This window comes from Rhizobium vallis, assembly GCF_003985155.1.
Classification (GTDB): domain Bacteria; phylum Pseudomonadota; class Alphaproteobacteria; order Rhizobiales; family Rhizobiaceae; genus Rhizobium; species Rhizobium vallis.
The window spans coordinates 1-57,671 of record NZ_ML133699.1 but is presented as its reverse complement, the minus strand read 5'-3'; the positions used below and the strand labels follow the sequence as shown (position 1 = coordinate 57,671).

The following is a 57,671-nucleotide window of genomic DNA, read 5'->3' as shown; positions in this document are numbered from 1 at the left end:
GTATACCGAAGCCTGGGTCCACGTCGTGGGCGATTCAACGAGCCCTACTACGCGCATGTCTACGGCAGCGCCGCCTTCGCCGAGGCAGATGCGGTCGCCGACCGTGATCTTCCAGGCGCGCGCGTCCCACACATGCACGACCGCCTCACCCGGGCGTTCGGGGAATCGACCGGTGACGAGCTTTTGCCATCGCATCTGCGGCGCCGACGCGATCGGCCCCACCGCGGCTTTGCCCGCACTAACGGGAGATCCATTCACAGTGTGCGCCGCCAGCAAAACCCTACCGAGAGGCGATGCGTTGTTACCCAAACCATCGACCAATTCGATCGCCGCCGCCGTCTCCAGCGTCTCCGTGCAACAGGATGGGTCGCGCGAATGCGCGTTTGGATCGGCCCTGACGACATAGTCTGCGCTGCGGTAAGGCGCACCGTCGCTGGCCATCAGGCCTGCACGGGCGCCCCAGCCAAGGACGCCGATCGCGACAATGAATGCGACCGAGACGATGACGGCGATGGCGGCCGCGATGTATCGACGGGCATGGATGCGCAGCGATCCGAGCAAGACATTGCGCATCAGACAATCCGCCCGTCCTGCATCAGGATCACGTCATCAGCATAGGTCGCGGCGGCCTGATCGTGCGTGATCATCACGACCGTCTGGCCGAATTCGCGCGTCGAGCGCCGCAAATGATCGAGGACATCGGCAGACGCGGCGCTGTCGAGGTTTCCTGTAGGTTCATCCGCGAACAGCAGGTCGGGTTGCGTTATCAGCGCTCGGGCGATGGCGACCCTTTGCTGCTGCCCGCCCGAAAGCGCCGAGGGCCGGTGATCGAGCCGAGCCGTCAGTCCGAGCGTTCCGGCCAACGATTGCGCGCGCTCGCGCACTGTGTCGTCGATGCGATGCCCCGCTAATTCGAGGGGCAACAGGATGTTCTGCTGAGCGGTTAACATGGGCAGGAGGTTGAAGGACTGGAAGACGAAGCCGATATGCCGGCGCCGGAAGATCGTCAGCGCGTTGTCGTCAAGTGTGCCGAGCTGCGTGCCGCCAACTTCGAGCGTGCCGCCGCTCGCCCGATCGAGCCCCGCCAGGCAGTGCATGAGGGTGGATTTGCCAGACCCACTTGGCCCCATGATTGCCGTGAACTGGCCGCGCGCCAGATCGAGGTCGATCCCGCGCAGCGCGTGAACCAGGGTGTCCCCCTGCCCATAGGTCTTGATCAGACCTCGCGCGCTGGCGGCCGGCGCTTCAGATGACTCTGGTTGAATGATCGCGGTGGGATCGAATAGCATCATGCCGCCAGTAAGCCATCTGCGATGTTGTCGGCTTGTATCGGTTTTTCGATATGCTTACGATATGTCGCGGGTCGTAGTATAAACCGATCATGCGCGTGTTGATCGTCGAAGACGAACCCTATTTGGCCGAGGCTATCCGTGATGGCCTGCGGCTCGAAGCGATTGCCGCTGATATCGCCGGCGACGGCGACACGGCTCTGGAGTTACTCGGAATCAACGCCTACGATATCGCTGTCCTCGATCGCGACATTCCAGGGCCTACGGGCGACGAGATCGCCCGGTACATCGTTTCGTCCGGCCGGGGCACGCCGATCCTCATGCTGACGGCCGCCGACCGGCTCGACGACAAGGCGTCGGGGTTTCAGCTCGGCGCCGACGACTATCTAACCAAACCCTTCGCGCTTCGCGAACTCGTGCTCAGGCTTCGGGCGCTTGACCGGCGCCGCCTCCATAGCCGGCCACCCGTGCGAGAAATCGCCGGGCTGCGCCTTGATCCGTTTCGCCGCGAAGTCTTCCGCACCGGCAATTATATCGCCCTTACGCGGAAGCAGTTCGCCGTTCTTGAAGTGCTCGTCGCCGCCGAAGGTGGTGTGGTCAGTGCCGAACAATTGTTGGAGCAGGCCTGGGACGAGAATGCCGACCCCTTCACCAATGCCGTGCGCATAACGGTCTCGTCCCTGCGCAAGCGCCTTGGCGAACCCGGGCTGATCGCCACCGTGCCCGGCGTTGGTTATCGCATTGAAACTCAACCGGTCGCAGGGCCGGTAGGTGGCATCCATGTCTAGGATTTCGGGTTTCAGTGTCCGACTGAAACTGACGTTCAGCTATGCCGGCTTCCTTCTGGTCGCTGGCGTTCTGCTGCTCGGGATCGTGTGGCTCTTCTTGCTGCGCGGTGTGCCTGCCGAGTTGCTCATACCCAGTGCCGCCAATTTGCCGCGCGCTTTCAACCCGCACAATTTCGGCCCGATCGTTTTCGGCGCCGCCGCGTTGATCGCCATGATTCTCCTGTTGGCGTTCGGCTTGTTGGGCGGCTGGTTTCTGGCCGGTCAGATGCTCGCTCCCTTGACCCGCATCACTGACGCGACCCGTCTCGCCGCGAACGGGTCGCTGACACATCGCATCGGCCTGGAGGGCCGCACCGACGAGTTTCGCGAACTTGCCGATGCGTTCGATGACATGCTCCTCCGTCTCGACGCGCATGTTGCTGAACAAAGACGGTTTGCCGCAAACGCCTCTCATGAGCTGCGCACACCCTTGACGACGATACAGACGCTTCTCGACGTCGCCCGAGGTGATCCGGGATGCGATTGCGGCGCGCTCATCGAGCGCCTCCACGACGTAAACGCGCGCGCAATCGATATGACCGAGGCACTGCTGTTGTTGAGCCGTGCCGACCAGCTATCCTTCGCACGCGAGAACGTGGACCTGTCCCTTCTGGCGGAAGAAGCCGCCGAAGGCTTGCTGCCGTTCGCCGAGGCGCGTGGCATCACCATCGAGACCTCCGGTGACGTGGCGCTGACTTGGGGATCGCCGGCGCTATTGCTGCAAATGACGACCAATCTCCTGCACAATGCGATCGTGCACAACCTGGCCGGACCGGGATCGGTGTGGCTCATAACCGACACTTCTCGCGAGAACGTCGAACTCATTGTCGAGAACACGGGCGAGGCCCTCGCACCCCAAACGGTCTCCACGCTGGTCGAGCCGTTCAAACGTGGCGCCGAGCGAATCCGCGCCGACCATGCCGGCGTTGGGCTTGGCCTGGCGATCGTAAAAAGCATCATTCAGGCCCATGACGGAACGCTCAGCCTCACGCCACGTACGATCGGCGGCCTCCGGGTCACGGTGCGGCTACCGATTTCATCCCCTCGGGCTGACGGATGATGGCTCGGAAGATCAAACTGGTCGGGGCTGTCGCAAAGTTTTCTTGTTAACCCCAGCTTGAGATTTGGGTGATGAAAAGGCGCCCGATTTGTTGGAGTGCGGGTTTATGATTCTCAATGTCATGGCCGAAAAGCTGAAGCGCCAGTCGAAGGACGATTTCAAGGGGCGGCAGTTCGAAGCATGGCTGATCATTCAGGCGGTGTCGTGGTATCTGCGTTACCCGCTGAGCTATCGCGACCTGGAAGAAAAGTTCAAAGAGCGAGGCTTCGACGTGGATCACAGTTCGATCAATCGCTGGGTTTTGGCTTATGCGCCGATGATCGAAAGGCGGCTGAGACGCTTTCGGAAGATGGCGGCCTCGGGGGTGCTGTAGTTCGTCAGCACCTTCGTGGAGAGTATCTTCCCCGCGTATTCCATCGCAACGTCGGTGAGTGCACCGCCGCTGTCGACGCCAATCCTGGCTTTTGAGTTGTCCATCTGTCTATGCCCTATTCTGGAACGTATTTCTGATTGATGCCACCCGTCCGCTCGTCCCCTGATTTTTATTGGCTCTGCGGCCGGCTGAGCGGCAAAGGTCTGATCACGGACTGAAGGAGATCTGATTTTTTTCAACGGGATTGTGCCCCTTCCGCACCGATGCGACTTGGACGGTTTTCGGAAACTGTGTAGACAAAAACCGTCTTGCAGCGCAAAGATACGTCCCAAAGATATGATCACCTGGGTAGGAAATACCGAATTTGGTTTCGACAGCGAAAAATACGCTAACCCTCAAAACCAAGAGGGCGCTTCAGGAGAGGATCCTCGACGACGCGACGAAGGTCGGAGACAAGCTTCCTACGGAGAAGGCCCTTGCCCTTGAGCTCGGAGTCAGCCGGACAACGATCCGTGAGGCTATCGCGGCACTGCGGGCCGACGGCCTCCTGGAGGCGAAGCATGGTGTCGGCGTGTTCGTATCCCAGAAGCTCGATCTGGATGCGCACGCCGTGCAGGGTTCTGATAGTTTCCATTTTTCCGCATCCATGCTCGACATTCTCGAATTGCGGATGGCAGTGGAGGTTCACGCTGCAGGACTGGCGGCCTCCAGACGATCATGGGCTCAGGAAGAGAAAATCTGGCAAGCAGCGGACGCGTTCAAAATGGCATTCGCCAACAACGATTCTACTGAAGAAGCGGACTGGGCCTTCCACCGCTCCATTGCCGAAGCCACGAACAATGAAGCCTTCCGTGAGTTCTTTGACCGCATGGGTCTAGCCATCCGCCCTTGGCGCGCACCGCAAGGTGCGAAGCTTGGCACCCTGATCACCCCGCCATATCTCAGCAAATCCATCGACGAACACGACGCGATCTGCGAGGCTATTGCCACTGGGGATGTCGAGCGTGCACGCGAATGTATGAAAAACCACATCGGTCGGAGCCAGATGAGGTTCCGCGGCCTCATGCGCGGGGCCGATGAAAATGACTTGGAGACCAGCAATGTTCTTGACGGCGAGCAGTGAGATACTTTCGTTGGATCGTACCAAGACTAGACTTCTCAGACGTTGGGGATGTTGAAGCGCCGGCCACGCGGCCTTATAATCACCGAACCGTTACCAGCCGACTGGGAAAGGTTGTCAGTCAGATCGAAAAGTGGGAGGTCGCGCGCGCCTATCGTACCAATCCTGCCGGCAAGTCTCCCGTTTTCTTTTCAATTGATAGCGCCTTTCTTCGTGTCGTCCCCGGTTATCAAAGCCGGCGATCAGATATCTTTCGCGCGGCGATACACGCTCGGATGGTGGTTGTGGCCATGAGTAACTATTCTTGCGACCTTTGAACTATTTCGGTTCGGGCCTTTTTGTACGGGCGACACTTGCGCGCCGCCCTCTGCCCTACAGCTTCTCAGCATCTCAATCCTTGAGCAGGGCCTGCGCGGCTTCAATGCCGAGGGCGCGCGGGCGCTCGCAAGTGGTCTGAAGGGTGAGAACTTTCCCGCTCTCGCCTGCCTTGAGCAAACCGGTTAAGACTTCCACCACGTGCAGCGCTACATCAAGGCCGCAACGCGGGGTTTCGCCGGTTTCGTGCGACAACATCATGTCGGCGAGTCCAGCGCAGCGATAGTTGGCACGCGGAATGGTGTCGTCGAGGTTCTGGTTGGGCTTGCCGAACGGATGTTCCCACGGCGCGACACGGCTACGGGAACCATCGAGTGCTGCTGTTTCGAGTTCTCCGCCGAAGTAGTTCGGGTCGGGCACGAAGATCGATCCATCGGTGCCATACAGTTCGATATTGTGGTGGCCGTGAGCCGCGACGTCCCAGCTGGCACCGATGGTAACGATGGCGTCGTTGTGAAATTCAAGCACGCCATGGATGGTCGTGGGCGTGCCAACCTTGATGACGGTACCCTTGTAAGGTCCTTCGGCCGTCACTTCACGTTCAGTGCGTGCCATATTGGTAAAGGATGACAAGCGCTTCACCGGCCCCAGCAGATGCACGAGATCGGTGATGTAGTAAGGACCGAGATCAAGGATCGGGCCACCGCCAGGCTGAAAGAAGAAATCCGGATTCGGGTGCCAATGCTCCATGCCACGGCTCATGACGTGAGTTGTGCCGCTCATGATCTTGCCGAGCTTGCCGGAATCGATGATCTCCCGCGCTTGCTGGTGAGCGCCGCCCAGAAAGGTGTCCGGAGCCGACCCGACCTTGAGATTGCGCTGATCTGCCGCTTTCTTAAGGGAAAGTCCTTCTTCTACGGAAAGAACAAAGGGCTTTTCCGAATAGGCATGCTTGCCCGCGGAAATGATGTCGTAAGACACCTTATAGTGCGTCGAGGGAATGGTGAGGTTCACCACGACGTCGATCTCACTGTTTTTCAGGAGCTCATCCGGGGTCTGCGCAGCGACGCCAAACTCCTCGGCGCGCTTTTGCGCAGCCTCCGGCATTTTGTCCGCCACGGCACGGACCTCGAGGCCCTTAAACAGGGGCGCGAGACGGAGGTAAGCGGCAGAGATATTGCCGACACCCATGATGCCGACTCCATAGGTCTTAGCCATTTAACTTACTTCCACTTGCTAACAGTAGCGAATGAGCGCGTGCCGAAACGGATCGCGTTGGTCGGGTTGTCATGCTCGGCAACGAAGTACTGCGCCTTGGTGCGCGATTTTACTTCCTTGATCATGTTGTCCCAGCCGACAATGCCATGACCGACATCAGCCCAGCCGCTTTCCTCCAGGTTTTCGCCTTCGGTTGAAATATCTTTGACGTGCACAGCGGATATACGGTCGCCGTAGCGGTCGAACCAGGTTAGTGGATCAACCTTCCCGCGGAGGACCCAGGCCACGTCGCATTCCCATTCGATCTTGGGGGCGGTCTCGAGGATGATTTCCATCGGCGTGCGGCCGGTGGTAGTCGCCTTAAACTCGAAATCGTGGTTGTGCCATCCAAAGCCGTAGCCGGCAGCGGTAACCTTCTCGCCGATCGATGCTAATGTCTCCGCCAGTTCTAGCCACTCGGCTTCATGTTCGCTACGCTTGTCGGGACTGATGGAGGGGCAATGCAGGCGCTTCATACCCAGAGTTTCAGCGGTCTGGAGCGCGGCGTCGGTATCCTTGAGCTGATCGAGGCTGAAGTGACCTGTCGGCATGGAGAGGCGGTTCTTGTCGAGCTCGGCGCGTAGGGCGGCGGCGTCGGCATAGAGGCCGCCATAACCCTCCACCTGCTTGAAGCCGATTTCGGACAGCTTGGTCAGGAGTTCGGAGAACGACGGGTAATTACGAGCGCTGTAGAGCTGAAAGGAGAGTTCGGTCATTGTGGCCTCTTTGCAGTTTTCAATCGGTACGGCAGGCTGAATCCTGCCTTTTGGTGTCATCCCAGTGCTCGGGTCGAGCGCAAGGGCAAAGTTTGGATGGGATCCATTCCAAGTTTGCAAAATGAGCCCGGCCGTCGCCGGGCGACAGTCGGTAGGGGTGGGACATGAGCCCCACCCAAGTTCCTAAAGACGGTTTTCGGACTGCGCGTCGAACAGCGAGCCGCGTGCGATGTCGAAGCCGACATTGACCTTGTCGCCTACAGCCAGAGGGATGTCACTGGAGCATCGGAAGGTGACCGGGGTGCCGGCTACCTTGGTCCAAGCGAGGGTTTCGGATCCCATAGGCTCGACGATTTCGACATCCGCAGTGGTCTGGAACGGCATGGAGCGAGCCGCATCGCCCAAAAGGATATGTTCAGGCCGAACGCCGAGAACGGCCTTGGTCGAGCCAGAGAGGCCGCCGGCAAATTCATAGGCGCCGACCGGGATGCGTGTGCCGTCGCCAGCAATGAACGTATCGCCTTCGACCATTCCTTGAATAAAGTTCATCGAGGGCGAACCGATAAAGTCGGCAACGTAGAGATTCGTTGGCTTGTTGTAGATGGTGTGCGGATCGGCAAGCTGCTGGATCACGCCATTTTTCATGATGGCAATGCGATTTGCCAGCGTCAAAGCCTCGATCTGGTCGTGGGTCACGTAGATCATAGTATTCTTCAGGCGCTGGTGCAGGCGCTTGATTTCGACGCGCAGGTCGGACCGAAGCTTGGCATCGAGGTTGGATAGCGGCTCGTCGAATAGGAACACATCAACATCACGCACCAGAGCGCGGCCGATGGCAACGCGCTGGCGCTGGCCGCCCGACAGGTTGGCCGGCTTGCGCTGCAGTAGCGGCTGGATCTGTAGAATTTCGGCAGCACGGGCAACGCGCTTGTCGATTTCCGCCTTGGGCATGCCGGCGACACGGAGGCCAAAACTAAGGTTCCTTTCCACCGTCATCTGCGGATAGAGCGCGTAGGACTGGAACACCATACCGATGCCCCGATTTTTGGGCTCTTCCCAAGTGACATTCTTGCCGGAGATGAAGATTTGTCCGTCGCTGATCTCGAGCAGGCCCGCGATACAGTTGAGCAGCGTGGATTTGCCGCAACCCGAGGGCCCGAGCAACACGATGAACTCGCCCTCTGCTATATCAAGGTTAAGGTTTTCAAGAACCTTGACGTTGCCGAAGCTGAGCGTGAGGTCTTTGATGGAAACGCTAGGTTTCATGAGACTAACCCTTGATTGCGCCAGCAGCGATGCCGCGGACAAACCATTTGCCGGAAACGAAGTAGACGAATAGCGGTACAAGGCCGGTGATAATGGTAGCGGCCATGTTGACGTTGTATTCACGTGTGCCGGTGGTGGTCTGGACGATGTTGTTGAGCTGGACGGTCATTGGGCTGTTTTCGCGACCGCCAAAGACCAGTCCGAACAGGAAGTCGTTCCAGATGCCGGTGACCTGCAGGATGAGTGCCACAACGGCAATCGGCAGCGACATGGGCAGCATAATCTGGAAAAAGACCTGCCAGAATCCGGCACCGTCGACGCGGGCCGCCTTGAAGAGTTCCGCAGGGAGCGCGGTGAAGAAGTTGCGAAACAGCAGTGTCAAGATCGGCATGCCAAAGGCGGTATGCACCAGGACGATGCCGGTCAGCGTACCAAAGAGGCCAATCCGGCCCATGCCGATGATCATGGGGTAGACGACGACCTGGTAAGGCACGAAGGCACCGAACATCAGAACGCCAAAGAGGAAATCGGCGCTCTTATACTTCCAGAAGCTCAAGGCATAGCCGTTGATCATGGCGATGACGATCGAGATCGGCACGCTCAGAAGGGTAATCTTTACCGAGTTGAGGAAGCCGGGCTGGAGACCACGGCATTCGATGCCGGTACAGGCGGCGGACCAGGCCTTGATCCAAGGATCGAAGGTTAGTTCGCGCGGCCAATTGAAGAGCAGGCCGTCGCGGATTTCCGGCATGGTTTTGAGCGAGGTCACGACCATGACCCATAGCGGTATCAGGAAGAAGATCGCCGTGATGATCAGAAATGCGTAAACGCCGATCCGGTCTGCGGTAAGCCGCTTGGGCAACGGGCCGCGCGGTTCGCCAGCAGCGAGTGTCCCGGGTGCGTGGGCGCGATTATCAGCAGTAATGGTGCTCATTTGGCGTGTTTCGCTTTCATTTCAGCGCGGATGCGAAGGCCCTGAACCAGAAGCAGGACCGCAAGAACCGGCAGAAGCATCAGGGTTGCCGCAGCCATGCCCTGGGCCACGTTGCGGGCATTGATCTGCTGGATGACGTAGAGCGCGGGCATATAGGTGCTGATACCCGGTCCGCCCCCGGTCATGGCGACCACAAGGTCGAAGACGCGGATGATGCTCACGGCCTGCAGCACGAGCGCAGTCACGATGGCGCCTTTCATCATCGGCAGGACGATAAAGATGTAGGAGCGCCAGGCGGGAATGCCGTCAATCTTGGCCGCTTTCCAGATTTCGCCGTCAACTCCGCGCAGGCCGGCGAGCAGGATGGCCATGGTGACGCCGACCCCGTTCCAGAAATTGCCCACCACAAGCCCGATCAGCGCGGTGCCGGGATTGGAAATCGGAGCGAAGCGGAAATCGGTCCATCCCATAGCCCGAACTGCGGACTGAATGCCCAGATTTGGGTCCATCATCCATTGCCAGACGAGACCGGTGATCACGAGCGACAGGGCGAAGGGATAAAGGAAAATGGTGCGTAAAAGGTCTTCATTCTTCACTCGTTGGTCGAGGAAGACCGCGAGCAGGAAGCCGAACACCATATTACAGACGATGGCGCCGAAACCAAAGATCCAAATATTGGCAACAGAAACGATCCAGCGCGGCTCGCGCCAAAGATCGAAATACTGTTTGAAGCCAATGAAATGAAAGTTGGGGAACAACCTTGAGTCGGTAAATGACCAAATGACGGTAAAGATGATGCAGACAATGTAGATGAGAATGGCTGTGGCGGCCATTGGGAGAGTGCCGATAACCGAGGGAAGCAGCGCCATCCGGCGGCGATTGCGCCCGGCTGCCTTGAGTTGCTCGACAGACCCGATCTCAGCAGAGTTGTCGGCTGGCAAAGTCGTTGCCATCAGAGCCTCCTTCGCGGCGCTGCGTCCAAAAGAAAAGTGGCCACTAGAGGTGGCCACCGGGAGTTGTCGATTAATTGGCGTTGGCGATCATGTCTACGAAGCGCGCTTGTGCGTCGGCAATCGAGAGATCCTTATTGAACCAGATGTCCGAGTAAAGGGCGTTCTCCTGCTGCTGAAAGGCCTCGGTTCGCCAGGTGCTGTCAGACGGCACTACGCGGGAGGGATCGTCCAGCAGCGGGATACCGATCTGCATGCAGGCGTCGGCAGCCGACATATCGACGTCTGAACGGATCGGCAGCGAACCCTTCGCGAGGTTGAACTTCACCTGCACTTCGGGACTGACCATCATCGAGGCCAGAGAGAGCTGAGCGCGCTCGACTTCAGGATCGTTCTGCTTGAAGAACACGAAGATGTCGCCACCAAGCGAGATGTAGGGCTTCTTGGAAGGCCCGAGGGCACAGGTATAATCTTTTCCCGCGACCTTACCGGCCAAAGCGAATTCACCGTGAGCCCAGTCCCCCATAATCTGAAAACCGGCCCGGTCGTTCAGGACAAGAGCCGTCGTGTCGTTCCAGTTGCGGTTGGCCGCGCCTTCATCGGAATATTCTGACAGGGCACGGATGGTTTCGAAAACTTTGGTAACTTCCGGACCGGCAGCAACTTTGGTGTCCAGATCCTTGAGCACCGCTTCGCGTTTTTCCGCGCCCAGGATGTTGAGGAAAAGCGCGTTGGCAAGAAGCGTGATCTGCCAACCGCCGCCATCACCACCCACAGCAATCGGGATTACGCCAGCTTTCTTAAGAGCAGGCAGAGAAGCAACTAGGCCGTCGATGTCGGTTGGAATCTCGGTGATGCCGGCCTTTTCGAACGCGGCGTTGGAGATCCAAGCCCACTGTTGGGAGTGAATATTGGTGGGGACGCACCACCACTTGCCGTCGATGTGGCATTTATCGGCGGTCGCTTTGGGACGGATAAATTTGTCCCAGCCTTCTTTTTCCGCCAACGGAGTGAGGTCAAGCAGCAGGCCAGCCTGGATCAGCTCTTCATACTGACGGCCAGGATTGAACTGCGCGACATCGGGGGGGTCGCCGCCCAGAGCACGCTGCATTACCGTGGCGCGGGCAGTTTCGCCGAGAGCGATGGCACCATCGACCCAGGTGTCACCGGTCTTGTTAAATTCTTCGGCGAAGACCTTCGCGGCGGCCTGTTCGCCACCCGAGGTCCACCAATGCACGACCTCGACGTCGGCAGCGTAAACAGCCGTAGAGCCGAGGAGAGCGGTTGCCAATGAGACAGCCACTGCCAATTTCTTCATAAAAGTTCCTCCCAAAGAACAAAGAGCTATGACAATGGCATACTGAGATAGTACCACAGAGTCAACAGATATGTTCAATGCTGTGGACTACATCAGAAGATCACATCGCAGCCAGTAAGAGATAACATCTCATCGATCTGCGTCTAAGTCATGAACACGCCCACTCAGCCCACTAGCCCTTTTGAAGGCAACGCGATCAAGTTGCTCGCAGCTTACATCCTGCTTAATCCTCCGCCTCGTCCCCGTAGACGGGCAACAGTCAAAAGCGTGTCGAACGGCGCGCGAGGACCTTACGGACCCAGGCGCCGGGGGACACAACCGCGTAGCGGGCGACACCTTCACCGCTGGAGGTGTTGAGCGGAGCGAGATCACCGATCCTCACGGATCGAGAGCACCTTCGGCATCCGTAAAAATCTCCGCCCCGAGCTTCCTAGGCAATTCGATCTGGGTCTCGATAATTGCTTCGGGGCGCATGTGGCCGGAACCCGGCTGAAGATTCGGTCAGTATCGCGAAACGTTTTGAACTGCGGGTAGACCATCCATCGCACGCAAGGCTACGACCACGACATCCGCGATCACGGCGACTGCAAGCACGCCACATTCTACAATCACTGCGATGAGAAATCGTACCACAAGGGGCCATGATATTATCTCTTGTGACCGTTGGCGGACTGCAGTGCGGTGATCGTATCTAGAAATAAGCGAAGTGCTTTGGCGGTGTTCGCTCTGCAGTCCATCGGTCGCTGCTTCTTTCGATTGTTGGCTTGCGAGAACAACTTGCCCATCAGCTTGATGAACATCGTCACCGAATAGTCCGTGAGCTTCTGGGAAAGCTTGATGACTTGAGCCACGATCAGAGCGTGGCGACGGCTGGCGTTGAAGTCGTTGGCAAGCCAGGCCGGCGTTGCGTTGCCCTCCCGGATCATCTGGTCCCACCTTCCGGATGATACGCGCGCGCCTGCAGTTCCGGATCGATCTCCAGCCGTCGATGGTTCTCCTCCGGAAAAGCAGCAAGCCGCCGCGCCTCTCTCAGCCGCCTCCCACCGGCCTGTGATCCAAACTCTAGGATCGAAAAAGGGATTAGCTCAATTTAGAAGAAATGAAAAATATGTTACATATTCTAAAAAAATGCGCGCACTCAATTTCCTTGAGCCGTCATCTCGCTCTTGAAAGGATTAGAACCTTCCGCCCAGCATGCCCCACGCCAGACCCCCTCCCCGTCATCTTCCTCAGGCCCAACTCCGACACGATCCGTCGCGCCGCCTGTGGCGTATCTTCTAGCTGAAAGTTTGGGTTCCTCACTGGGTTTGATTCGTAGTTGGAATGTCGATCATCGTAAGCGCGAATTTCTGCGCACCTTCTGAAGCGCAGTGCTCTCAGGCATGAAGTGTCCACCAAAATAGGTGGACACCAAATCATGGAAGAAGATGAGCAAAGACTGCGGGTGCGGCTTGTGGGATAGTGACGGCCGCCGTCGATATGACCCAGCTTCGGTAGATCGTCTTGTTGCAGCCTGCCTTGAACCGGGGGTCTCGGTATCGCGGCTTGCGCTTGAACACGGCGTGAATGTCAATCTCCTGCGGAAATGGATACAGAGGGCCAAGCGGCTTGGTCATCCTGTGCCTGGGGGTCCGGCGTTCGTTCCGGTTCAGGTCGGTCCCGATCGGAGCCTGGCAGTGCAGCGCAGCAGCTTGGATAAAAGCATCAAGAGGCTGTCTTGTGCGGCCAAGCTGAGCGCTTCACTGCCGAACGGGGTGAGCGTGACGGTGGAATGCAGTGATGTCGATGGGTTGACTGCCATAATAGGAGCGCTGGGTCATGTTCAGACTTGGCGCTGATCTCAAGGTTTACCTGCATCGCGAACCGATCGACTTTCGGGCCGGCATCAACAGCCTTGCGGTCCTGGTCCAGGAAACGATGGAGCTTGACCCGTTTGCGCCTGCAGTCTTTGCCTTTTGCAATCGCCGTCACGACCGAATGAAGCTCCTGTTTTTTGATCGGTCCGGCTTTGTGATGGTCCTGAAGCGGTTGACCGAGGACAAGTTCCGATGGCCCCGTCGCGAGGTGCCGGTGGTCATGCTGACGACAGAGCAACCGATCATCGACAACCAAGATATGCAGGCCCTTTCCCAAGGAGAGAGCATAGAATGCCTCAGTGAACACCAATCAGTTGTTGCTACGGAGTAACACGATCTGCCGGGTGACTATCCCTGCCGCGCTTGAAGCCCCGCCGGAGTAGCTTTCCGACCTCGTCCGGCACTTTCTCGAACAACTTTTTCAGGTCCCTCTCGTCGACAGCCTCTGCCGCCTCCGCCGGCGAACACCAGCGCGATTTCCGCTGCCCTTTCTCAGGAAACCTCTCCTCAATCCTGGAAACAAGGATGAGGTGAACTCGGACCTGCGCCTGGACGATCTCGCCGTTGTCCAACACCTTTCCGTATTCGTGGGCCCCCACAGACTTCTTCCAGACCCGGCCCCTCACGCCCGCTTCCTGCCATGCCTCCTCCTTGGCAACCTCGAACGAAGATTTCTTTGCCATGCCCCAGCCTTTAGGGATTACCCATCGACCAGTGTCACGGCTGGTGATGAGAAGTACCTCGACTACACAATCGGACCCTGGCGAAAATCGAAGGCAGATCGCTCCATATTGCAATGCAAAGTCAGAACTCCCCGGCCGACCGGACAGCCGTTTTTTTTTCTGAAAAATGAGAGCTACGCACCGCGCCCATGACCGTCATTCCTGTGGTTTTTCGCAAAATGGGCTGTCATTGTCGTGACGCGTCCTTCAGGCGGCTTTCGATCAGCAGACCATGTTCGTCCATGATGGGGTGCGCGACCGAGACGATATGGGCGTTGATGCGCTTCAGGTCGCGCAGCATGTCGAGATGCAGCGAGCTGGTTTGCAAGCTTTCGGCGCGGCCGTCGCGCAAGCGCTCGAGGTGGCGCTCCGAGGACTGCTTCTCCATCCGCCGCACCTCGACCTTCACTTCCATCATCTGCTTCGCGAGCTTGAAGTCGCGGGTGACGAAGATCGTCTGGGCGATGCGCAGGTTGTCGATAGTCAGGTGGAAGAGCTTCTTCAGCTCCTCATAGCCGTCTTCGGAGAATTTCAGGCCCAGCGAAGCCTTCTTTGTGACCTGCGACAGCAGGCCTTTCTCGATGATGTCGCCTATATGTTCCAGATTGATCGCATAGTCTACGATGACGATCGAGCGGCGGCCGTTTTCCTCGCTCAGGCCCTCGCGGCCAAGCTTGGAAAGATAGATCTTCACTTCTTGCTGCAGGCTGTCGACGCGCTTTTCCAGCGAGGGGATTTCCTTGAGCTTGGCGAGATCGTCCTTCTCGAAAGCATCAGAGGCGCGCATCAACATGCGTTCGATGAGATCGCCGACGCCGAGGGTCTCGCGCGTGGCGCTGGCGAGTGCCACGACGGGTGTCGAGAGTTCGCCTTGGTCGAGATATTTCGGGGCGTTGTCGGGCGGCACTTCTTCCGGAACCAACCGCAGCATCCAGAGTGACAGGAAGCGCGAGAAAGGCCAGGCAAGGGCTGCGAGCAGCAGGTTGAAGCCGAGATGTGCGTCGACGGGCAGCTTCGCCGGGGACAACGGCAGCATTTCGAGGATAGCGGCGCCATAGCCTGCGAGCGGTAGTGCGACGGCGCAGCCGATCGCGCGCACGATCAGATTGCCGAGCGTGACGCGTTTCGCCGAAGGCGGGCCGGAAAGCGAGGCGACGACGGGCGGAATGGCGCCGCCGAGATTGGCGCCCAGCACCAGCACGATGATCAGGCCCGCTGAAAGAATGCCGGTCGAGGCAAGCGACAGGATCAAAACGACGGCGGCCAGGCTGGAGGAGGAAATGAAGGCGATGCCGGCGGAAAAGGCGAGCGCCACCGGCCAGGCATTGTCCAAGAGGCCGATGAACGCGGCGAGTGCCGGCGACTGGCGCATCGGCTCGGTGGCGCTGCTCAAGAGATGCAGCGAAAGCAGCATCAGACCGATGCCGATCAGCGCCGTGCCGCCGCCCTGGCGGGAGGTCGAGCCGCTGCGATAGAGCACGATGCCGGCGAGGATGACGAGCGGCGACAGCCACTCTATGCCGGTCGCGACGATCCAGGCGGTGACCGCGGTGCCGACATTCGCGCCGAGCAGGACGATCTGCGCCATGCGCGGCTTGACCAGCTCACGCTCAACGAATGAGGCGACCATCAGCGCCGTGGCCGTCGAGCTCTGCAGCGCGATAGTGGCGACGAAGCCCGAGACGAAGGAGCGAAGACCGCTGCAGGTGCCTGTCGCAAGTCCGGTTCTGAGCTTGGCGCCGAAGGCCCGCGACACGCCATCCTTCACCTGCGTGAGGCCGAACAGCAGCAAGGCTACGGCACCGAACAGATTTATCATGACGATCGTGGATTGCATAGCCTTCGATACATTCCTTGTTGGCGTTCTGGCCGCACTGCGGTCAGAGCCTTCCTTCGAGAAAAAATCTGCGCCGGAACGCGAACATGTCGTCGAAGTGACAAAACTCAGGTGCGCCCAGCTCGAACTGGGTCGGCAATTTGATTGTTGTGTTGTCAAGAAGACCCTCAAGCTCCCTCCGATCTGTCTCGGAAGGATGGCGAATGAGATACGCGATACTGAGGTGAAACTCATAAGTCGCATGCTCGGGATGGCGAATATTGAGCAATCGCGACAACGCGTCCCTGAAGGAGCGGATACCGACCTCTTGGGATGCTGCCCTGGGTGACAGACGAAGCGCGATTCCATTTACGAGCGGTTGCCAACCGTTTACGTCGATCTCTAATGGCAGATCGAGCGGAGCATTGAAGTGCTCGATTTTTCGCTCGAAATGCTGATTGCAATCGTAAAGGGGCGCATCCGCCGGCAGGTCACTCGGCCAGTAGCCAGGCTCTCTCCTCGCGTCGACTACTCCTTCGAACACCGTCATGTGCCAACTAGAAGGCGGCAGGAGGGTATAGAGATGCGAAAGGCGATGCGTTCGCAGCACTTTGTGGAGATCGAGTAGCGCTGAACTCAAGCCGCTCCCAGGATCCAGATGGCATATAATAGTGTTGCCTGGGAACGGCTTCACGCTGCCGTCAGCATGGAACTTTGTTCCCACGCCATTCGGATAGTGGGTGCCGTCGGTAGCGGCTCGCATTGATGCCATCGGCTGCTGCGTTTTCAAATTTTCGACCTTCTCATACGAATGATAGTCGAAGGCGGCGTAAGAATAGTCAGCCGTCTTCGTTGGCGAGCCGTTCAGAACAAGCGTCCGATAATATCGTGAACCTCATCTGTCGCAGCGATGATGTTCTGTGTCGCAACCTCATAGGTTCCCGCATGCATAACCGTCAGGCCAGCTTCCGAGCAGATCACGGATCCAGCAGCGATGTCCCAGATGCTGGTGTTCTTTTCGATGTATCCGTCCGTGTAGCCGAGGGCAGCGAAGCCCAGTCCGATGGTGGCACATCGGAACTCCGCGACACCCCAGCCGGCCTTACGGAGGGCAATCTCGATCTCGGAAATACCCTCGATGGTCCAGCGAGGGCTCTCACCGACAGCCGCTACCCTGACTGATGGGAAATGTACGTTGCGCTGGAACCGTTTTCCGTTTTTGGAAAGGCCGAGACCTTCACCTGCGCTGAGCCGGATGCCGAGCACGGGATAGGAAATCACGCCGACGGTCGAACGCCCGTTCTCGACATATCCCAGTGAAACACCCCAGAGGGGGGTGCCACGTAGGAAGTTTGCGGTTCCGTCGATAGGATCGATAGACCAGAAAGCATCACTGCCCTCACCGCCCATTTCTTCACCCATCGCGGCGTCCTCAGGAAGCATATCGGTCAGATGTTTCCTGATCAGAGCCTCCACCTCCCGGTCGGCCTCTGAGACGAATTCACTAGCGTTTTTCTCCTCAAGGACAAACCGGTCCCGCTCATGGAAGAACTTCAAAGCAAGTTTTTCGGCGTCCGCCATGATTGCGTTCGCTGACGCCAGCCTCGTTTGAACATCTGTCATCGCACCGCTTCCTTAGGCGTCCAGTAGATCGGGTATGTCCGTCGAAATCGTCTGGGCCCCGTTCTTCAGCAGTTGCTTTGCCTTTTCGCGGTCATTGACCACAGCGACGGCATACTCGATGCCGCTGTCGGCAAGGATCTTCTCGGACTCCGGGGTCAGCACGTCCTGGAGGAGATGCAGAACCTGAGATTTGGTTTCGTTTAGGAGGGCAATCGGGTCACGAGGCGGCACGACAACCGCAAACGCGCGCGGCACATCGGGCATAAGTCGAGCCGCAGCGTGGATCGACTGTATCGAGAAGCTCGTAATGAACAGGCGCTCGCGGTTGCGCGGCCACATGTCCTTCAGGACCTTCAACGCGATCTCTGCAGTATCGACGTCATCGCCGGGGGTGGGTTTCAGTTCGACCTGGAGCCCGACATCAAGCTCAAGAATAGTTTCGATAAGTTCTTCGAAGGTCGGGACTTGGATGCCAGCGAACTCCTCGCCGAAACTCGCTCGCGCATCCAATCGTCGGACATCCTCGAAATTCAGTGCAGCCAGGAAGCCCGTGCCATTCGTTGTCCGATCGACTTTGTCGTCGTGCATGATGACCGGACGCAAGTCCTTCGTCAGCTTGACATCGATCTCGACCCATTTTGCGCCCTTCTCGACCGCGGCTCGCATCGCCGGCAATGTATTTTCAGGAGCAAGCAGTGGAGCGCCGCGATGCGCGATAATCGCTTCAGGGACGACAAATTGACGGTCGGCGGCCGGCTTGGCACGCAGTTCATGTTGAGACATTTTCTTTCCTTTGAAGTGAGGGGAAGCGAGGGATCCCGTTGAGCGAATGGATCCCTCGCCAAACCCTCAAAGCGGGAGGCTACTTGAGGGTTACATTTTCGACGAACTGCTTGTTCAGGTCGTCGCCAAGAGGCTTCACTGCCCAGGTAAAGCTCTTGGCGAGGTCGGCCTGCGGGAGAAGAGCTGCACTGGAATCCGCATCGGGGTTCTGGGGAGCCGAGCCGAATTCACGGCTGAACGAGGTCTGCGTCTTGCCGCTCGTCAACCAGTTGACGAGCACCAGGGCTGCAGCCTTGTGTTTGGCGTTAGCGGGAATGGATACGACATTGCCGCCGCCAGGCAGGCCGAAATCGGGCACATAGACCTTGATAGTCTTCGGAACTTCGCCCTTCTTTTGGAGACCGGCGACGAAATCTTCCCACGACGCTACCATCATGAATTCGCCGGAGGTCAGACGCGTGATACTATCCGCGTTGGAAGCCGTAATGATGAACTGGTCCTTGCGCTGGTGAAACCAATCCCAGGCGGGAGAAAGCTTCTTCAGTATTTCAGGGTTCGATACGCCAGCAGCGTAGTCGACATCGGGCACGAGCTTTCGGGTGACAGACTCGATGAACGCCGGACCGGATCCACCACCTGCCGAAGCAGCGTTGAAGCCCATCTCATTGGGATTTTTCTCGAAAAATGCAGAGAACTGCTCGAGCGTGCGCGGCAGATCCGCTTCCTTGATACGGTCAGGATTGTAGGCGATTACCGACTGGTTGCCCCAGAAAGCCGGTGCATAGCCCTTGCTGTCACCGCCTTCGATTTTGTAACGGAGCTTCGGCCCGCCAGGGATGATCGAGTTGATTGGTCCGAACAATACTTGCTCGGGTTTCAACTTGTTCAGGTCGCCGCCGGACAGAGAGATGACATCGATGTCACCCTCCTTGCGATCCTTCTCGGCGAGCAGTTTGGCCAGGTTAGCGTCATGGCTGCCATCAGGGATGGTGACCTTGATGCCGGTCTCGGTTTCGAAGGCCTTGATCTGCTCCCGGAACCGGTCCTGGAAGTACCATTGGAACCAGCTTACCTGACCCTCCTTCTTTGCCTGGGCGACAATCTGGTCCCATGACATGGTGTTTATTTCTTGAGCATTGACCGGCAGTGCCAAAGCAATCGCCGCCATGCTCATTACGGTTAGTTTCTTCAACATTGAGTGTTTCCTACGGATCGAGTGGTGGTGGCATCAGCAAACATCAACGTCATCCCTTTCCCGTGATGGCGGCCGGGTTTGCGCTTCCAAGAAAGCGCTCGACCAACAGCATCAGCAGGACATTCGGGACAACGAGGATCAGGGAGACGACCGCAGCGTTCGGTCGGATGAAGTTATAGCCGAGGTAAGAGTAAAGGATCGTCGGAACGGTGGTGAAATCCGGAGCGCCGATCACGTACGAGATCGCGAATTCCTCAATTGACATGATGAAGACGATGATGAAAGCCGCCATCAATCCCGGCCGAAGAATTGGCAGATAGGCTGTGCGAAAAACCGAGACCGGCGGCGCGCCCAGATCCCTTGCCGCATCGATCAGGTCCTGTCGGATCAACGCGAACGAAACGCTCAAGATCCTGATGGCATAGGGAAGGAACATGACCGTATGGCCGATCAGGATCCCTGCAAATCTGGAATAGATACCGAGCTTTATCAGCAGCGAAGAGAAGAAGATCGCCACCACGAAGCCCGGCAGAACGAGCGGCAGCAGCGTCAATATCTGCATCGCCGATTTGCCCGGAAATTCCAGACGCCCAAAAGCGTATGCCGTCGGCAGCGCAAGGACCAAAGCGACCGCGGCCACGCAGGGCGCAAGAGTGTAACTGTTGACCAGCGCCTCCGGGAGGGCAGTCGTGTTCCACACCTCGACCCAACGGGTAAGAGAAAGGACAGGCGGAAACATAGCGGGATAGGCCCACGGATGATCGACATCCACCAAGGACCAGAGTGCAGCAAGCGCAAATGGAATAAGGAGCCAAAATGCGCCGACAATCAGCAGCGTGTAGATGAGAACGCGGTTGATCCAAACGGCAGAATTCGAGCGACTGGTGACCATAATTATGCCCTCCCCAGACGAGTTACGAGCTGAGTCAAAGCGGCAAGTATGATCGCGCCGAATAGACTGAGGAGCATGAGCAACACCGCGACCACAGCAGCGATGTTCCAGCCGGTTCCACTTTCCTGAGACCGCAGCATAAACTGCGCCATCGAGTTGATGCTTGTCGGACCAGCGACGACCTGGAAGGAAAAGTCGCCGGCTGCACCAATAAAGATCAGGATCAGGGATGCTTGCAGCGACCGAAGGGTAAGTGGCATCACAATCTTGCGGAAGCGCGATAGTGCTCCCGCTCCAAGGTCGCGCGCGGCATTGAGGATATCATCGCCGATTGCCTGTACCGCACCCGTCAGAATGAGGAGCGCAAAGGGCATCTGTTTCCAGATTTGTAGGAAGATGACGCCGAAACCGTATGGATCATTTTGCAATCGCATCGGGCGCGCGATGATGCCCAATTTGACCAGAGCGAGATTGAAGAAGCCCTGGAACGAAATGAAGTTGATGAACAAGAACGCCGCGACAAGACCATGCACCAGGAGCGGCGCCTTAAGGACTGCGCTTATCAAGCTTGATCCCGGAAATGGTTTCCGCAACCAGAGAGCCAGGGGATAGGCAAGCGCCACGGCCAAAACCGCACTGATCACGGAAACACGTGCCGAGTACCAGAACGCGCGCCATAGCTGAGCATCGCCCAACACGGACTGCCAAAATCTGGTCGAAAAGTCGCTCTCTCCGGAGAAATTCAGATATCCAAACGACTGGGAAATCGCCATTCCGATGACGATGCTTGTGAAAGCGACGATGAGTCCCAAACCAGGAAGAAGAAGAAGATAGGCGCGAAGTTTCTTGCCCGCATTCATTGGACCCGCTCCTTGAGGAAGCGAACCTTTTCAGGAGCGATCTGGAAGCTACGGAGACTTCCATCGGAGATCTCCGTCTGGCCCAAAATCTGAACCCGGTAGGTAACGTCTGATCCCTGGGGCGCGACGGCGAGATCTGTGAGGTTCCCGAGAAAGCTCTGAGCTTTAATCTCGAACGTAACGACATTTGATAGGTCAGAAGACTCCGGACATGCGACTGCGTCTTCCGGCCGCCACATTGCATAGACTTCTTCCGCGACCGGGGGTTCATCCGATTGAACAGTGACTTCGCCCATCGGGCTGGTCACGCGATAGGTGCCTCGGCCTGCATCGGCGGCCGTGACACGAACCGGCATGATGTTCGCGGTGCCGACAAAGTCAGCGACAAAGCGATTCACCGGGCGATAATAGACTTCGTAGGGGGTGCCCGCCTGTTCAATGCTGCCCGCATTCATCACCACCACCAAATCAGACATGGCCAGCGCCTCGGCTTGATCGTGAGTGACATAAACCGCGGTGAATCCATGGGCTTTTTGAAGCTGGCGAATTTCGAACCGGACCTGGTCGCGCAGCCGGGCGTCTAGATTGGACAGGGGTTCGTCGAAAAGGATGACTCCCGGCCGGACAGCCAGCGCTCGCGCAAGTGCGACGCGCTGCTGCTGCCCACCGGACAGCTGAGAAGGAAGTTTCTGAAGCTGTGCCTCTAACGAAACCTGGGCTGCCGAGGCTCGGACGCGTTTGTCGAGATCGTCTCGCGGCGTTCCCTTTTGCCGAAGACCAAATGCAATGTTTTCGAACACTGTCAGATGAGGGAACAACGCATAGGACTGAAAGCACATCGCTGTGTTGCGCCGCTCGGGTGGTACTTCGCGCATATCTGCGCCATCGATAGTGATTGCACCGTCGTCGAGAGGAATGAAACCGGCAATAGCGCGCAGCAGGGTCGTTTTCCCGCAGCCCGACGGGCCGAGCAACGTGACGAGTTGGCCTTGCGCGACCGCCACCGAAATTCCTTTAAGCGCCTCATACGATCCAAATCGAATGCGCGCATCGGTGATGCTCAGTTCACTCACGTTGCCTCCCTGCGGCGTGCCGCAATGTTTTTTATACGTTATGCATGATAATAGCTCGTTTTCTGAAAATGCAAATGAAAATTTTGTGACGGCTCGAAATACCTGTAATATTATGATTAAACGTGATTTTATCCTCTTGAATTCAACACAAAGGCGCAATTCATATTCCTGCCGGATATTTAAATGCGGTATGTATGAAAATAGAGTGATCGGCTAAATTGCATATTGGATAAGGATCGATCAGGTGATACGAAGATAACGTCCGGAACCCATTCGCGAGACAGAAGGTCATATGGCCGCCAGACCAACCAGGCATCGCTCACCGCTCTCCGAAAATGAGCGTCTGATCCTCGAGATCGTCCGACGTGACAGAGGCGTTAAACGGTCGTCAATCACGCCTTTGACAAACCTCACGCAACCGTCAGTTCATCGCATCATCGATGGCCTCCTTGGTGGGGGCTATCTCACGCTTGGCGACACCGTCATCGAAGGAAGAGGCAAGCCCAGTAAGGGCCTGGAGCTAAATCCGGCAGCAGTTTTCTCGGTTGGAATATCTATCAATACAGACAGCGCCTCGCTCTGCATCTGTGATTTTAGATGCCGAGTGATCCATCAGGAAATACTCGATTTTGCGCCAGAAGATCGGGCCAAGACGCTTCTTGCGCTCAAGGAAAGATCTGTCGCGGCAATGCGAAAGAACGGGATTCCACGAGAAAAACTGGCGGGCGTCGGCTTTGCGATGTCCGGCTTCTTTGTCCCGCCGGATGGATTTTTCGTCACCCCTGAACCGCTAAAAGATTGGTCTCTCGTAAACATTTCGGGCGAGCTTTCCGCACTTTTCGATGCCGCCGTATGGACGGAGAACAACGCGACGACCGGAGCAATAGGCGAAACCATCGTCGGGGCGGGCCTTGAGTACCCGACATTCGGATACCTCTCATTCAATTACGGCTTTGGAGCCGGGATCATCATCGACGGCAAGCCTATATTCGGCTCTTTCGGAAACGCAGGCGAAATCAGCCGACTTTACACGCTTGATGAGGTGAACCACCGGCCCGCCCTCGGTGAGCTCATCAAGCGGCTCCGATTAAGGGGCGTATCGGTGACGAATGTCGCTGAACTGCGCCAGACCTTCGATATTGGATGGCCTGGCGTGGAGGATTGGATTGAAGAGGTTAAACCCCACCTCAACCGTGCAATCGACGCGATGTGGGGAGTGTTCGATCCAGCCGCTATCGTTTTTGGCGGGGAGCTCCCACGCAGCTTAGGAGAACGCTTAATCGAGCTGCCATTCTCCGACCGCTATTGGCGAACAGGAGTGGCCGCAGTCGAGCCAAAACGTATTCTCAGCATGGTAGACGGGGACCCCGCCGTGATCGGAGCAGCTCTTATTCCACTCAAAGAACTGTATTTTGTCTGATTGCGATCCGGTAGGAACGCCACCACCGACACATGGACTACTTCTCGCGCGTGAGTAAGGTCATAACTGTCAAAGCTAGTTATACGCGCGAGGCTGTCAGCTAAACTGACCAGCGGATTCCTCTCGTTCGAAGGGAAAGTACTGCAAGGACCGTCCCGTTCCAGTTCACAGGTTTAGCCAATAGAAGTGGCCATTGTCCGAATCCCGCGAGAAACGACGTTCGCCGCGCAGTCGACGGTACCCGGTTTCACCTTTTGGTAAGCTAGTCGTTGCACCGATTGCTCTGTTGCGACGAAACGTTGGTTCTTCCGTCGCTGTGCAACTTGTCTATCGCGCGCATGATGCAGGCGATGCTCCGGGTGCCGATTCCGATGAAGCCGCCCCATTGTTCCGAGATGATTGCGCCCCCGGATTCCGGGATGATCTCGCCCCCTGTCTCAGGGGTCTGCAGGCAATAATTGTTGCCAGTTCGTTCGAGTGATGTGTCAAGCTTTGCGCGGCAGATTTCGGCGTAGGCTTTCTCCACTGAGTTCGATGCGGTGGGCATTGTGGACGAGGCGATCCAGGATGGCGTCGGCATAGGTGGGATCACCGATGACACCGTGCCAGGCTGATACGGGGAGTTGGCTGGTGATGATCGTCGATCGACGGCCGTAGCGGTCCTCGAGGATTTCAAGCAGATCGTGACGGGCCTGTTCGTTGAGCGGCTCAAGGCCCCAATCGTCCAGGATCAGCAGCTGAACATGACCCAAGGTGCGTTGCAGGCGAGCGTATCTGCCGTCGCCGCGCGCGAGCGCGAGCTGGGCAAAGAGTCGTGGGACACGCTGATAGAGAACGGAACGGTCGTCACGGCAGGCCTTGTGGCCAAGGGCACAAGCCAACCAGCTCTTTCCGACACCTGAGGGACCGCAGATAGCGAGATTGTCGTGGGCACCGATCCAGTCGCCACCGAGCAGCTTCATGAAGAGCGCACGGTCGAGGCCGCGTTCAGCGCGATAATCGACATCTTCCGGGGTGGCTTGATGACGAAGCTTGGCGAATCTGAGGCGCGCCGCGAGCTTGCGGTCGTAACGGGAACTCCATTCCCGTTCGAGCAGCAGTCCGAGCCATTCAGCATGAGAGAGGTGTTCGGCCTCGCCGTTGGCGACGAGTTCGCCGAAGGCCTTGGCCATGCCGGCCAGGCCCATGGCGTTCAGTCTATCAAGTGTTGGATGAGCAAGCATTCTTCGTTCTCCTTAGTGGTAATAGCGAGGTCCGCGGATGTTCTCGTGGTGGATCGGTTCGTGCGAGGCGGCTCCATTCGAGCTCGCCGTGCGGTCGAGGCGATTGTCGAGGATGGAGCGCACCGACCCATAGGTCCGGGCCCCGATCTCCAGCGCTCGGGCGCAAGCGGCATTGACTCTGTCGCGGCCGAAGCTCTTGTTAAGGCGGATAATACCGAGGCAGGCGCGAAAGCCCTGCTCTGGATGGGGCCGGTCGGCAAGGATGCGCTCGCACAACAGGTCGACATCCGGCCCCATGGCTGAGGCTTCGCGTCGAATGCGTTCGATCGTCCAGTCGGCGAACCGACGATGCGCCGAGGGCATATGATCGGGGATGGTCGTGTGCTTGCCGTTGCCGCTCGAGCGGCGGTGCGCGGCAATCCGCTCGCCCTTATGGAATATCTCGATCGTATTGGCGGTGATGCGTGCCTCTACCTGCTCGCGGGCAAAGCGATAGGGAACGGAGTAATAATGCCGTTCGATCTCGACGTGGTAATCCAGTCCAGCGCGCCGGATACGCCATTCGGCGAAGACATAGCGCTCGACAGGCAATGGCCGTAAAGCCGGACGATCGAGTTCCTCGAATAATTGACGCCGCGTGCAATTGACCCGACGCAAGACCCTGATGTCGTTGAGGTCATGGAGCAACTCCATGATCGCTGCATTGACCTCGGCGAGACTGTAGAAGACGCGATGGCGCAGCCGGCCCAACAGCCAGCGCTCGACGATACGAACCGCAGCTTCCACTTTCGCCTTGTCGCGCGGCCGCCGCGGTCGTGTCGGAAGGACCGCGCTCCCATAGTGCGCCGCCATGGCGCAATAGGTCCTGTTGACCTGGGGATCGAAGTGGCACGCCTTGATGATCGCCACCTTGGCATTGTCGGGCACAAGAAGCGCCGGCGAACCGCCGAAGAACTCCAGCGCCTGAACATGGCATTCGATCCAGTCGGGTAGTGTCTCTGTCCAGCGCGCCTGCGCGAACGAAAGGCTGGACGCTCCCAGGACCGCCACGAACAAGTGCGCCTGCCGCGTCTTGACCGACAGCCGATCAACGACGACCGTCACCGTGTCGCCGGCATAATCGACGAACAGCTTGTCGCCGCTCGCATGCTCCTGCCGCATCGTCACCGGCAGTTTCAGTGCCCAGCCACGGTAAAGGTCACAATACCGGCTGTAGCGATAGCCATCCGGATAACGGCCGATATATTCGTCCCAGAGGATTTGCAGCGTCACGTGCTTGCGCTTGAGCTCGCGATGGACCTCGGCCCAGTTCGGCTCCGGGGCCCGGCGATGACCCGTCTTTGTCCCGGCCGCCTTGTAGAGCGCCGCCTCCAGGACGGCATCGCTCACCTCGTCATCCAACGGCCATGAAAGCCCCGCAGCCGTCGCACGCCGCAGGGTCTCGCGCACCGTCGACGGAGCTGCCCCGACCCGAACCGCAATCGATTTGTGGCCCAGTCCTTGCTCGGCCCGATATCTCAGTATCTCGCGGACACGCCGCATCTCCAGTCTCTCCGCAGGCATCCCGTTCCTTCCCCATCACTATCGACGGAAGGAACTTCACACCGGCAGAACACCCACGCCATATCCCTTCCGAAGGGGCGGCATCATCTCGGAACAAGGGGGCGACTAATTCTCGGAATCGGGGGGCGAGATCATTTCGGAATCAGGGGGCGGATTGCCTCGGAATTTGCACTCCGGGCTTTGGCGAGCCGCATGACAGCATCTCGCGAGGCATTTTTGAAAGAAACACAATGCTGTCGCATATTTTGTCCCGCATCGGTGCCAAGCTAGCCGCGCTTTCTATCTGTAGTATCGCTATGGTAACCGTCATGCTTTTCATCGCGTGGCAAGGTGGTCACGTGGTGGAAGAACGCTCGAACTATCTGAAAAGCCAACTGATTGTTTCGCGTAATTTGGTTGATGCCAAGGCATCGATGCGCGGCATGCAGGTCGGCATGCGCGATCTGCGTCTTGCGTCCTCCCCGGAGGAAATCACCAATGCCGTCGACACCATTACCCTCCGTAACAAGTCGGTTATCAGCTATCTGGACGAGGCATTGAGCGGGTTGAGGTTACCGGTCAACAGAGACCGGATTGAGAAGCTCAAAGCGCTGACCGGAAGCTATCTTGTGACGGCAAACGATATGATCGAGGTCATAAAGGCAGAGTCGCAGATCAAAGGTGAAGACCCCGCACTCGAAGGTCGAGAAAGAGAAGTCCAAGCAAAACTATCCGGGATGACCACCGAGATATCCAACCTACTCGATGAGGGCGTTGAGTCGGCAAAGACAATGGCGACACAGGCGGAAACAGAGGCAACTGCAGCCGAAACACTCGCTTTCCGGCTTAACCTTGGCGCGGGTCTATTGACTATTGCTGCACTGATCGCGTCCGCCGTGTTGGGTGTAAAAGCCATCGCGCGACCGATCTCTGCCTTGACAGGCAGCATGAGTACATTGGCTGGCGGAAATCTCGATGCGAACATTCCCTACGTCGATCGCCGGGATGAAATTGGTGCCATGGCGCGCGCGGTCGAGGTGTTCAAGCAAAACGGCATCAAAGTGCGCGAGCTGAACGCGCAGGAGGCGGCGCTGCAGGCGAAAAGTGCCGATCTGCAAGTCAGCATTGGCGCGGTAGTGTCGGCAGCGGTTGCCGGCGACTTCACGCAGCGTATCACCAAGGCTTATGACAATGCCGATCTCGACCGCTTCGCAGAGGGTGTCAACGAGCTGGTGGGATCCGTCGACAACGGCATCACGGAGACCCGCCGTGTCGTAGCAGCACTGGCCGAGGGCGATCTGACGGAAAGCATGAAGGGCGAGTTCCAAGGGGCTTTCGGTGAACTCAAGGACAACGTCAACGCGACGATGGCAAACCTGCGCTCAGTCCTCGGCGAGGTGCGCGCTGCCATCGATACGATCAATGGCGGTGCAGGTGAGATGCGGATAGCGTCCGGCGACCTCTCCAAGCGCACGGAGCAGCAGGCCGCCTCGCTGGAAGAAACCTCCTCGGCGCTCGAGGAAATCACGGTCGCGGTAAAGCACTCGACCGAGCGCGCCCTTGAGGCAGGCCAGATGGTCGACGAAGCGCGCAGGAGTGCCGAGCAGTCGAGCGCTGTTGTCAAAGAAGCGGTCTCGGCGATGGGCAGGATCGAGCAGGCCTCGGGCGAGATTGGCCAGATCATCAACGTCATCGATGAGATCGCTTTCCAGACCAACCTGCTTGCCCTGAATGCCGGGGTCGAGGCCGCCCGTGCTGGCGAGGCCGGAAAGGGCTTTGCGGTCGTCGCTCAGGAAGTGCGTGAACTGGCTCAGCGATCGGCCAATGCTGCCAAGGACATCAAGATGCTGATCAACCGGTCAGGCGAAGAGGTCCATTCCGGCGTCAAACTTGTGACCGCGACCGGCCAGGCGCTGACACTGATCGAGGGGCACGTGGTCAAGATCAACGGGCACGTGCATTCGATCGCCACCGCTGCCAAAGAACAGTCGACGGGTCTCTCTGAAGTCAGCATCGCCGTCAACCAAATGGATCAGGTGACGCAGCAGAACGCGGCGATGGTCGAGGAATCGACGGCGGCCACCAACCGGCTCGCCGACGAGGCGGCGAACCTTTCCCGGCTGATCGCCCGCTTCAAGATTAAGGCGAGAGCAACCCCGCGCCCAATCACTCCGGACAGTCGGCCGGTTTCCTCGCCGGCACAGGCGCTCTCCCGCAAGCTTGCAGGTGCATTCGGCGGACATCGTGCCATGGCGACAGTGGCGGCCGAGTGGGAGGAGCTTTGAAGGAGTACAGCTTTCAACGTCTGGGCAGGCTGTCACTTTGGAAATGATGACCGTCGAGTCGCCACATCGATTTGGCTTCGCCTTCACAGAGCCGAGCGGATTAGTTTCCGCCCGGCTCATCTTACCTGCCGTTGCGGAGATTTTGGATCCGTATGGACGACGTTGCGATTTCTTCGAACTTCACTCGGCACGGCTGACCCAGCGGTGCCTGAGCGAGTAACCCCACGCTGAAGGCCGTGTCAGCCGAGCCGACCGCGAAGATTCGCACCATCTTCCAGAAGCGCCCGTCGAGAGACCAGTGGAAAGCTACCAAATTGCCGTCCTTGTGGATGCGCAGAAAAACCGAGTGGACCCCCGGCTCCTCCGAGTTGCAATCATCGGACGTGTCTTGCGTGACGACGGAGACAATGGTGGGGGCATTGAGCGCCGAAAGCTCATAGACCAACTTGGCCCAGTGCCCGGACGCGGTACGGATAATCAGCCCCCCGGCATCATAAATCGTGCTGAGGGTGGCGGTAACCTTCGCCTGGAGAACAAAAACCGGCGAGGTGATAGTAACCTCCAGCGACGGCGCGTTCAGCTCGGGCGGGGAACCGTCTGGGCTGACAAAATAATTCGTACCGCTAAGTGCTTCGATCTCCACGCTGTCGCCTGCTATGATAAATGTGCCGAAGTCCTTGTTCAAAGGTGTTGCCGTCGTCAGGTCCATTGCTCTCTCCTATCGCTGATTCCAATCGAACCGCGCTGCCACCATCTACTAAGATATACCCGTCCGTTACAAAGACGTGAGCGACCAGCGTATTCAAGCAACGTTAGGGAAAGTGCGCCGCATTCACCGGATTTCGTCACGAGAGCGACGACGGTCGTCGGACGGTAGGATGCCGAACCGCGGTGGCATGCATGGCGCGGGTTTTGTTCGTTTGATGGTCCATTTGAACGGCGACAGTTTCGATTCGGCAGGACGGCCTTCTCGGGTGCGATTCGGAACTCGCTTCGCAGATTTTTCCCTATGCCCGGATCTTCACGACAGACAGTTGCTCCAAATCTGTGCTTCCAAGTTCTAGCCGTCAAGAACGACAACATCGTCATTTTTCCAGCTTAAGAAAACCTCGTCGCCCGGTCGATAATCGTCGTTTTGCTCGAGCCGTGGCTTTGCGACGATCTCGTGGCTGCCTGCATTGACGATATAGCGAGTGGCCTCGCCAAGGAACACGGTCTCTTTCATTCGACCGGCCATCGCGCCTGGGCTAGGCTCACGTGAGATCCCGATGCACTCGGGTCGGATCATGATCGCACAGTTCTTTCCGGACTTCACAGGAGCCATTGCAAATGTGGTTCCATCGCTGTGCAGGCGGCCGTTGTCATTTATGCACTCGATCAGATTGGATTCTCCGACGAAGGCGGCAACGAATTTGGTTTTCGGTTTGTGGTAGAGTTCTTGCGGCGTTGAAAGTTGTTCAATCGCGCCGTCCCGCATGATCGCGATACGGTCCGAAAGCACGAGGGCTTCGTCCTGATCGTGGGTCACGAACAAGACGGTCATGCGGAATTGTTGCTGAATGCGTTTGATCTCAAATTTCAGCTGTTCTCGCAGATGTTTGTCAAGGGCTCCTAAGGGTTCATCCATCAAGAGGACCTTCGGATCGAAGACAATCGCGCGGGCAAGAGCCACTCGTTGTTGTTGGCCGCCGGATAATTCTCTTGGGAATCGATCGGCGAGAGCCTCTAGCCTCGTGATGCCGAGGACGTCCGCGACCCGTTTCCGGATTGTGTCGTCTGATGTCTTGCGGACACGAAGCGGAAAGGCAATGTTGTCCGCCACGTTCATGTGCGGAAACAGCGCGTAGTTTTGGAACACCATGCCGATCCCCCGGAGATGGGGCGGTGTGGAGAGGATAGATCGGCCGTCAACGAGGATGTCGCCGGAGCTCGGCACATCGAAGCCGGCCAGCAGTTTGAGCATTGTTGATTTGCCAGAGCCGGAGGGACCAAGCAGCGAAACAAACTCCTCCGCCGCAATTTTGATACTGGTGTTGCGCAGGGCAAAGAAGCTCGCGCCGTACCTGCGCGAAACATTGCGGAATTCAACAGATGTGCTCATGGCTATGCTCCGGAAACGTCGGTCTTTTTGCGTGCAGGCAGTAGTGCCCGATATTGAGTTGCCACAACGATGAAGATGACCGCAGTCACGATGACGCTGGAGGCGGCGCTGAGTGTCGGGTCAAGCTGGATCCGGATGTCGCTCCACATCTTGATCGGTAGAGTCTGCGTTTGCCGGCCGAGCAGAAAGAGCGTTATCAGGAGCTCGTCGAAGGACTGCAAGAATGCCATCAACCAGGCGGCAACGAACGCCGGCAACAATAGCGGCAGCGTTATCCTTCGAACGACCAGGTGGGGCGGGGCGCCCAGGGTTGATGCCGCATGCTCGATGTTTCGGTCCAGACCCCTCAGCGCAGGGACAAGAACAACGACCGTGTAAGGTGCGCAAACCAACAGATGTCCGATTATCAATCCCGGGAATGACCCAAGCAACCCGAGTTTGGCCGTCGAAAGATACAGGCCAAGAGCGAGAAGAATAATTGGCAGCATAAGTGGCGCAATAACCAGGAGGAAGATGACGCGCTTCCATGCAAGCTTTGCGCGAACCAGGGCGAAGGAGGCCATGGTGCCGGTTAGCAATGCTAATGATGCGACGATCGCCCCGACCTTAAAGCTCTGGAAAAGGGCGCCGCGCCAGTCGGGGTCTGTGAGGAATTTCTCATACCACTGCAGCGAAAAGCCTGGGGGCGGGAATATGAGAAACGGAGAAGAACTGAATGACAGGATATAAATGATCGCAAGTGGCGCCAACAAGAACATGACCACAAGGCAAAGGGCGACCTTGAGCAGCAAAGGAGCAAGCCAGGCCGGACGGCGCAGGATGAGGTAGACGCCATCTTCTAACAAGGTAACTGCCGCTTTGCACGCTCTCGATGCTCCCGACGCGCGGCCGCCCCCGCGGCGAGTTTTTCCGAGCCGAAGCTGTTGTTCGCTTTCCTCGACCGACCACAATTGTTCAAGCGGAACGAAACGGTTTCCGATCGCAAGAACCAGCATGGTCACCATCAGCAGGATGATACCCAGCGCATATCCGCTCTGGAAATCCAAAAGCGTCGTGATTTGGGTGACTACCAGCTGTGAAATCATCGTATCGGCCGGTCCTCCGAGTAGTGCGGGCGCGATGTAAAATCCAATCGAGATGATGAAAATCAGCATGGCGGCTGACAAAATCGCCGGTCGGCTCATGGGAAGAAGGACGCTTGCAAAGGCCCTAACCGGGTGTGCTCCCAAGATCTGCGCCGCAGTTACAAGGGAACGGTCGACACGCGTCAGGCTTCCATACATAACGAAAATGCCGATGGGCATGAGGACGTGTACCAAGCCGATGTAGACCGCTGTGCTCGTGCCCAGGATTCGCAACGGTTGATCGATGAGCCCTAAATTCTGTAAGGCGATATTAAGGACACCACGCCGACCGAGGATCACCATCCAGCCGTACGTCCGTATCAGGAAGGCGGTGAAAAGCGGTACCAGCAGGGCGATGCTCAGTAGCGCGAGGCCGCGTTTGCTGAGTGTGGTCATGTAATATGCGATCGGGAAGCCGATGACGATACAAATGATTGTTGTTGTCAGCGCTATCTGCAAGCTACGCAGGATCGCACTCAAATAAATCCCGTCGTTCCAAATCGCGCCGTAGCGACTGAAGTCCAGCGTCGCTCCATTGACGCTTTTCCACGCTGCGCTTAGCAACGGAACGATCAAGAAGGCTGCAATCAGGATGACCAGTGGCATCAACTGGAACGCAACCATTCCATGGTGGCGCAGCAGCTTCCAGTCTTTGAAAGGCGTGTTCAACACCTTCTTCCCTTCGTGCTGAAGTTCCTTCGACAAGTGCATATTCGTCGTCTTCCTGACTCAAGCAATTTAGTGCGCCTATCGAGCGCGTGTCTGAGAAAAATATCCGACGCGCTTTTGGACGCGCACATACTGTCTTTGTTGAGAGGAGCGATGCACCCTACGCGGGCTTAGCGCAGCTCCCGACCCTGGCGACGCCAGGGACGTTCAAGTTGCCCAGTTTGCCTCCACAAGGCGCATCACGTTCCCATTTTTATTTTCTCGTATTGTGGCAGCTTCTGTATTATGCGCAAATATCTATTTTGCTGATTATTCATTCAGAACTGATATGGAGGTAGCCATGCGTGTTTCTCTCCGCCACATCGAAGTCTTCCACGTCGTCATGACTTCGGGGAGCCTCACTAGGGCCGCTGAACTCATGCACACCTCGCAGCCAACGTTGAGCCGCGAGATCGCGACGTTGGAGAGATTGCTGGGCTTTACCTTGTTTGAGAGACGCTCGCGTCGGCTTCTTGCAACGGAAAAGGCGGTCTTGTTCCATGCGGAAGTGCAACGATCTTACTCCGGACTTCAACAACTGCTGCAGTCCGCGGAGGCGATACGTGGTAATACAACGTCCTACCTGCGGATCGCCTGTCTGCCTCTTTTTTCCAGCACGATTGTACCGAAAATCAGCGTCGGTTTGCTCCGAGAGCATCCAAACTGCCGCATGGCAATGGTGCCGCTAGATCACGCTGATCTGATGCGTGAGCTCCTCGCGCTTCGTTGTGAGCTTGGGCTGGCCGAGGTTGGAGTGGCGGTCGAAGGGATGCATGTTGAGGAGGTGACCGTCGGTGAAGAAGTGTGCGTGCTTCCGGAGGGCCATCCACTTGCCGCCCTGCGCACAATCAGCCCCTCCGACCTCGAGAAAGTCGATCTCATAAGCTATACGTCGAACGACGCGTATCATAAGCGCTTCCAGAGTTTCTTCGAATCCACGAGCTTCACGAAAAATGTTAAACTGGAGACGACAACGGCAGAAGCGATCTGTTCGTTTGTCCAGCAGGGCTTAGGAGCAGCCCTGGTCAACCCGATCACGGCCCGCGCTTTCGCAGGGCGCGGAGTAGTCGTGCGGCCTCTTTCGATCTCGATTCCCTTTGTCGTTGGAGTTTGTCGGCCTCTCGGGCGGCCGATTTCAGATTTTGCGGCCACCGCCGCGCGCCTCATCGTTCAGGAATGTGAGGCAATCTCAGTTGAGCTTCGGCGGCCGGAAGTGTGGCAAGGCCAGACCGGGGTTTAAGGGAAAGCATATCAGATTTGAATAAGTAGGCAGAAAACTACGCATTTTTCTAGGAAGTCTTTTTCTGAAATAGTTGCGCCAACACAGGGGCAATTATGAACATGACAACGATAGAAGAAGGCAAGCGTTCTCAGAACCTGCATCAGAAGAGCGTTCATCGCGATAGCGCTGGTGTTCTCAGCATGGAGGGAGTTCGGCTTGATCACCTTGCCGAAGCAGTTGAAACGCCGTTCTATGCGTATTCCGCGCGAACAATTGCAGGCGCCTATCAGGACTTCAGATCCGCGCTTGGACTGGACGTCGGCGTCTGCTACGCCGTCAAGGCCAATGGCAATCTCTCGGTAATCGCCCTGCTTTCCGAACTTGGATGCGGCATGGACATCGTGTCGGGAGGGGAGTTGCAGCGCGTTGTGGCGGCGGGTGCAAGCCGAGATGGGGTTGTGTTTTCCGGTGTCGGCAAGACTCGCGCGGAAGTAGAGGCCGCGCTTGCCGCCGGAATTCACCAGTTTAACGTCGAGTCTGTCGCCGAGCTTGAGCTGATATCGGCTGTCGCCGCAAGTCATGGCGTTGAGGCGCCAGTTGCGTTACGCGTCAATCCAGATATTGACGCGCTTAGCCATGACAAGATATCCACCGGTCGCAAAGGCGATAAGTTCGGTATATCGATCGATGAGATCGCGAGCCTTTACCCTCGAGCATCAGGAATGCGAGGCATTCGGCTTGTTGGGCTTGCAACGCATATCGGTTCACAGATTACCGATTTGGAACCCTACCGCAAAGCCTATACGCGCATAGCTGGCCTGACCCGTCATCTCAGAGATCTCGGGCAGAGTGTCACACGGCTCGATCTGGGAGGCGGTATCGGGATTGACTATGGTTCAGGCTTCAAGCTGGACTTGAGGGACTTTGCATCGATTATCCGTGCGACTGTTGGCGACCTCGATGCGGAGTTGACTGTTGAGCCTGGCCGCAGGCTTGTTGGTGAGGCGGGTGTTCTGGTTACACAGGTCCTGTACTCCAAACCACATGCGGACTTCGACATCGTCGTCATCGATGCCGCTATGAACGATCTCATTCGCCCGGCCATGTACGACGCAGTACATCCGGTTGAGATGGTTTCTTCAACCGAAGGCGGATCAAGAAAGTGCAGAATTGTCGGTCCTGTATGCGAAAGCTCTGATGCTTTCGGAAGCTTCGATCACCTTCCGGAGCTTTCTTCTGGGAACCTTGTCGCGTTTCTGGCCGCGGGCGCCTATGGCGCTTCGATGTCATCCACCTACAACGCCCGGCCGTTGATCCCGGAAGTACTCATCTCGGATGACCGGTTTGCCGTCATCAGGCGCCGTCAACCTATCGAGGAACTACTTGCGCTCGAACGAAATCCAAAATGGCGTTCCTTATCCAGCCGCTTGCCATTCAGCATGAAGGCAGGTTGAACGTGACTGTAGATCCACGACAACATCGGGCGGTTTTCCCGTTCCTCAAGATGCATGGTCTTTTCAACTGTTTCGTGATCCTTGATCTGCGAGGGTCGCCCCAGAGGGTTCCTGCTGAAGATGTCCAGCGTATTTGTGATGTGCGGTCCGGCGTCGGTGCGGAGCAACTGCTCGCCATTGAGCCGCCGACGGATGCCGGACGCTCAAGTGGCGCAGATGTTTTTATGCGCATCTACAACATCGATGGCGCAGAGGTGTCCGCTTGCGGCAATGCGACTCGATGTGTCGCCTATCACCTCATGAGGGAAAGCGGTCACGAGACGGTTACGATCGAAACCGCTGCGGGTTTACTCCGATGCAGCGCTTCGGGAGATCAAGCTGTCAGTGTGCAATTCGGGCCGATAGGCACTGCTTGGAATGAGGTTCCGTTGACAGGTCCGGCAGACACTTCATGTTTGCCAATTGAATCCGGTCCCCTCAAAGGCGGCTTCGCAGTCAGCGTAGGAAATCCACATACCGTGTTTTTCGTCGACAAACTCGCGGATGTCGATATCCCGAGGTTTGCACCGCCTATCCAGAACCACCCAATTTTTGAATCTGGAACGAATGTGGGCGTCGGCGAGATTGTCGACGCCTGCACCATCAAACTGGCTGTTTGGGAGCGGCCGGGAATGCTTACGCAGGCATGCGGAACCGGCGCCTGTGCCGCAGCCTTTGTCGCCCGTCAACGTCGTTTCATCAGCACGGACTCGGTAATGGTGCACTTGCCCGGAGGGACCCTGCGGATCGATCTGCGGGAGCATGGCGTCACGATGACGGGCCCCGTCGCGACCTGCTGCAGCGGCTATCTCCCGCTGCAGCTTAGCTAATCAAAAGAGCGTGTTTCAACGCCAAAACCTCAGAGGACGAAAGGAACTCAAATGAACGTCAGGTCAATAAACTTCATCGCGGGCGGCATTGCTATTCTGCTTGCTTCCGGGCAGTCAGTCAGCGCTCAGGAGGCTGTCCCAGAGAGCCTCAAAGGCGCAGGCGAAGTCGTCGTGACTTCGGGTGGCGGTACATGGGAGGAGGCCCAAAAGAAAGCCTTCTACGAACCATTTACTCGCGATACCGGAATTAAAGTCGTTCTCGTTCCGGAAGACCATTCCAAGCTGCTTGCTTCTATCCAGGTGGGACAGCCGGAAGCGGATGTGACGTCTATCCCGGGCGGGTTCCTCGCTGGATTCGTGAATAAGGGAGCGGTGGAAGAGATCAACTATGGCCTCTTCGACAAAGACACGCTCGCCGCGATCCCGGACAATCTCAAGAATAAGTACGGCATCGGAGCGCTGCTCTACTCTGTCGGTATCGCGTATGACGAAACTCGGTTCAAAGATCCGTCCATGGCTCCCAAGAACTGGGGTGACTTTTACAACGAAAGTGCCTTTCCCGGCATGCGCACCCTACCCAAATGCGAAAAGATGATCGACGGCGGCATGTTGGAAGGTGCGTTGATGGGTGATGGCGTTCAGCCAAAGGATGTCTACCCGATCGATATCGATCGCGCATTCGCGAAAGTGGCCGCGATTAAGCCCAACGTAAGCAGGTGGTGGACAGCGGGTGCCGAGGCGCCACAGAGCTTGATTGACGGAGAAGTCGATATTGCTGACGCTTATAACGGACGAATTTTCGCCGCAAAGAAGCAAGGTGCCCCACTAGCCTTTTCATGGGATCAGTCGTTACTTCAGTACGATTACTGGGTGGTCACCAAGGGCGCCCCCAATCGGGACAACGCAGATAAGCTCCTTGCATATATCGCCACCGCAAAGCCGCAAGCCGCCTTCGCGGGACTGATCGGTTATGGGCCTGTGAATAAGAAAGCTTATGACCTTATCCCCGAAGATCAGCGTAAAGCGCTCCCGGGCGCACCAGGCGTTGCCGAGAAGCAGGTTTTCCAGAACTACGCCTGGTGGAATGAAACCGGCGCGGATGGCAAGACGAATTGGGAAAATGCCCTGAAAAAGTGCGTAAGTCTGTTGTCCCAGTAACATAATCACTTTGCGGCGGCCCCTTCTGCGAGGGGCTGCCTGTTAGCCGATATCTTTCGAGGAATTCGCGATGCCTGAGCAACTGCCAGAGCAAGACGGAAGCATTACGCATGGCATCCGTCGTCGGCTTCTGCGCTTTTCAAACCCCAAACTCTCGGACTATGTCTGGCCGCTGTGCGAGATACGTGGCAGCCAGCCAGGCCCTCGACTCTGCATATCGGCAGGCGTGCATGTCAACGAAGTGTCAGCGATCGAAGCTGCTGTTCGTCTGCAGAGATTGTTCGACCCGCAGGAGATGCGCGGCTCCGTCGAAATCATCCCGCTGATCAACCAGCCGGCACGGTTTCAATACAGTGAGTACGTGTGTCCAATTGATGGGCGAAACATCAATTTCTCATTCCCTGGCAAACCGGATGGCTCGTTCACTGAAGCTCTTTGCGATGCCGTTACCACCGAGTGGACGAGAGGTGCAGCATGCTACGTCGATTTGCATGGAGGAGACTTGCGTGAACAGGTGGCATTCTTCTCGATTTACCAACGCACAGGTGATGAAAACTTCGACGCCGAGGCGCGTGCTCTCGCAATGTGTTTCGATGCAGAAATCGTAGTGGGCTTGCCGCCAAAGCATATGGAGCAGCCTGGACGACCGCCGACGGGTTTTGCTCGTGAGCGCCGCTTCTCAATAATGTCCGAGGCTGGCTCTCATGGCATGGTCGAGCATGATGCGGTGGAATACCACGTGGGGGGTGTTTTGAACATTGCGCGTCACATCGGGGTTCTTCCGGAAGCGCGCTCGCAGTTTGCGAGGGGTCGCGCCCCGTGTGACGATTACATTTGGGTGGATTCTCCGGAGGACGGGGAATTCCACGCTTTGGTGGACCCGGGGTGCCAGGTTACCAAAGGACAGCAGCTAGGAACCATTTATAGCCTTTTCGGAGAGCCGTTAGCTCCGGTTGTTGCGCCAGTCGACGGATTGATGCTCTGGAGGATGACCCACCCTACCCTCAAAGCTGGAATGGCCACATTAGCCATCGCTGTCGAAGAGCGGCAGTGACGAGGCGGATGTCATTCTTGGAGCGACTACGCTTAGCAGAGCGAGCGCTCGGACGGCTAGATGGCATTACAATGCTGCTCCCACGGCAGGAGCTCTTTCTTTATACGTCAGAAAAGAGGCTGTCTTTTCTTCGCAGATCGAAGGGACGCAGTCGACACTTTCTGATCTGCTACGTTTTGAAATGGAAGCGCAGGCCGGGCAACCGATCGATAATATTCGCGAAGTCTTAAATTACGTCGATGCAATGATGTACGGTCTGGAGCGGTTACAAGACCTTCCGATGCCGCTACGCTTGGTTCGTGAAACGAACGCGCGATTGCCGCAAAGCGGGCGCGGTGGTACAAAAAACCGGAAAATTCCGCGATCACAGAACTGGATTGGAGGCACGCGACCCGGCAACGCCCTCTTCGTGCCACCACCAGGCAGCGAGATGGACGCTTGTCTCAACGCGCTCGAGCGTTTTTCATGCACGAAGATCGCTCCCGGCTGCCTGCACTCATCAAGGCCGGTCTACTGCACGTCCAATTTGAAACAATCCATCCGCTTCTAAACGGCAATGGACGAGTCGGTCGTTTGCTGGTGACGCTGTCACCTTTGCATGAATGGGGTATTGCGCAAGCCTTTGCTCTCTCTGAACTTATACTTAAAAACCCATCGCGCAGACTATCGGCTGCTCCAGGAGGTTCGCGAGCAAGGTATTTGGGAGGCCTGGCTTGATTTCTTCTTCACCGGCGTCGCCGACGCCGCCAATCAGGCATTCGAGGCCGCTACTCGGATCGTCGACGTATTCACGGAAGATCGCGAAACGATCACAACGAACAGCGATCGAGCTGGTTCGGCTCTTCGCATCCATGATCTTTTCCAGCAAAATCCTTTTTGACATCCGGCCAACTCGCTGAACTTGCCGGCTTATCCGCGCCAGCCGCCAATGCAGCACTGACAGACTTAGAGGGTTTTGGTGTGGTTGACGAGGTGACCGGACGAAAACGGGGTCGTGTCTTCAGCTATCGGCGGTACTAAGTCAATTCGACCAGTTTCCAGAAAAATCAGTAGATTTGCGACGAAACGCGACAGATGCCGACTCGCTTTCCAATCCCGTAAGATTCCAAGCGCTCACGGCTCGCCAAGACGAGGCTTGACGTGCGCATCGGCCCATAGCGCCAACTCCCGAAGCAGCGGTTCAAGGGTACGGCCGAATGGCGTGATGGAATATTCCACCTTCGGCGGTACTTGCGGATAGACGGTACGGGCGATGACACCATCCGCCTCCATTTCCCGCAGTTGCGTCGTGAGCATGCGCTGCGTTAGCCCCGGCAGGAGGCGGCCAAGCTCGTTGAAGCGCTTTGTTCCTTCGAGGATATGAAACAGCAGGATCGCCTTCCATTTCCCGCCCACGATATCGAGCGCGGCTTCCACAGGGCAGTTTCTGTATACCTCGTGACGCTGTTTTCGCATTATGCCTCCTCAACGGTATCAAATACGACAGTATATGCTCAATTTGTGCGTACTTGCAAAAACTATCGTCTAGTCTATCACCGCGGCTCCATCTAACAGGAGTCAGAAGCATGAAGAACCATCCAGTCATCGAACTAGAGAAGGCGGCCCTCGCTCGCTGGTGCAACGGCGACCCTGACGGCTTCCTTGAGATCTCGGCGCAAGATGTCGTCTATTTCGACCCTTTTCTTTCAACTCGGCTCGACAGCTTCGACCAACTCAAGGCTCACTATGATGGCATTCGCGGCCAGATTTTCGCGCCACGCTACGAGCTGATAGAACCGCATGTGCAGGAAATCGGAGACGCAGCGGTCCTTACGTTCCGTTTCGTCTCCTACAGCGGCAGCGAAGGTGCGGAGATGCGTTGGAACTGCACTGAGGTTTATCGCCGTCAGTCCGACGTTTGGCAGATCGTGCAAACGCACTGGTCGTTTACCGCTGCGGGACTGAGATAAATACTCAATCTCCTTTCCCTACCGGTCGAAGGGGTATCGTCGCAAAATTCCCAATTAAGGTTGGGCTTTTGCGACGGAATATTGCAACAGCCGACCACCACATCACATCCCGACGGAAGCGCAGCGCTGTGACGATTGAACTGGGTCGTGGCCATCCGGCGGCTTGCGCAGTCGGATGCCGTGCTAACCGTCCGCCATAAACTCTGTAGAAAGTCCGCATTGTCCGCAGATAGCCTCTCTCCCGGTGCTGGCAGAATGTGGTTCTATCTTTTCGGCGGCAAGCTCATTTGTAGCGCATAGCTCCCGACATTCTGGCGCGCATGAAGTCAAATTTCCGCGACGAAGCTAGCCCCTCAGGACCTAGCCACTCTGAATACTCGGGATGTCCATGGCGTTCATGGGGCACCTTTTCTCGTATAAACGTCCATTCCGCACGGCATGACGCCCGCAACACATTTGCGCTGCTTCCTCAAACATCCGTTTGCGCCGTTCTCAAGACTACCGTCGATCGCTCTGTGTCGAGAGGTTAGAATTGCCAAACTGCGGTGTTTCGCATCGGGTCACGTTGGTCACCTCTCTTGGAAGAGGTCGTACAGGCGTCGCTGTGCCGTTTCGATTGGCATGCTTTCGCCATTGAAGAACTCGGCAAGCAAAGCAAAAAAGCCTTCATTCATTTGCGTCGGCATGGCCATTGATTGCGCACTGACATCGCCCCTTCTAGCGATCATTTCCAAGCCCAGCCGCCCACAACGGTCGAGTCCGCTCGGGTTGACGTCAGTCCGCACCGGAAGAGAACCCTTAGCCCGGCTGAACGCGATCTGATTGTTGCGATCAAGGACCATGCGCACGAAGGCGCGCTGCGTCTCCGCCGACCCTTCTTGGTTGGTGAGCGGAAAGGCAAAGGCGTCGATGACCATGAAATATGCGATCTCAGTGCCGGGCGCCAAGGCGCAACCGAAGTCCTTGTCTACGGCGTAGCCGTTGGCGACCAGTTCGCCCTTAGCCCAGTCTCCCATGAACTGCATGCCGGCTTCGCCTCGGCCTACGGCGAGTGTTGCATCTGCCCAGGTTTTTCGGGCGCGTACTTCTTCCGGCTCAACATAGCGAGAAAGTCGCCGCAGCATTTCGAGCGATTCCGCCGTTCGCGGGTCGGCTGCTATTGCCGGGTCGCCGCTGATGAAACGCCCATAGCCCGCCGGGCCAAGCTTAGAATACATGATGTCATTGAAGATATAGGATATCTCAAACCGGCCACTGCCGAGAGCGATTGGTATTCGCCCTGTCGTCTTAATCTTTTCGGCAGCGGCAAAGATGTCATCCCAGGTCTGCGGTATCTGCAAGTCGACTTGGCGGAAAATGGCTTCGCTGGTCCAGAGCCAGTTTTCAGCGTGGATGTTGGTCCGCGCGAAATAGACTTCGTCCTTGTAGGTAATGCGATCAAGCACAGTTGGGGGAAGTACTTCGCGCTAGTGGTCGGCTTTTGCCGCCTCTTCAATGTCAAGTACGATGCCCATTTCCGGCAGTTCGCGCGAGCCCTCATTGGCGTTCCATTGCATGACGGCAGGCGGATAGCCACTGGCAACGCGGTCGCTAACGACCCTCTGCACCGCCACCTTATTCTTCGCCGGGAGATCGATCCAGCGGTTACCAGCAGAGGTCCACGCCGTCCGGAAGACATCAAGTGCTGCCGATTCACTTTTCGACACCCGGAAGTGAACGACATCTACTGTCCCTCGCTCCTCCGCGGCCGCAGGCTCGAACGAACTCGCTAGCACCAAGGCTGCGGCCGTTAGACAGGCATTCCTTACTTCCTTGTTCATTCTTTTTTCCAGTTCCGCGATGCCGCTTTGTCGTGATTACGCGCACCGTTGCGGCTTGCATTCGGCCGCGGAGCGGCGAGGAGCGCTGGATTTCTTGGTTAGATATTCCCCTGCCAGAGTGGTCGATTGTGGTTTGGCGAACAGATATCCCTGGCCAATCTCGCAGCCGCAATCAAGCAGGAAACGGCGCTGCTCCTCTGTCTCGATGCCTTCCGCGACGCAGCGTTTGCCGAGGTTGCGCGACAGGTCGATCATCGCGCGAACGATCTGCTCGGAACGGGGGTCGGCTCCGATGCCGGAAACAAAGCTGCGATCGATCTTCAACTCGTCGAAGGGGAAGTCGCGCAGATGCACGAGCGAGGCAAAGCCGGTTCCGAAGTCATCGAGTGAAACCGAGACGCCATGCTTGCGGAAGCGCGCGACGGTGTCGAACATCTGCTCGGCTCGGCGGTTGAGGAACACGTCCTCAGTGATTTCCACCGCGAAATCCTTCCAATCGAGGCCATTGTCCCGGATGGCTGCGGCGAGCATATCATAGCCCTCCTCATCGAGGAGAAGAATCTCGGGCAGATTGATCGAGATTGTGCCGGGACGGAACCCGGCTGTCTTCCACGCACAGAGGTCCCGGCCAACGGTCGCGATCACTGCGCGCGACATTCCACGAATTAGCTGCGTTCCCTCCATTAGGGGCAGAAAGCGTCCTGGCGGCAACAGGCCGAGTTTCGGATGTTGCCAGCGCACAAGCGCTTCGAAGCCGAGATGCGCACCGGTTGCGAGATCGACCTTCGGCTGGTAGTGCACTACGAATTCGTCGCGATCGACGGCAAGAACGAGAGCAATGGACAATTGGTTCTGCTCGAGCTGTCTTGCTAGCGCCGCCTCGTCGAAAATAACGGCGGCGTTACGCGTGGTCTTCGCCGTATAGAGCGCCAGATCCGCCATGCGCATTAGGCTCACCTCGTCCGAGGCATGGTTCGGCACGACCGCGCCGCCAATGCTGGCAGTTGCCTGGATGGCGCGCCCCTCGAAGGGAATTTCATCTGCGATCGCCCCGACCGCGCGATTGGCTATCGTGGCCAGCGCCGCAACATCCGTTACTCCCGGCAGGAGCACAGCGAATTCGTCACCGCCTAGCCGGGCAGAAATATCGCACGAACGGAAGGTTTTCTGTAGGGCGCGGGCGATATGACACAGAACCGCGTCTCCCGCCGGATGACCGAGGTTGTCGTTGATGCTCTTGAAGCGATCGAGGTCCACGAGCAGCAAAGAGAATCCCGTGCCCCTTCGGTCCAGATCCGAGAAGAGATTGCCGAGGGCGTGATTGAAGGACGAACGATTGCTGAGCCCCGTCAGGGCGTCGGTATGGGCGAGCTTCGTCAGCCGGTTCTCGAACTCCATGGTCCGGCGATGCTCGTTGCCGAGTTTCTTGAGGAGCGGACCGAATAGCAGGACGCTGGCGAGGATGACAATGGATGCGATCAGCGCCAGAAGGCACGTGCTAATCAGCTTCGCATTGTGGATGCTGATGTTGCTGCGTTCATAGGCACGCAGGATGAGATCGCTGAACTGCCGCATGAGGATGCTGTCGGACGCGACGGAAAAGTCAACCGGTCCCCAGAACGAGTAGCGCTCGCGCCGATCCTTGGCGTTGGCAGTGGCGATCCGGGTAGCGCGATCGAGAAAGGATTCCAGCCGCTCGTTAAGGTCGAGTCGCAACTGCTCGGATATGTCGTCACGGGGATTGAGCCGCTCGAGGAAATTCCGCCCGATTTCGTTATGCAGCGCGTCCAATTGCCGGCTGATTTCGCGAATGTCGCCGATCGCACTCTCTACGTTGGCACGTATGGGGTCGATAATGTATTCGGGCAGGCTGGAGTCGGCCGAAGCACGCATCAGCGCCCGCGTCTGGTTGGCAAGTTGCTGGAAGCGGATGAACTGGTTGCCAGTCAGAAAGCTGATATTTTGCTGTAGAGAATGGCGGTCGAGCGCGACAACCAATGTCAGATAGGTGGCGGCGATGAGCATCGTCATGACGATCACTGCGTTGACGTAATGCCGTGCGATCGACCGAATATATTTCTCGACGGATTGCCTGGGCTTGATTATTGATTTCCGTCGTTCACGCATCGACGCCGACCCCATCGCTATGGCTAGTAGATTGGTTTGATCTTTCGATCTGCTGCATTCATCCCCCAATACCGTTCACTCTGTTGTTTTAATTAAGCAAGTTTTGCCCCAGCCCGGCACAAAAATCTCACTAAGTTTGGCAAGTGATCTTGAGGGGCGGTAGGTCCCTTGCGGCGTCAAGCCGAACGCGCGGCTGGAGGACAGCTCGCCACGTCAGGAGCCAATGACGACGCGAGCCATGCCGCTCATTGAGCGCTTGCCGCGGCGCCTTACGCAGCAAGGTTGTCGATGTCGTTCGGCCGGAACATCCGAGCGAGATTGAGGAAGCAAATCATGCCGTTCTCGTGGGTGATGATGCCGTCGGTGAAGCCGCGATCGAAAGAGGTGGCCATTTCGGGCACGGGCTGGATCTGGTCGCCGCGAACGGTAAGAATGTCCGACACCTGGTCGACCAGCAGACCGAGCACCGTCCCATGAACCTCCGCGACCACGATGGCGCTTCGTTCATTAGGCGCAGTTACCGTCATGCCGAGCTTGCGTGCAAGGTCGACAATCGGAATGACGGAGCCGCGCAAGTTCATGACCCCCAAAACATCAGATGGCGCGTGAGGAACCGGGCTAGGTGTTTGAGTTCGAGCTGTGCCGTCAGTGCCGTGGCCTCTTCGAAAATTCCGGCACATTAAAGTGTGGCAGGCCGAAAAAACCCACCAGCAGGGCTATGTGATTGGTTGCAGCATGTGCCGTCGACGTTGGTCGGTAACGCGCCGTGATGCTGCACCGGTACTGCCCAAGCCATTATCTTCGTTTCCTGCAAAGCCGAACGATGGGGCTCGATATCTGGCAGTGATGCTGTCTCAAAAGGCGGGTAACTGCGCGATCGAACTCAAATTGGTGCTAGGGTCCGAAACGGACCTTTCCGAGGTCTATGGTTTCATGGTGCAGCGCCGGTTCCCGGTAAAACCGAATGGAGTCATCAGCACTACGGTGCTCTTCACCGAGATCTTTCCTTGCAGCAGCAATGAGTTGCGCGATGCGTATGGCGAATTGCCGTTCGGCGACCTCCTAGCCTATGGCGAAGGAAATGAGACGCGACTAGAGGCCCGAACGGCTGGGCGGCAACAAAGAACTGCTCCTGGGCACGGTCGACATCACCGCGCTTCGTCAAGTGGTGGCCGCCTTGCCGGAGTTGCGCGAAGCGCTCGCCGACAGAACGAAACATCCGAAAGGCCGACGCGAATGGGTGCATTCGCGATGAAAGTTCGCATCTCACCTGAAGCGAAGCCGCTCGCCGGCAATCGCTGCCCGAAAGCGATGAATTCCGTCTTGGGCAGGGTGCTGGTTCCAGATTGAATGCGACCGAGGCATCGCATGAAGACATTATGGAACATGAATCCATTCTGCGGAGTCTCAAGATAGGCCAGCGAGCTATGCGCACTACCGTGCGATCCGGGTCGACAGAATTATGGAAGAGAGTGTGCGTTCAACGCCTTCGATCACCCCTATATCGTCTATTAGCCCGTCGAGCTCTGAAATCGAGGGCGCGACAATGATTGCAATCAGATCGAAAGAACCGCTCACGGAATGAAGCGCTGTGACGGCCTTCATTTTCGCAAGCGAGGAGGTTACCTGCGCGAGCGCCTTAGGTGCAATCGTTATGAGGATATGAGCCCGTACCAGGCTTGATAGGAACTCGTCAGATAACCTGACGCCATAGCCAGTTATCACCCCTTCCCTCTCGAGACGGTCCAGCCGCGCCTGTACGGTTGTTCTCGATAGCGAGAGTCTTTTCGCCAATGACGCTACCGGCGTTCGCGCATTTTCTCCCAGCAAAGCGAGAAGCTCCCGATCCTTTTCTGTCAACTGCATATGCACCTCTACATATTGCTCAACTTAATCGTCGAACTGCATATAAATATACCGCATTTCGTTCAATCCGTAGCTATGTTCCGGTCAATGGCCGCCGATACTTATAAGTATCCTATTCAAGATACAAAGGGGATTTATATGAAGGAAACAGTGGTCATCGGTGCTGGCAAGATCGGCGGAGCGATTGCGCTGATGCTGGCGGAAACGGGCGACTACAAGGTCGTGGTCACCGACCGCGACGAGAAGCAGCTTTCCAAGATCGACCGCCATCCGGCGATCTCGACCGCAGCCGTCGACATCACCGATAGCGCTGCGCTGGTCGCCGTCCTCAAGGGCAAGTTTGCCGTTCTCTCGGCCGCGCCCTTCAATCTGACCGGCAAGGTTGCCGAAGCCGCGCTCGAAGCATCGGTCCACTATCTCGATCTCACGGAAGACGTCGCCACTACCAAGAAGGTCGAAGAGCTCGCCAACGGTGCCGATGTCGCCTTCATCCCGCAGTGCGGTCTGGCGCCGGGCTTCATCTCGATCGTTGCCAATGAGCTGGCGACCCGTTTCGACACGCTCGACAGCGTCCGCATGCGCGTCGGGGCCTTGCCGCAATATCCGTCGAATGCCCTGAACTACAATCTCACCTGGAGCACGGACGGGCTGATCAACGAGTATATCGAGCCCTGCGAGGCTGTCGTCGAAGGCAAGCTCGCGACGGTTCCGGCGATGGAGGAGCGCGAAGAGTTTTCGCTCGACGGCGTCACCTATGAAGCCTTCAACACGTCGGGCGGCCTCGGCACGCTGGCGAAGTCGCTCGAAGGCCGCGTGCGGACCATGAACTACCGGACGATCCGCTATCCCGGCCATCAGGCGATCATCAAGGCGCTGCTGAACGACCTCAACCTAAAGAACCGCCGCGACGTTCTGAAGGACCTCTTCGAGAACGCCCTTCCGGCCACCATGCAGGACGTTGTCGTGATCTTCGTCACCGTCTGCGGCTGGAAGGATGGCCGCTACATGCAGGAGACCTACGCGAACAAGGTTTATGCGGGCGTCGTTGCCGGCAAGAAGATGAGCGCGATCCAGATCACCACGGCGGCCGGCATCACCACCATTCTCGATCTCCTCGCAGATGGCAAACTTCCGCAGAAGGGCTTCGTCCGCCAGGAAGAGATCACCCTGGCCGATTTCCTGAATAGCCGTTTCGGCCGGGTCTATGATCCCGAGGCCATGCGCCTGAAGCAGGCGATGTAATCCTGCGCTAAGCATTTAGGAGCGCCCGGTCGCGGAAGCGATCGGGCGTTTTTTATTGCCTAGCGGAGTAGTCGGCCCAGAACTTCAAGCGGGTGCGGCGGGCGGATGGCGTCGATCGTCTTAGCCTGTGAGCGGCAGGAATAGCCGGTCGCCATGACGACGGTATCATCCGACGAGGCTGCGATGGGCGCGGCCCAGCTCATGGCATAGAGCTGTTCCGAGACGGCGCGGTTGCGGGTCTCGTGGCCGAAGGTGCCCGCCATGCCGCAGCATCCGGCCTGTATGGTCTCGAGCTTGATCTGCACGGCGTCGAAGACGGCCTTCCACTGGACAATCGAAGCCGGAGCATTGCTGCGTTCCGTACAATGAGGCAGAAGTTGAAAGCGCTTGCCGGAGGGTGGCATGATGCTTTTCGCCAGCCGCTCGATATTGGCAGCCAGCCATTCCTGCGGCAACAACACCGGTGCGGATGGTGCGATGCCGGTGATGCCCTTGTATTCGCTGCGGAAGGCAAGCGTCATTGACGGATCGAGACCGACAAGGGTCACGCCGGTCTCGGCAAGCCGCTGCAGATAGCTCGCAGTCCTGTGGGCAGCCTTCTCGAACTGGCCGACATAGCCATGCACATGCAGCGCCTTGCCGTTGACATGCGATGCAGCAAGTAGTGGCGAAAGCCCCATTTTCTCGGCCAGCTTGATCGCTGCGATCACCACGTCAGGATCGAAAGACGCCGTGAAGGCATCCGGCACGAACACGACGATGGCCTGTCGCTCTGCGACGGAGAGCTTGGCAAGGACCTCGGGGGCGGCAGTGGCAATGCCGAGACGCCTCGCCGCCGTTTGCAGCGAGGTCTGCGGCAGAAGGGGAAGCGATGTCAGGCCGGCGGCCCGCATCAGGCGCTGGCCGAAAGATGTCCCGGCGGCAAGATTGTAGAGCGGCCTGACCCTTCTCATCCACGGCAGAGTGGTCTCGATGGCTGAGACGAGTGGGTCTTTTAGCGGCCGCAGATAGCGGCCATAGTAAAGCTCGAGAAACTTGGAGCGGAAGGCCGGCACACTGACTTTCACCGGACATTGCCCAGCGCAGGCCTTGCAGGCGAGGCAGTTGTCCATGGCCTCGCGCACCTCATGGGAAAAGTCCGCGCGGTTTTTAGGATTGAGGCTGTTGAAGAGTCGCGCCGGAAGACGGGTAAACGAGTTGCTGCTCCGCAGCCGTCCGGCTTCCTTGCGGGGATCGATACCCTTGTCGGCCAGCAGCCGCAGCCATTCCCGCATCAGCATCGCCCGGCCCTTCGGCGAGAACCGCCGGTCGCGCGTTGCCTTGTAGGAGGGGCACATCGGGCTTGTCTCGTCGAAATCGAAGCAGGCGCCATTGCCGTTGCAATAGGCGGCGTTGTCGAAGGCAGCGCGGATCTCGTTGCCGATCACCCGGTCGGATGCACCGCGCAGCGGTACCGCGTCGATCTTCAGGAGAGGGGCGGAAACTGAGGACGGCGCGGCGATCTTGCCCGGATTGAGCCGGTTTTCCGGGTCGAACGCGCGCTTGATGTCTTGAAGGCTTGGATAGAGATCGCCGAAGAACTCGGGCACATATTCCGACCGCACACCCTTGCCATGCTCGCCCCACAACACGCCGCCATGCTTGCGTGTCAGCGCCACCACCGCATCGCTGATCCGGCGCACCATCGGCACATGATCCTCGCGGGTGAGATCGAGTGCCGGGCGTACGTGGAGCACGCCGGCATCCACATGGCCGAACATTCCATAGGAAACACCGGCATCGTCGAGCAGTGCACGAAACTCGCGGATATAGGCGGCCAGGTTCTCCGGCGGCACAGCTGTGTCCTCGACGAACGCGACCGGTCTGATAGGACCATCGACATTGCCGAGGAGCCCGACGGCGCGCTTGCGCATCGTCCAGATCGCCTCGATATCCTGATGATCGCGGGCAACCGTGTAGCCGAGGCGACCGGCGTCATGCCCCCGATCAAGCGTTTCCCTCAAAGCGGCAAGCTTCTCTTCAAGTTCGGCTGCGTCATCGGCAAGGACTTCGACGATGTTGATGCCGTTCGCCGGAACCGCGTCACCATCGGGAAAGAAACGGGCTATGCCGATCCAGACAATGTCCTTCCGGGCAAGGCCAAGGACCTTTTCATCGACGGTCTCGACCGAAGCGACCTTGAGGGCCGTCAGGCTGCGGGCATCCTCAAGCGCAGCATTGAAGTCGCTATAGCGGATATTGACGAGCGCGGTCTTTGCCGGGATCGGCAGGAGGTTTAGTTCCGCCTCGGCAATCATCGCCAGCGTGCCTTCCGAGCCGCAGAGGATGGCGTTCAGGTCGAAACGGCCGTCCTCGCGGCGGATATGGGCGAGGTCGTAACCGGTCATGTAGCGGTTGAGTTTGGGAAACACCGCCGCGATCCGCTCACGCTTTTGCCGCACGATCGTCTCCACCGTGCGGTGGATGTCGCCGATGCGATCCTGCTGCGCCATGATGCCCCCGAGCTGCGCATCATCCATCGGGCGCGACCACCAGTCCGAACCATCGGTCAGGACGATGTGCAGGCCGAGCACGTGACTGGATGTCTTGCCATAAAGGCAAGAGCCCTGGCCACAGGCGTCCGTCGAGACCATGCCGCCGATCGTCGCACGGTTGGAGGTAGACAGTTCAGGTGCGAAGAACAGGCCGTATGGCTTAAGCGCTCGGTTCAGTTGATCCTTGACGACGCCGGCCTGGACACGGGCTATCCGTCTTACGGGATCGATCTCCAGGATGCGGTTCATATTCCTGGAACAGTCGACCACCACGCCCGATGTCAGCGATTGACCATTGGTGCCGGTGCCGCCGCCGCGGGGGGCGATCGCGATCTGGCGGAAGCGACGCTCTGACAGGACGCTCGCAATCAACTTCAGATCATCGACGCTCTTCGGAAACAGGATGCCCGAGGGCACGATCTGGTAGATCGAATTGTCGGTCGCCGAGACCGTCCGCGAGGCAGCCTTCGTTTCCACGTCGCCGGCAAACCCGGCTTCGACGAGACGTTCGAAGAAGCCGGGGTGTGATTGCTGCTGACCATGATCAGATCGAAGACGTGGGATCATTTGCCGAGTGGTGCCTGAACCAGTCAGGTCCGCAATGCCGCGCAGGCACGTTCGATGCGATCGAGTGCCTCGACGAGCTCGGTCTCCGATGTCGCGTAGGAAATCCGGAAATACGGCGAAAGCCCGAAGGCGGAACCCGGAACCACCGCAACATGCGCCTCTTCCAGAAGGTAGTCGGTAAAATCCTGATCGGCTTCCAGCGTCTTTCCCATCGGCGTCGTCTTGCCCAGAACGCCTGAACATCCGGAGAATGTGTAGAAGGCGCCTTCAGGTGTGCGGCATTCCAGACCGTCGATCGCGTTCAGCCGGGAGACGACGAGATCGCGTCGGCGGCGGAAGCTGTCGCGCCGATCCTTCAGGAAATCCTGAGGTCCGTTCAGCGCCTCGACCGAAGCAGCCTGGCTGACGGAAGAGGGGCACGACGTTGCCTGACTCTGAATGACCGCCATGGCCTTGATCAGCGCCTTGGGGCCTCCGGCATAGCCGATGCGCCAGCCGGTCATCGCATAGGCTTTCGACACGCCATTGATGGTCAGCGTGCGCTCCTTGAGCCGCGGCTCGATGGCAACGGGCGTCACGAAGGCGAAATCGTCATAGGTGATGTGCTCATACATGTCGTCGACCATCAGCCAGACATGCGGATGGCGCAGAAGCATATCGAGCAGCGGGCGATAGTCTTCGGCGCTGTAGGCAGCACCCGAGGGGTTGGACGGCGAGTTGAGCAGCACCCAGCGCGTCTTCGGTGTAATCGCCTTTTCCAGCTGCTCGGCCTGGAGGCGGAACCCCGCCTTTGCATCGCAGGGGATCAGCACGGAAACGCCGCCGCAGATCTCGACGATATCGGAATAGGACGTCCAGTAGGGCGTCGGTATGATCACCTCGTCGCCGGGATCGATGCTCGCCATGAAGGCGTTGAACAGGATCTGCTTGGCGCCAGTCGCGACCGTCACCTCCTCGGTCGTATAGTCGACGCCGTTTTCACGGCGGAACTTCTCGACGATCGCCTTCTTCAGGGCCGGTGTGCCGTCGAGAGCGGTGTATTTCGTCTCCCCGGCATCGATCGCTCTCTTGGCGGCATCTTTGACATTATCGGGCGTGTCGAAATCGGGCTCGCCGGCGCCGAGAATGATGACAGGAAGGCCATCACGCTTCATGGCGGCCGCCTTCGCGCCGATCTGAAGAATCTTCGAAACGCTGACCGATGCGATCCGCGAAGCGGGCCGGAAGCCCGCCTCCTCGATTTTCGCTGAAACCGTCATGACAGGTCCACCTTATGCGATGTCGAACGATACGCCCTGTGCCAAAGGCAGGGCCTTCGAATAGTTGATCGTGTTGGTCGCACGGCGCATGTAGGCGCGCCAGGCGTCCGAGCCGGACTCGCGGCCGCCGCCGGTTTCCTTTTCGCCGCCAAATGCTCCGCCGATCTCGGCGCCGGATGTGCCGATATTGACGTTGGCAATACCGCAATCCGAGCCGTCGGCGGCAAGGAAGCGCTCTGCCTCACGTATGTCGAGCGTGAAGATCGACGAGGAGAGGCCTGCACCGACCGCGTTGTGATCGGTGATGGCGGCGTCGAAATCGGAGTATTTCATGACATAGAGGATCGGCGCGAAGGTTTCTTCGAGAACCGGGCCTTCATGCTTCGGCATTTCGACAAGCGCCGGCTTGACGTAATAGGCATCGGGATGGCCGAGATCGACACGCTCACCACCATGGATGCTGCCGCCGTGCTCGCGGGCTTCGCCGAGCGCCTTCTGCATGCTGTCATAAGCGGCCTTGTCGACGAGCGGGCCAACCAGCGCGGCGCTGTCGAGCGGATTGCCGACGGAAACGCTTGCATAGGCCTTCTTCAGGCGCGGGACCAGCTCTTCATAAAGGCTGTCATGGACGAAGAGGCGGCGAAGCGTCGTGCAGCGCTGACCGGCCGTACCCATGGCACCGAAGGCGATGGCGCGCAGCGCCATGTCGAGATCGGCCGACGGGCAAACGATGCCGCCATTGTTGCCGCCGAGTTCCAGGATCGAACGGGCAAAGCGCTTGGCAAGACGTGGGCCGACTTCCCGGCCCATGCGGGTGGAACCCGTCGCCGAGACCAGCGCTACATTCTTGTGGTCGACGAGTGCTTCGCCGATCTCACGGCCGCCGGTGATGACCTGCGAGAGGCCCGCCGGCGCGTCGCCGAAGCGCTTCAGGGCACGCTCGAGAATGGCCTGCGATGCGAGCGCCGTCAGCGGCGTCTTTTCCGATGGCTTCCAGACGACGCTGTTACCGCAGATGAGAGCGAGCGCGGCGTTCCAGGACCAGACGGCAACCGGGAAATTGAAGGCCGATATGATGCCGACGACGCCAAGCGGATGCCAGGTTTCCATCATCCGGTGGCCCGGCCGTTCGGTGGCGATCGTCAGGCCATAAAGCTGGCGCGAGAGACCGACTGCATAGTCGCAGATGTCGATCATTTCCTGCACTTCGCCGAGACCCTCGGACGGGATCTTGCCTGCTTCGATCGAGACGAGGCGGCCAAGATCGGCCTTGGCGGCGCGCAGTTCCTCACCGAGGAGACGGACGAGTTCGCCACGCTTCGGGGCGGGAGTCAGCCGCCAGGCCTGGAAGGCGGCATGCGCCTGTTCGATCGCGGCGGCTGCACCCTTCGCATCGACGGTCTTCAGCTTGCCGATCTTCTCGCCGGTGACAGGGGAGAAGGAAACCATGGTGCCATTGGTATAGGCGGACTTGTCGACGCCGAGGCGATCGAGAATGGCGTGTGCTTCCTCGAGGACGGAAGAGGACTTTACGGAAATGTTCATGTGCCGGACTCCAATGTGCGGATGGCTGCCGTGTTTTGACGATTACTGAGCCGCCGGGCGGCGCGAGAGCCTCGAAAGGCAGTCGTCGATCGATGCTTGCTCGATTCCTGCATAGTGATCGAATTCGTTGAGAATCTTGGTGCCGAGATCGGTCTCGAAGCGCTGCTGGTTGGGGCTGGCGACGAATTCCTGCTGCGCGCCATCGCCAAGATTGGACTGGAAAATCCCGGCAGCGCTGACCGGCAGGAAGTCTTCGTAGACGATCGGGTCGAACTGGACGAGTTCTTCCGAAACCAGGGTTTCGATGTCAGCCGCATCCGTCGATGCCTTCGAGCCCTTCTCCGTCAGCGAATAGCTGAAATAGCCGAGCCCTTCGGCGCGGATCGTCGCCCAGTCATCGGGGAAGGCCTCGAAGGTGGCGGCAAGCGCTGCCTCGTAGGCCTCAGCGTTCGAGCCGTTAGCCGCCGGGCGGACGACCTTGCGCGACTGTTCCAGAAGCTGGTCGTAGAGGCCGCGGCCCTTCGGCGTCAGCGCGATGCCGCGCTGCTCGATCTCGCCGAAACGCGCCGTGTGCGACCCGGTCTGCCAGCCGCCATTCCCATTCGAAAAGGCGACGGCCTCTTCGAGCGCCTTGAACGATGTCTGGCGCAGCAGAATGGCGCAGCGCCGGGTCGGAGGACCCTCAACAACCGCCTTGGGAGCAATGCCGTAGTCGGTCATCAGGCTCTGCACCTTGTCGATATCCAGCGTGCGCGGCGTCAGGTGATTGATATGCGGACCCTTAAAGGACACGACGTCGGCGATCAGGCGGTGCGCGTCATGCAGACGGTGATACATCGCCACGTCGACGATCGCCTTGTCGTGCCAGCGGAAAGTTTCGAGCACTGCCGCCACGAAACGATCCGCATCCTCCTTCGCCAGGCCGCCGTGCTCTTCCGCCTTCTTCGTCAGGGCGATGGCCTCATCGGTGAAGATGCGGCGTGTCGCAAGGATCTTTGCCGCTTCCTCGCGCAGCTGCGCGTCGGCGATGAGATCGAGGCGGAGTAGCGAGGTGAAGACGCGGAAGGGATTGCGCTTCAGCGCGGCGCTACCTACCGGCCGGAAGGCGGTGGAATGAACGGGAACTCCTGCGGTCGAGAGATCGTAGTAGCCGACCGGATACATCCCCATGACGGCGAAGACGCGGCGCATCATTGCCAGCTCCTCAGCCGTCCCGAGACGAATCGCGCCATGACGCTCCTCGGAAATGCGTTCCAGATTATCGGTCGCTTCAAGGCGAGTCCTGAGTTCCGGTTCGGTGGAGAGAGCCTCGTCATTGACGCGGGCAACCAGATCCATGAGCGTTCCGTAGGCGGGAACCTCGGTGCAGTACATGGCCGACATTGCCGCGGAAAAAGACGACCGGATTTCGCTGCTCGCAACATATGCTGTCATGGCTCGTCTTTCCTCTAAAGAACGGGACCTCATTCTCAAAAGGCATTATAGTTGCCCTCACCGACCTCATGTTGTGAGAGGTTCTGTTAACTTGATGCGGAAACGGAATAGATATGCGCCGAAGCCTTGTTCCAGACATTGTCAATCTCCACGCTTTTGAGTGTGCCGCGCGCCACCAAAATTTTTCGCGGGCTGCGGAGGAACTCAATCTCACTCAGAGCGCGGTAAGCCGTCAGATATCTGAGCTGGAGCAACAAACGGGAGTAAAGCTTTTCGAACGCATCCGGCGAAGGGTGATCCTCTCGGAGGCGGGTCGACGTCTGCTCCCAGAGGTCAAAGAGCTGCTTGTCCGTTCGGAGCGACTAATGATCGGAGCTGTCGCTGCTGGGCAGATGAAATCGTCACTACGAATTGCGACTCTTCCAACTTTTGGCGCCAAGTGGCTTGTGCCTCGGCTAGGCGGTTTTCTTGCGCAATACCAGGACGTGGCGATTACCGTGGAATCTCGTTCGAAGCCGTTCAGCTTCGAAGAGGACAATTTCGACTTGGCGATTCATTTCGGTCAACCCGCTTGGGCCGGCGGCGTGTGTACGTTTCTCTGTCACGAAAAGGTACTCCCTGTTGCCTGCCCTCGCCTAGTCGAGGGGCTTAAGCTTGAGGAGTATGATTTACTCTCCCAGGCTCCGCTCTTGCACCTCACAACGAGACCGAAACTTTGGGCGGAATGGTGCAGAGTCCACGACGTCCCTGTCGAGAACGCGTTCGCCGGACTCCGCTTCGACCAATTCTCAATGATCACGGCAGCTGCCGTGGCTGGACTTGGGGTGGGGCTATTGCCGACATATTTGATTGAAGATGAGGTACGAACGGGCGCACTGGCTCCAGTCGCGAATTTAACCATGTCGACCGAGAACGCTTATTATTTTGTCAGACCAGAAGAAAAAAGGACGAGCTTGGCTGTCGGTCTCTTCCAGCAATGGCTCCTATCTGAAGTGGGTGATGCTAATCATGTGTAGCGCCACCGACCCCAAGCGGGCGACCGGACTTCACGGAGGCCGCTATGGAATCCGTGGCCTTCGAGAACAGAAGCTTTGATTCCGTAAAAAGCAATTGCCTGGCTCTCAGAGCCGGAGCAGTTTCAGACTACCCGCAGGGTTGGTCTTATGGAGCAGCTGATATCGGTATCGCCCGCGCTGTGATGTTGAGGAAGAGCGGTTTGGACCCACCTTTCTTAGATGTTTGATCCCAGGCTTTGAAGGGACACGTTTACAGCGCCCCGCTTTTCGCAAGCCTGGCGCAGAAGGCGAGTAGGTTCTTTCGGACTTCGAGAAGAAGAGCGTGTTGCCACGCTGACCGCAGCGCTCGACGGCGTGCTTACGCGCATCGAGGGCAAGGACTAAAAAGTAGGTGACGTGCAGGCGCTGATGACTTCGCAAGGCACCGGCCCGACGCAGGGGAAGCAGTGCGGTCGCCAGCTTTCGAAATAATGGGCATCGTGCTTGATATAAACGAATTCGCCGAGGCGGATCACTGGAGGGACGTCATTCCCGCGACGGTTCTCGACCGGATTTCCGAGAAGACACCGCAGTCCTGGGACGAAATCTTCGACGCGGCTGAAAAGATCAAGGCGAAAGGGCGCCTGCCGATCGCGCTCGGCGGCACGCGATGGGAGGTGTCCCTCATCTTCAACGACATCATCTATCAGACGTTCGGGCCGGAGGGTTATGCCCGCCTCATGGGCGGCGATGCCACCCTGGTGCAAGACCCGCGCATGCTCGAAGCCTTGGATCTGCTGCGGCGTCTGTCCGCCTATGTGGAACCGATCGACCAGCGAAAGGACAAGACCTGGGCCGATGCCACCGCGGCCGTGGGCCAGGGCAAGGCCGGCATGCAGTTCATGGGCGACTGGGCCAAGGGCGAGCTTGCCGCACGCGGCTACAGCGTCGACAAGGATTTCGATTGCAGCCTCGCTCCCGGCACGTCGATCGCCTATTTCATGGTGATCGACGCCTTTGCCTTCCCGCTGACAAATCGGGAAGGCACGCAGGAAGCGCAGCTCGCTTTCGCCCGCATGGTGCTCGATCGGGACAATCAGGTTGCGTTCAGCCGGATAAAGGGATCGCTGCCCGTCCGCACTGATGTCGATCCATCGGGGCTCGATCGTTGCGGCAAGCTCGGATTGGAGATGATCAAGGCCGGGAAAAGTGAAGTCAGCGCCCAATCCCAGGCCATGCCGAGCCAGGTGTCGGAAGGCTGGATCGGCGTTGTCGGCGATTTTTTAACGATGGCACCATCACCGCCAAAGACGCGCAGCGACGCCTGCACGACGTCCTGACGCAATTTTGATCCAAATCCTAGCGCTCTATATCACGCTGATGGCGCATCCCTCGAGATCGGCCTCATCTGCCATGCTCTGGCGTGCGGATGGGGCTATCGCGCCATCGCGCCTTTGCTGGCGAAATATGCCCGAATGATCTTCATTACTAAATCAGGTAAGACTTCGAAGGCGTAAGGGGCATGCACACGCTAAAACTTCTGGTGAAATTCGCGACCCCAAGGCCCGAGGTTAACGAGTTAAGGCTTTCAGGATACTTCCGATTTGTCGCACCGGCATTGCGGTATTTTTCCTGCCGCGAGACAAGGCTGCGCTCACGGCAAGATTTCTCAATCAGGTCTGTGAAGCGACTTAAGATAGACGAACCTGTTCAATTCGGATGTGAAGTCTATATCGCGCCCAAGCGGTACACTCCCGCCTTCGCCTTGAACGGGGTCGAACCAGCCGCTCCGTTCTTTGCCCGACCTGAGAGATAGGTGACGTTTCGTACCGGAGACATGGGTAACACTTTTCGCTTTTTGGCGGGAGGTGTTGATGCCGTGGAAAGAGACTTCGGTGATGGAGGAACGTCTACGATTTGTCGCCCGA

At 58.0% G+C, this 57,671-nt stretch carries 45 protein-coding genes and 8 pseudogenes (1 of these 53 running past the window's edge); 19 read left to right on the top strand and 34 right to left on the bottom strand.

The annotated features are described in order from the left end of the window. Both EFQ99_RS29340 and EFQ99_RS29335 read right to left on the bottom strand, forming a co-directional pair. A protein-coding gene (locus tag EFQ99_RS29340) for an ABC transporter permease (RefSeq protein ID WP_126924666.1) crosses the window boundary here: on the bottom strand, nucleotides 1-573 show its 5' portion. It extends 1,887 nt beyond the left edge of the window; 573 of the gene's 2,460 nt are visible here — the first part of the coding sequence; it begins with the start codon at nucleotides 571-573; its stop codon lies off the left edge, out of view. Further along, entirely contained in the window at nucleotides 573-1,289 is a 717-nt protein-coding gene (locus tag EFQ99_RS29335; protein ID WP_208722833.1) for an ABC transporter ATP-binding protein, read from the bottom strand. The genes EFQ99_RS29340 and EFQ99_RS29335 overlap by 1 nt, the downstream gene beginning before the upstream one ends. A gap of 92 nt (nucleotides 1,290-1,381) precedes the next feature. Here EFQ99_RS29335 and EFQ99_RS29330 point away from each other — a divergent pair, with 92 nt between their 5' ends. From EFQ99_RS29330 to EFQ99_RS29315, 4 genes and pseudogenes are all read left to right on the top strand, one after another. Beyond that, nucleotides 1,382-2,077 (top strand): response regulator transcription factor, encoded by a 696-nt coding sequence (locus EFQ99_RS29330; protein WP_126924664.1) that lies wholly within the window; start codon nucleotides 1,382-1,384, stop codon nucleotides 2,075-2,077. Next, entirely contained in the window at nucleotides 2,070-3,176 is a 1,107-nt protein-coding gene (locus EFQ99_RS29325; RefSeq protein WP_126924663.1) for a sensor histidine kinase, read from the top strand. Before EFQ99_RS29330 ends, EFQ99_RS29325 begins: the two co-directional genes overlap by 8 nt. Nucleotides 3,177-3,282: 106 nt before the next feature. Beyond that, nucleotides 3,283-3,525, top strand: a pseudogene (locus EFQ99_RS29320) (IS6 family transposase); the annotation flags it as partial. Nucleotides 3,526-3,913: 388 nt separating this feature from the next. Further along, nucleotides 3,914-4,672: a FadR/GntR family transcriptional regulator gene (locus EFQ99_RS29315; protein WP_126924662.1), complete on the top strand. Its 759-nt coding sequence runs from the start codon at nucleotides 3,914-3,916 to the stop codon at nucleotides 4,670-4,672. A gap of 387 nt (nucleotides 4,673-5,059) precedes the next feature. Here the strand turns inward: EFQ99_RS29315 and EFQ99_RS29310 are convergent, their stop codons facing one another. The 8 genes and pseudogenes from EFQ99_RS29310 to EFQ99_RS36050 all read right to left on the bottom strand — a co-directional run. Then, nucleotides 5,060-6,202: a Gfo/Idh/MocA family protein gene (locus EFQ99_RS29310; RefSeq protein ID WP_126924661.1), complete on the bottom strand. Its 1,143-nt coding sequence runs from the start codon at nucleotides 6,200-6,202 to the stop codon at nucleotides 5,060-5,062. 5 nt (nucleotides 6,203-6,207) lie between these two features. Continuing rightward, nucleotides 6,208-6,957, bottom strand: a complete 750-nt coding sequence (locus EFQ99_RS29305) for a sugar phosphate isomerase/epimerase family protein (protein WP_126924660.1) — start codon at nucleotides 6,955-6,957, stop codon at nucleotides 6,208-6,210. Nucleotides 6,958-7,140: 183 nt separating this feature from the next. Then, nucleotides 7,141-8,223, bottom strand: coding sequence for an ABC transporter ATP-binding protein (locus tag EFQ99_RS29300; RefSeq protein WP_126924659.1), 1,083 nt, complete (start codon nucleotides 8,221-8,223; stop codon nucleotides 7,141-7,143). Between the two features lie 4 nt (nucleotides 8,224-8,227). Then, the gene (locus tag EFQ99_RS29295; RefSeq protein WP_126924658.1) at nucleotides 8,228-9,157 is read right to left on the bottom strand and encodes a carbohydrate ABC transporter permease; all 930 of its coding nucleotides are present in this window, start codon (nucleotides 9,155-9,157) and stop codon (nucleotides 8,228-8,230) included. After that, complete coding sequence (locus tag EFQ99_RS29290; RefSeq protein WP_245441601.1) at nucleotides 9,154-10,167, bottom strand: carbohydrate ABC transporter permease; 1,014 nt, start codon at nucleotides 10,165-10,167, stop codon at nucleotides 9,154-9,156. The genes EFQ99_RS29295 and EFQ99_RS29290 overlap by 4 nt, the downstream gene beginning before the upstream one ends. Nucleotides 10,168-10,180: 13 nt before the next feature. Beyond that, nucleotides 10,181-11,425 carry an ABC transporter substrate-binding protein gene (locus EFQ99_RS29285; RefSeq protein WP_126924657.1) on the bottom strand — a complete coding sequence of 415 codons (1,245 nt, stop codon included), beginning with the start codon at nucleotides 11,423-11,425 and terminating at the stop codon, nucleotides 10,181-10,183. Nucleotides 11,426-12,075: 650 nt separating this feature from the next. Beyond that, nucleotides 12,076-12,413: pseudogene (locus EFQ99_RS35200) on the bottom strand (Tn3 family transposase); the annotation flags it as partial. A gap of 167 nt (nucleotides 12,414-12,580) precedes the next feature. Continuing rightward, nucleotides 12,581-12,706: pseudogene (locus tag EFQ99_RS36050) on the bottom strand (helix-turn-helix domain-containing protein); the annotation flags it as partial. A gap of 136 nt (nucleotides 12,707-12,842) precedes the next feature. Between EFQ99_RS36050 and tnpA the strand changes: the two are divergent. Next, nucleotides 12,843-13,263 (top strand): annotated as a pseudogene (tnpA, locus tag EFQ99_RS29275) (IS66-like element accessory protein TnpA). Next, nucleotides 13,244-13,612: an IS66 family insertion sequence element accessory protein TnpB gene (gene tnpB, locus EFQ99_RS29270; protein ID WP_126924655.1), complete on the top strand. Its 369-nt coding sequence runs from the start codon at nucleotides 13,244-13,246 to the stop codon at nucleotides 13,610-13,612. Before tnpA ends, tnpB begins: the two are co-directional and overlap by 20 nt. On the opposite strand, the gene EFQ99_RS29265 is transcribed toward tnpB, so the two are convergent. From EFQ99_RS29265 to EFQ99_RS29225, 9 genes are all read right to left on the bottom strand, one after another. Further along, nucleotides 13,602-13,964: an NUDIX hydrolase gene (locus EFQ99_RS29265; protein ID WP_208722832.1), complete on the bottom strand. Its 363-nt coding sequence runs from the start codon at nucleotides 13,962-13,964 to the stop codon at nucleotides 13,602-13,604. The genes tnpB and EFQ99_RS29265 overlap by 11 nt on opposite strands. Before the next feature lie 226 nt (nucleotides 13,965-14,190). Then, on the bottom strand, nucleotides 14,191-15,840 hold the full coding sequence (locus tag EFQ99_RS29260) for a Na/Pi cotransporter family protein (RefSeq protein ID WP_126924654.1): 1,650 nt from the start codon (nucleotides 15,838-15,840) through the stop codon (nucleotides 14,191-14,193). Nucleotides 15,841-15,883: 43 nt separating this feature from the next. Then, nucleotides 15,884-16,609, bottom strand: coding sequence for a DUF1868 domain-containing protein (locus EFQ99_RS29255; RefSeq protein WP_126924653.1), 726 nt, complete (start codon nucleotides 16,607-16,609; stop codon nucleotides 15,884-15,886). Between the two features lie 74 nt (nucleotides 16,610-16,683). Further along, nucleotides 16,684-17,442, bottom strand: coding sequence for an inositol monophosphatase family protein (locus EFQ99_RS29250; RefSeq protein WP_126924652.1), 759 nt, complete (start codon nucleotides 17,440-17,442; stop codon nucleotides 16,684-16,686). Nucleotides 17,443-17,454: 12 nt separating this feature from the next. Continuing rightward, nucleotides 17,455-18,225 (bottom strand): glycerophosphodiester phosphodiesterase family protein, encoded by a 771-nt coding sequence (locus EFQ99_RS29245; protein ID WP_126924651.1) that lies wholly within the window; start codon nucleotides 18,223-18,225, stop codon nucleotides 17,455-17,457. Nucleotides 18,226-18,304: 79 nt separating this feature from the next. Next, a complete protein-coding gene (locus EFQ99_RS29240) occupies nucleotides 18,305-19,420 on the bottom strand; it encodes an extracellular solute-binding protein (RefSeq protein WP_126924650.1) in 1,116 nt (371 codons plus the stop codon). Nucleotides 19,421-19,469: 49 nt separating this feature from the next. Then, entirely contained in the window at nucleotides 19,470-20,312 is an 843-nt protein-coding gene (locus tag EFQ99_RS29235; RefSeq protein ID WP_126924649.1) for an ABC transporter permease, read from the bottom strand. A gap of 2 nt (nucleotides 20,313-20,314) precedes the next feature. Then, entirely contained in the window at nucleotides 20,315-21,172 is an 858-nt protein-coding gene (locus EFQ99_RS29230) for an ABC transporter permease (protein ID WP_126924648.1), read from the bottom strand. Further along, nucleotides 21,169-22,245 (bottom strand): ABC transporter ATP-binding protein, encoded by a 1,077-nt coding sequence (locus EFQ99_RS29225; RefSeq protein ID WP_126924647.1) that lies wholly within the window; start codon nucleotides 22,243-22,245, stop codon nucleotides 21,169-21,171. The genes EFQ99_RS29230 and EFQ99_RS29225 overlap by 4 nt, the downstream gene beginning before the upstream one ends. Before the next feature lie 292 nt (nucleotides 22,246-22,537). Here EFQ99_RS29225 and EFQ99_RS29220 point away from each other — a divergent pair, with 292 nt between their 5' ends. Then, nucleotides 22,538-23,665, top strand: a complete 1,128-nt coding sequence (locus tag EFQ99_RS29220; RefSeq protein ID WP_126924646.1) for an ROK family protein — start codon at nucleotides 22,538-22,540, stop codon at nucleotides 23,663-23,665. Nucleotides 23,666-24,150: 485 nt separating this feature from the next. Here the strand turns inward: EFQ99_RS29220 and istB are convergent, their stop codons facing one another. Further along, a complete protein-coding gene (istB, locus tag EFQ99_RS29210) occupies nucleotides 24,151-24,888 on the bottom strand; it encodes an IS21-like element helper ATPase IstB (protein WP_126924644.1) in 738 nt (245 codons plus the stop codon). Between the two features lie 12 nt (nucleotides 24,889-24,900). Then, complete coding sequence (gene istA / locus EFQ99_RS29205; RefSeq protein WP_126924643.1) at nucleotides 24,901-26,430, bottom strand: IS21 family transposase; 1,530 nt, start codon at nucleotides 26,428-26,430, stop codon at nucleotides 24,901-24,903. Between the two features lie 251 nt (nucleotides 26,431-26,681). On the opposite strand from istA, the gene EFQ99_RS29195 reads away from it, so the two are divergent. After that, on the top strand, nucleotides 26,682-28,715 hold the full coding sequence (locus EFQ99_RS29195) for a methyl-accepting chemotaxis protein (RefSeq protein WP_126924641.1): 2,034 nt from the start codon (nucleotides 26,682-26,684) through the stop codon (nucleotides 28,713-28,715). 121 nt (nucleotides 28,716-28,836) lie between these two features. On the opposite strand, the gene EFQ99_RS29190 is transcribed toward EFQ99_RS29195, so the two are convergent. The 3 genes from EFQ99_RS29190 to EFQ99_RS29180 form a co-directional block, all read right to left on the bottom strand. Beyond that, a complete protein-coding gene (locus tag EFQ99_RS29190) occupies nucleotides 28,837-29,424 on the bottom strand; it encodes a DUF1349 domain-containing protein (protein WP_126924640.1) in 588 nt (195 codons plus the stop codon). A 351-nt stretch (nucleotides 29,425-29,775) separates the two neighbouring features. Beyond that, entirely contained in the window at nucleotides 29,776-30,816 is a 1,041-nt protein-coding gene (locus EFQ99_RS29185; protein ID WP_126924639.1) for an ABC transporter ATP-binding protein, read from the bottom strand. A 2-nt stretch (nucleotides 30,817-30,818) separates the two neighbouring features. Continuing rightward, nucleotides 30,819-32,645 (bottom strand): ABC transporter permease subunit, encoded by a 1,827-nt coding sequence (locus tag EFQ99_RS29180; RefSeq protein ID WP_164736458.1) that lies wholly within the window; start codon nucleotides 32,643-32,645, stop codon nucleotides 30,819-30,821. Nucleotides 32,646-32,949: 304 nt separating this feature from the next. Here EFQ99_RS29180 and EFQ99_RS29175 point away from each other — a divergent pair, with 304 nt between their 5' ends. From EFQ99_RS29175 to EFQ99_RS29150, 6 genes and pseudogenes are all read left to right on the top strand, one after another. Continuing rightward, nucleotides 32,950-33,888, top strand: coding sequence for a LysR family transcriptional regulator (locus EFQ99_RS29175; protein WP_164736457.1), 939 nt, complete (start codon nucleotides 32,950-32,952; stop codon nucleotides 33,886-33,888). 95 nt (nucleotides 33,889-33,983) lie between these two features. Beyond that, complete coding sequence (gene lysA, locus EFQ99_RS29170) at nucleotides 33,984-35,324, top strand: diaminopimelate decarboxylase (RefSeq protein ID WP_245441600.1); 1,341 nt, start codon at nucleotides 33,984-33,986, stop codon at nucleotides 35,322-35,324. Beyond that, on the top strand, nucleotides 35,276-36,193 hold the full coding sequence (gene dapF / locus EFQ99_RS29165) for a diaminopimelate epimerase (RefSeq protein ID WP_126924636.1): 918 nt from the start codon (nucleotides 35,276-35,278) through the stop codon (nucleotides 36,191-36,193). Before lysA ends, dapF begins: the two co-directional genes overlap by 49 nt. 51 nt (nucleotides 36,194-36,244) lie before the next feature. Beyond that, the gene (locus EFQ99_RS29160; RefSeq protein ID WP_126924635.1) at nucleotides 36,245-37,351 is read left to right on the top strand and encodes an ABC transporter substrate-binding protein; all 1,107 of its coding nucleotides are present in this window, start codon (nucleotides 36,245-36,247) and stop codon (nucleotides 37,349-37,351) included. 70 nt (nucleotides 37,352-37,421) lie between these two features. Further along, complete coding sequence (locus EFQ99_RS29155; RefSeq protein WP_126924634.1) at nucleotides 37,422-38,405, top strand: M14 family metallopeptidase; 984 nt, start codon at nucleotides 37,422-37,424, stop codon at nucleotides 38,403-38,405. A gap of 8 nt (nucleotides 38,406-38,413) precedes the next feature. Then, nucleotides 38,414-39,425 (top strand): annotated as a pseudogene (locus EFQ99_RS29150) (Fic family protein); the annotation flags it as partial. A 93-nt stretch (nucleotides 39,426-39,518) separates the two neighbouring features. On the opposite strand, the gene EFQ99_RS29145 reads toward EFQ99_RS29150, so the two are convergent. Continuing rightward, the gene (locus EFQ99_RS29145) at nucleotides 39,519-39,860 is read right to left on the bottom strand and encodes a winged helix-turn-helix transcriptional regulator (RefSeq protein WP_126924633.1); all 342 of its coding nucleotides are present in this window, start codon (nucleotides 39,858-39,860) and stop codon (nucleotides 39,519-39,521) included. Between the two features lie 110 nt (nucleotides 39,861-39,970). Between EFQ99_RS29145 and EFQ99_RS29140 the strand changes: the two genes are divergently transcribed. Continuing rightward, nucleotides 39,971-40,354 (top strand): YybH family protein, encoded by a 384-nt coding sequence (locus EFQ99_RS29140; protein ID WP_126924632.1) that lies wholly within the window; start codon nucleotides 39,971-39,973, stop codon nucleotides 40,352-40,354. A gap of 569 nt (nucleotides 40,355-40,923) precedes the next feature. On the opposite strand, the pseudogene EFQ99_RS29135 reads toward EFQ99_RS29140, so the two are convergent. From EFQ99_RS29135 to EFQ99_RS29125, 3 genes and pseudogenes are all read right to left on the bottom strand, one after another. Continuing rightward, nucleotides 40,924-42,174: pseudogene (locus EFQ99_RS29135) on the bottom strand (ABC transporter substrate-binding protein). A gap of 36 nt (nucleotides 42,175-42,210) precedes the next feature. Continuing rightward, nucleotides 42,211-44,301, bottom strand: a complete 2,091-nt coding sequence (locus tag EFQ99_RS29130) for a putative bifunctional diguanylate cyclase/phosphodiesterase (RefSeq protein WP_126924631.1) — start codon at nucleotides 44,299-44,301, stop codon at nucleotides 42,211-42,213. A gap of 269 nt (nucleotides 44,302-44,570) precedes the next feature. After that, nucleotides 44,571-44,921 (bottom strand): annotated as a pseudogene (locus EFQ99_RS29125) (chemotaxis protein CheW); the annotation flags it as partial. Between the two features lie 64 nt (nucleotides 44,922-44,985). Between EFQ99_RS29125 and EFQ99_RS29120 the strand changes: the two are divergent. Continuing rightward, nucleotides 44,986-45,651 (top strand): hypothetical protein, encoded by a 666-nt coding sequence (locus EFQ99_RS29120; protein ID WP_126924629.1) that lies wholly within the window; start codon nucleotides 44,986-44,988, stop codon nucleotides 45,649-45,651. An 84-nt stretch (nucleotides 45,652-45,735) separates the two neighbouring features. Here the strand turns inward: EFQ99_RS29120 and EFQ99_RS29115 are convergent, their stop codons facing one another. Beyond that, complete coding sequence (locus EFQ99_RS29115) at nucleotides 45,736-46,167, bottom strand: Lrp/AsnC family transcriptional regulator (protein ID WP_126924628.1); 432 nt, start codon at nucleotides 46,165-46,167, stop codon at nucleotides 45,736-45,738. Between the two features lie 138 nt (nucleotides 46,168-46,305). Between EFQ99_RS29115 and EFQ99_RS29110 the strand changes: the two genes are divergently transcribed. Next, complete coding sequence (locus tag EFQ99_RS29110) at nucleotides 46,306-47,409, top strand: saccharopine dehydrogenase family protein (protein ID WP_126924627.1); 1,104 nt, start codon at nucleotides 46,306-46,308, stop codon at nucleotides 47,407-47,409. A gap of 59 nt (nucleotides 47,410-47,468) precedes the next feature. Here EFQ99_RS29110 and ydiJ read toward each other — a convergent pair whose 3' ends face one another. Genes ydiJ through hglS form a run of 4 tightly spaced genes read right to left on the bottom strand, consistent with a single transcriptional unit; the run spans nucleotide 47,469 to nucleotide 54,748 of the window. Continuing rightward, nucleotides 47,469-50,510, bottom strand: a complete 3,042-nt coding sequence (ydiJ, locus tag EFQ99_RS29105) for a D-2-hydroxyglutarate dehydrogenase YdiJ (RefSeq protein ID WP_126924626.1) — start codon at nucleotides 50,508-50,510, stop codon at nucleotides 47,469-47,471. 23 nt (nucleotides 50,511-50,533) lie between these two features. After that, entirely contained in the window at nucleotides 50,534-51,769 is a 1,236-nt protein-coding gene (locus tag EFQ99_RS29100; protein WP_126924625.1) for a pyridoxal phosphate-dependent aminotransferase, read from the bottom strand. Nucleotides 51,770-51,781: 12 nt separating this feature from the next. Next, the gene (gene amaB / locus EFQ99_RS29095; RefSeq protein ID WP_126924624.1) at nucleotides 51,782-53,314 is read right to left on the bottom strand and encodes an L-piperidine-6-carboxylate dehydrogenase; all 1,533 of its coding nucleotides are present in this window, start codon (nucleotides 53,312-53,314) and stop codon (nucleotides 51,782-51,784) included. A 42-nt stretch (nucleotides 53,315-53,356) separates the two neighbouring features. Beyond that, complete coding sequence (hglS, locus tag EFQ99_RS29090; protein ID WP_126924623.1) at nucleotides 53,357-54,748, bottom strand: 2-oxoadipate dioxygenase/decarboxylase HglS; 1,392 nt, start codon at nucleotides 54,746-54,748, stop codon at nucleotides 53,357-53,359. A 107-nt stretch (nucleotides 54,749-54,855) separates the two neighbouring features. Between hglS and EFQ99_RS29085 the strand changes: the two genes are divergently transcribed. Further along, nucleotides 54,856-55,764 (top strand): LysR family transcriptional regulator, encoded by a 909-nt coding sequence (locus EFQ99_RS29085; protein WP_164736463.1) that lies wholly within the window; start codon nucleotides 54,856-54,858, stop codon nucleotides 55,762-55,764. A gap of 470 nt (nucleotides 55,765-56,234) precedes the next feature. After that, nucleotides 56,235-57,094: pseudogene (locus EFQ99_RS29080) on the top strand (extracellular solute-binding protein); the annotation flags it as partial. 318 nt (nucleotides 57,095-57,412) lie between these two features. Here EFQ99_RS29080 and EFQ99_RS35380 read toward each other — a convergent pair. Continuing rightward, nucleotides 57,413-57,671: hypothetical protein (locus EFQ99_RS35380; protein WP_208722831.1), on the bottom strand; the 259-nt coding region annotated here is incomplete at its 5' end.

Coding starts and splice junctions, on each gene's coding strand:
- EFQ99_RS29155 (WP_126924634.1), top strand. CDS start 37,422: ATGCCTGAGCAACTGCCAGAGCAAGACGGAAGCATTACGCATGGCATC.
- EFQ99_RS29285 (WP_126924657.1), bottom strand. CDS start 11,425: ATGAAGAAATTGGCAGTGGCTGTCTCATTGGCAACCGCTCTCCTCGGC.
- ydiJ (WP_126924626.1), bottom strand. CDS start 50,510: ATGATCCCACGTCTTCGATCTGATCATGGTCAGCAGCAATCACACCCC.
- dapF (WP_126924636.1), top strand. CDS start 35,276: ATGGCGTTCCTTATCCAGCCGCTTGCCATTCAGCATGAAGGCAGGTTG.
- lysA (WP_245441600.1), top strand. CDS start 33,984: ATGAACATGACAACGATAGAAGAAGGCAAGCGTTCTCAGAACCTGCAT.
- EFQ99_RS29190 (WP_126924640.1), bottom strand. CDS start 29,424: ATGGACCTGACGACGGCAACACCTTTGAACAAGGACTTCGGCACATTT.
- EFQ99_RS29245 (WP_126924651.1), bottom strand. CDS start 18,225: ATGTCTCAACATGAACTGCGTGCCAAGCCGGCCGCCGACCGTCAATTT.
- amaB (WP_126924624.1), bottom strand. CDS start 53,314: ATGAACATTTCCGTAAAGTCCTCTTCCGTCCTCGAGGAAGCACACGCC.
- EFQ99_RS29330 (WP_126924664.1), top strand. CDS start 1,382: ATGCGCGTGTTGATCGTCGAAGACGAACCCTATTTGGCCGAGGCTATC.
- EFQ99_RS29185 (WP_126924639.1), bottom strand. CDS start 30,816: ATGAGCACATCTGTTGAATTCCGCAATGTTTCGCGCAGGTACGGCGCG.
- EFQ99_RS29130 (WP_126924631.1), bottom strand. CDS start 44,301: ATGCGTGAACGACGGAAATCAATAATCAAGCCCAGGCAATCCGTCGAG.
- EFQ99_RS29235 (WP_126924649.1), bottom strand. CDS start 20,312: ATGGTCACCAGTCGCTCGAATTCTGCCGTTTGGATCAACCGCGTTCTC.
- EFQ99_RS29145 (WP_126924633.1), bottom strand. CDS start 39,860: ATGCGAAAACAGCGTCACGAGGTATACAGAAACTGCCCTGTGGAAGCC.
- EFQ99_RS29260 (WP_126924654.1), bottom strand. CDS start 15,840: ATGCAATCCACGATCGTCATGATAAATCTGTTCGGTGCCGTAGCCTTG.
- EFQ99_RS29195 (WP_126924641.1), top strand. CDS start 26,682: ATGCTGTCGCATATTTTGTCCCGCATCGGTGCCAAGCTAGCCGCGCTT.
- EFQ99_RS29335 (WP_208722833.1), bottom strand. CDS start 1,289: ATGCTATTCGATCCCACCGCGATCATTCAACCAGAGTCATCTGAAGCG.
- EFQ99_RS29265 (WP_208722832.1), bottom strand. CDS start 13,964: ATGGCAAAGAAATCTTCGTTCGAGGTTGCCAAGGAGGAGGCATGGCAG.
- EFQ99_RS29160 (WP_126924635.1), top strand. CDS start 36,245: ATGAACGTCAGGTCAATAAACTTCATCGCGGGCGGCATTGCTATTCTG.
- istA (WP_126924643.1), bottom strand. CDS start 26,430: ATGCGGCGTGTCCGCGAGATACTGAGATATCGGGCCGAGCAAGGACTG.
- tnpB (WP_126924655.1), top strand. CDS start 13,244: ATGTTCAGACTTGGCGCTGATCTCAAGGTTTACCTGCATCGCGAACCG.
- EFQ99_RS29295 (WP_126924658.1), bottom strand. CDS start 9,157: ATGAGCACCATTACTGCTGATAATCGCGCCCACGCACCCGGGACACTC.
- EFQ99_RS29310 (WP_126924661.1), bottom strand. CDS start 6,202: ATGGCTAAGACCTATGGAGTCGGCATCATGGGTGTCGGCAATATCTCT.
- istB (WP_126924644.1), bottom strand. CDS start 24,888: ATGCTTGCTCATCCAACACTTGATAGACTGAACGCCATGGGCCTGGCC.
- EFQ99_RS29110 (WP_126924627.1), top strand. CDS start 46,306: ATGAAGGAAACAGTGGTCATCGGTGCTGGCAAGATCGGCGGAGCGATT.
- EFQ99_RS29100 (WP_126924625.1), bottom strand. CDS start 51,769: ATGACGGTTTCAGCGAAAATCGAGGAGGCGGGCTTCCGGCCCGCTTCG.
- EFQ99_RS29220 (WP_126924646.1), top strand. CDS start 22,538: ATGGCCGCCAGACCAACCAGGCATCGCTCACCGCTCTCCGAAAATGAG.
- EFQ99_RS29250 (WP_126924652.1), bottom strand. CDS start 17,442: ATGACAGATGTTCAAACGAGGCTGGCGTCAGCGAACGCAATCATGGCG.
- EFQ99_RS29230 (WP_126924648.1), bottom strand. CDS start 21,172: ATGAATGCGGGCAAGAAACTTCGCGCCTATCTTCTTCTTCTTCCTGGT.
- EFQ99_RS29325 (WP_126924663.1), top strand. CDS start 2,070: ATGTCTAGGATTTCGGGTTTCAGTGTCCGACTGAAACTGACGTTCAGC.
- EFQ99_RS29140 (WP_126924632.1), top strand. CDS start 39,971: ATGAAGAACCATCCAGTCATCGAACTAGAGAAGGCGGCCCTCGCTCGC.
- EFQ99_RS29115 (WP_126924628.1), bottom strand. CDS start 46,167: ATGCAGTTGACAGAAAAGGATCGGGAGCTTCTCGCTTTGCTGGGAGAA.
- hglS (WP_126924623.1), bottom strand. CDS start 54,748: ATGACAGCATATGTTGCGAGCAGCGAAATCCGGTCGTCTTTTTCCGCG.
- EFQ99_RS29240 (WP_126924650.1), bottom strand. CDS start 19,420: ATGTTGAAGAAACTAACCGTAATGAGCATGGCGGCGATTGCTTTGGCA.
- EFQ99_RS29175 (WP_164736457.1), top strand. CDS start 32,950: ATGCGTGTTTCTCTCCGCCACATCGAAGTCTTCCACGTCGTCATGACT.
- EFQ99_RS29300 (WP_126924659.1), bottom strand. CDS start 8,223: ATGAAACCTAGCGTTTCCATCAAAGACCTCACGCTCAGCTTCGGCAAC.
- EFQ99_RS29305 (WP_126924660.1), bottom strand. CDS start 6,957: ATGACCGAACTCTCCTTTCAGCTCTACAGCGCTCGTAATTACCCGTCG.